This window comes from Actinophytocola sp., from assembly GCF_035942955.1.
In the GTDB taxonomy this organism is placed as follows: Bacteria; Actinomycetota; Actinomycetes; order Mycobacteriales; family Pseudonocardiaceae; genus DASYTH01.
In genome coordinates this window covers 1-40530 of the sequence record NZ_DASZCQ010000082.1, presented here as the reverse complement: position 1 = coordinate 40530, position 40530 = coordinate 1, and the positions used below count along the sequence as shown (strand labels likewise).

Annotated in this window: 43 protein-coding genes and 2 pseudogenes; 14 read left to right on the top strand and 31 right to left on the bottom strand. The window is 71.7% G+C overall.

What is annotated here, in order from left to right; genetic code table 11:
* Together VGX25_RS08940 and VGX25_RS08935 are read right to left on the bottom strand one after the other, a co-directional pair.
* Positions 1-1452: tetratricopeptide repeat protein (locus tag VGX25_RS08940; protein WP_326917161.1), on the bottom strand; the 1452-nt coding region annotated here is incomplete at its 3' end.
* Positions 1449-1898 carry a hypothetical protein gene (locus VGX25_RS08935; protein ID WP_326917157.1) on the bottom strand — a complete coding sequence of 150 codons (450 nt, stop codon included), beginning with the start codon at positions 1896-1898 and terminating at the stop codon, positions 1449-1451. The genes VGX25_RS08935 and VGX25_RS08940, both read right to left, overlap by 4 nt.
* 92 nt (positions 1899-1990) lie before the next feature.
* On the opposite strand from VGX25_RS08935, the gene VGX25_RS08930 reads away from it, so the two are divergent.
* From VGX25_RS08930 to paaE, 7 genes are all read left to right on the top strand, one after another.
* Positions 1991-3520, top strand: a complete 1530-nt coding sequence (locus VGX25_RS08930) for a M1 family metallopeptidase (protein WP_326917156.1) — start codon at positions 1991-1993, stop codon at positions 3518-3520.
* 77 nt (positions 3521-3597) lie between these two features.
* On the top strand, positions 3598-4023 hold the full coding sequence (locus tag VGX25_RS08925; protein ID WP_326917155.1) for a DUF3592 domain-containing protein: 426 nt from the start codon (positions 3598-3600) through the stop codon (positions 4021-4023).
* A gap of 42 nt (positions 4024-4065) precedes the next feature.
* Entirely contained in the window at positions 4066-5004 is a 939-nt protein-coding gene (gene paaA / locus VGX25_RS08920; protein WP_414635736.1) for a 1,2-phenylacetyl-CoA epoxidase subunit PaaA, read from the top strand.
* On the top strand, positions 5001-5288 hold the full coding sequence (paaB, locus tag VGX25_RS08915) for a 1,2-phenylacetyl-CoA epoxidase subunit PaaB (protein WP_326917154.1): 288 nt from the start codon (positions 5001-5003) through the stop codon (positions 5286-5288). Before paaA ends, paaB begins: the two co-directional genes overlap by 4 nt.
* Before the next feature lie 70 nt (positions 5289-5358).
* Complete coding sequence (gene paaC, locus VGX25_RS08910) at positions 5359-6258, top strand: 1,2-phenylacetyl-CoA epoxidase subunit PaaC (protein WP_326917153.1); 900 nt, start codon at positions 5359-5361, stop codon at positions 6256-6258.
* The gene (gene paaD / locus VGX25_RS08905; protein WP_326917159.1) at positions 6252-6761 is read left to right on the top strand and encodes a 1,2-phenylacetyl-CoA epoxidase subunit PaaD; all 510 of its coding nucleotides are present in this window, start codon (positions 6252-6254) and stop codon (positions 6759-6761) included. Before paaC ends, paaD begins: the two co-directional genes overlap by 7 nt.
* Before the next feature lie 2 nt (positions 6762-6763).
* Entirely contained in the window at positions 6764-7828 is a 1065-nt protein-coding gene (gene paaE / locus VGX25_RS08900; protein WP_326917152.1) for a 1,2-phenylacetyl-CoA epoxidase subunit PaaE, read from the top strand.
* On the opposite strand, the gene VGX25_RS08895 is transcribed toward paaE, so the two are convergent.
* Positions 7825-8937, bottom strand: coding sequence for a hypothetical protein (locus VGX25_RS08895; RefSeq protein WP_326917151.1), 1113 nt, complete (start codon positions 8935-8937; stop codon positions 7825-7827). The two genes, paaE and VGX25_RS08895, sit on opposite strands and share 4 nt — an antisense overlap.
* Positions 8938-8977: 40 nt before the next feature.
* A complete protein-coding gene (locus VGX25_RS08890) occupies positions 8978-9955 on the bottom strand; it encodes a LysR family transcriptional regulator (protein ID WP_326917150.1) in 978 nt (325 codons plus the stop codon).
* Between the two features lie 108 nt (positions 9956-10063).
* Here VGX25_RS08890 and VGX25_RS08885 point away from each other — a divergent pair, with 108 nt between their 5' ends.
* Complete coding sequence (locus VGX25_RS08885) at positions 10064-10876, top strand: isocitrate lyase/phosphoenolpyruvate mutase family protein (protein ID WP_326917149.1); 813 nt, start codon at positions 10064-10066, stop codon at positions 10874-10876.
* Here VGX25_RS08885 and VGX25_RS08880 read toward each other — a convergent pair whose 3' ends face one another.
* Entirely contained in the window at positions 10877-11710 is an 834-nt protein-coding gene (locus VGX25_RS08880; RefSeq protein ID WP_326917148.1) for an inositol monophosphatase, read from the bottom strand.
* 317 nt (positions 11711-12027) lie between these two features.
* On the opposite strand from VGX25_RS08880, the pseudogene VGX25_RS35620 reads away from it, so the two are divergent.
* The 3 genes and pseudogenes from VGX25_RS35620 to VGX25_RS08865 all read left to right on the top strand — a co-directional run.
* A pseudogene (locus tag VGX25_RS35620) lies at positions 12028-12300 on the top strand (alpha-(1-2)-phosphatidylinositol mannosyltransferase); the annotation flags it as partial.
* A gap of 163 nt (positions 12301-12463) precedes the next feature.
* Positions 12464-13150, top strand: coding sequence for a demethylmenaquinone methyltransferase (locus tag VGX25_RS08870; protein WP_326917147.1), 687 nt, complete (start codon positions 12464-12466; stop codon positions 13148-13150).
* Positions 13151-13198: 48 nt separating this feature from the next.
* Positions 13199-14230: an alpha/beta hydrolase gene (locus VGX25_RS08865; RefSeq protein ID WP_326917146.1), complete on the top strand. Its 1032-nt coding sequence runs from the start codon at positions 13199-13201 to the stop codon at positions 14228-14230.
* A gap of 3 nt (positions 14231-14233) precedes the next feature.
* Here the strand turns inward: VGX25_RS08865 and VGX25_RS08860 are convergent, their stop codons facing one another.
* The 17 genes from VGX25_RS08860 to VGX25_RS08780 form a co-directional block, all read right to left on the bottom strand.
* Positions 14234-14737, bottom strand: coding sequence for a DUF5666 domain-containing protein (locus tag VGX25_RS08860; RefSeq protein WP_326917145.1), 504 nt, complete (start codon positions 14735-14737; stop codon positions 14234-14236).
* Positions 14738-14747: 10 nt separating this feature from the next.
* Complete coding sequence (locus VGX25_RS08855; RefSeq protein WP_326917144.1) at positions 14748-15950, bottom strand: ABC transporter permease; 1203 nt, start codon at positions 15948-15950, stop codon at positions 14748-14750.
* A 24-nt stretch (positions 15951-15974) separates the two neighbouring features.
* Positions 15975-16673 carry an ABC transporter ATP-binding protein gene (locus VGX25_RS08850; RefSeq protein WP_326917143.1) on the bottom strand — a complete coding sequence of 233 codons (699 nt, stop codon included), beginning with the start codon at positions 16671-16673 and terminating at the stop codon, positions 15975-15977.
* On the bottom strand, positions 16670-17836 hold the full coding sequence (locus VGX25_RS08845; RefSeq protein WP_326917142.1) for an efflux RND transporter periplasmic adaptor subunit: 1167 nt from the start codon (positions 17834-17836) through the stop codon (positions 16670-16672). Before VGX25_RS08845 ends, VGX25_RS08850 begins: the two co-directional genes overlap by 4 nt.
* Before the next feature lie 167 nt (positions 17837-18003).
* Positions 18004-18381: a hypothetical protein gene (locus VGX25_RS08840; RefSeq protein WP_326917141.1), complete on the bottom strand. Its 378-nt coding sequence runs from the start codon at positions 18379-18381 to the stop codon at positions 18004-18006.
* Positions 18382-18454: 73 nt separating this feature from the next.
* On the bottom strand, positions 18455-18997 hold the full coding sequence (locus VGX25_RS08835; RefSeq protein ID WP_326917140.1) for a hypothetical protein: 543 nt from the start codon (positions 18995-18997) through the stop codon (positions 18455-18457).
* A gap of 34 nt (positions 18998-19031) precedes the next feature.
* Positions 19032-19517, bottom strand: a complete 486-nt coding sequence (locus VGX25_RS08830) for a hypothetical protein (protein ID WP_326917139.1) — start codon at positions 19515-19517, stop codon at positions 19032-19034.
* A gap of 9 nt (positions 19518-19526) precedes the next feature.
* Complete coding sequence (locus VGX25_RS08825; RefSeq protein ID WP_326917138.1) at positions 19527-19958, bottom strand: hypothetical protein; 432 nt, start codon at positions 19956-19958, stop codon at positions 19527-19529.
* Positions 19955-20485 carry a hypothetical protein gene (locus VGX25_RS08820; RefSeq protein ID WP_326917137.1) on the bottom strand — a complete coding sequence of 177 codons (531 nt, stop codon included), beginning with the start codon at positions 20483-20485 and terminating at the stop codon, positions 19955-19957. The genes VGX25_RS08825 and VGX25_RS08820 overlap by 4 nt, the downstream gene beginning before the upstream one ends.
* Positions 20486-20509: 24 nt before the next feature.
* Positions 20510-21487, bottom strand: coding sequence for a porphobilinogen synthase (hemB, locus tag VGX25_RS08815; protein ID WP_326917136.1), 978 nt, complete (start codon positions 21485-21487; stop codon positions 20510-20512).
* A gap of 69 nt (positions 21488-21556) precedes the next feature.
* Positions 21557-23089: a bifunctional uroporphyrinogen-III C-methyltransferase/uroporphyrinogen-III synthase gene (locus VGX25_RS08810; protein WP_326917135.1), complete on the bottom strand. Its 1533-nt coding sequence runs from the start codon at positions 23087-23089 to the stop codon at positions 21557-21559.
* 120 nt (positions 23090-23209) lie between these two features.
* On the bottom strand, positions 23210-24157 hold the full coding sequence (hemC, locus tag VGX25_RS08805) for a hydroxymethylbilane synthase (RefSeq protein ID WP_326917134.1): 948 nt from the start codon (positions 24155-24157) through the stop codon (positions 23210-23212).
* Positions 24154-25470, bottom strand: a complete 1317-nt coding sequence (locus tag VGX25_RS08800) for a glutamyl-tRNA reductase (RefSeq protein ID WP_326917133.1) — start codon at positions 25468-25470, stop codon at positions 24154-24156. The genes hemC and VGX25_RS08800 overlap by 4 nt, the downstream gene beginning before the upstream one ends.
* On the bottom strand, positions 25467-26231 hold the full coding sequence (locus VGX25_RS08795) for a redox-sensing transcriptional repressor Rex (RefSeq protein ID WP_326917158.1): 765 nt from the start codon (positions 26229-26231) through the stop codon (positions 25467-25469). Before VGX25_RS08795 ends, VGX25_RS08800 begins: the two co-directional genes overlap by 4 nt.
* Positions 26232-26739: 508 nt before the next feature.
* On the bottom strand, positions 26740-28287 hold the full coding sequence (locus VGX25_RS08790; protein WP_326917132.1) for a molybdopterin-dependent oxidoreductase: 1548 nt from the start codon (positions 28285-28287) through the stop codon (positions 26740-26742).
* A gap of 58 nt (positions 28288-28345) precedes the next feature.
* Complete coding sequence (locus VGX25_RS08785; RefSeq protein WP_326917131.1) at positions 28346-28576, bottom strand: glutaredoxin family protein; 231 nt, start codon at positions 28574-28576, stop codon at positions 28346-28348.
* A 226-nt stretch (positions 28577-28802) separates the two neighbouring features.
* Positions 28803-30326, bottom strand: a complete 1524-nt coding sequence (locus VGX25_RS08780; RefSeq protein WP_326917130.1) for an AMP-binding protein — start codon at positions 30324-30326, stop codon at positions 28803-28805.
* Positions 30327-30571: 245 nt separating this feature from the next.
* Here VGX25_RS08780 and VGX25_RS08775 point away from each other — a divergent pair, with 245 nt between their 5' ends.
* The 3 genes from VGX25_RS08775 (at position 30572) to VGX25_RS08765 (ending at position 33488) form a co-directional block, all read left to right on the top strand.
* A complete protein-coding gene (locus VGX25_RS08775) occupies positions 30572-31252 on the top strand; it encodes a sigma-70 family RNA polymerase sigma factor (RefSeq protein ID WP_326917129.1) in 681 nt (226 codons plus the stop codon).
* Positions 31253-31334: 82 nt separating this feature from the next.
* Positions 31335-32498 carry a DUF5667 domain-containing protein gene (locus VGX25_RS08770; protein WP_326917128.1) on the top strand — a complete coding sequence of 388 codons (1164 nt, stop codon included), beginning with the start codon at positions 31335-31337 and terminating at the stop codon, positions 32496-32498.
* Between the two features lie 96 nt (positions 32499-32594).
* Positions 32595-33488: an HAD-IB family hydrolase gene (locus VGX25_RS08765; RefSeq protein ID WP_326917127.1), complete on the top strand. Its 894-nt coding sequence runs from the start codon at positions 32595-32597 to the stop codon at positions 33486-33488.
* Positions 33489-33606: 118 nt separating this feature from the next.
* Here VGX25_RS08765 and VGX25_RS08760 read toward each other — a convergent pair whose 3' ends face one another.
* The 9 genes and pseudogenes from VGX25_RS08760 to VGX25_RS08720 all read right to left on the bottom strand — a co-directional run.
* Entirely contained in the window at positions 33607-34599 is a 993-nt protein-coding gene (locus VGX25_RS08760; protein ID WP_326917126.1) for a lysophospholipid acyltransferase family protein, read from the bottom strand.
* 2 nt (positions 34600-34601) lie between these two features.
* Positions 34602-35546, bottom strand: a complete 945-nt coding sequence (locus VGX25_RS08755; protein WP_326917125.1) for an NAD-dependent epimerase/dehydratase family protein — start codon at positions 35544-35546, stop codon at positions 34602-34604.
* Positions 35547-35701: 155 nt separating this feature from the next.
* Entirely contained in the window at positions 35702-35803 is a 102-nt protein-coding gene (locus VGX25_RS08750) for a 30S ribosomal protein bS22 (RefSeq protein ID WP_018684825.1), read from the bottom strand.
* 209 nt (positions 35804-36012) lie between these two features.
* The gene (locus VGX25_RS08745) at positions 36013-36231 is read right to left on the bottom strand and encodes a helix-turn-helix domain-containing protein (RefSeq protein WP_326917124.1); all 219 of its coding nucleotides are present in this window, start codon (positions 36229-36231) and stop codon (positions 36013-36015) included.
* Between the two features lie 147 nt (positions 36232-36378).
* On the bottom strand, positions 36379-37215 hold the full coding sequence (gene proC, locus VGX25_RS08740) for a pyrroline-5-carboxylate reductase (RefSeq protein WP_326917123.1): 837 nt from the start codon (positions 37213-37215) through the stop codon (positions 36379-36381).
* A gap of 45 nt (positions 37216-37260) precedes the next feature.
* On the bottom strand, positions 37261-38115 hold the full coding sequence (locus VGX25_RS08735; protein ID WP_326917122.1) for a thioesterase family protein: 855 nt from the start codon (positions 38113-38115) through the stop codon (positions 37261-37263).
* Between the two features lie 55 nt (positions 38116-38170).
* The gene (locus VGX25_RS08730) at positions 38171-39097 is read right to left on the bottom strand and encodes a proline dehydrogenase family protein (RefSeq protein WP_326917121.1); all 927 of its coding nucleotides are present in this window, start codon (positions 39095-39097) and stop codon (positions 38171-38173) included.
* 46 nt (positions 39098-39143) lie between these two features.
* Positions 39144-39890: a sugar phosphate isomerase/epimerase family protein gene (locus tag VGX25_RS08725; RefSeq protein WP_414635735.1), complete on the bottom strand. Its 747-nt coding sequence runs from the start codon at positions 39888-39890 to the stop codon at positions 39144-39146.
* A 32-nt stretch (positions 39891-39922) separates the two neighbouring features.
* A pseudogene (locus tag VGX25_RS08720) lies at positions 39923-40530 on the bottom strand (hypothetical protein); the annotation flags it as partial.

Below are 40530 nucleotides of genomic sequence, written 5' to 3'. Positions count from 1 at the left end.
CATAGTGTCGGGGTGCTCGGCGCCGAGCACCCGCTCCTGAATTGGCAGCAACTTGGCGAACAGGTCCCGCGCCCCCGCCTCATCCCCCGCCATTCCCGTCATTTGCGCCAGGTTGCCCAAGGTGATCAGCGTGACCGGGTGCTCGGCGCCCAGCACGCGCTCCCGAATTGGTAGCAACTCCGCAAACAGGTCCCGTGCCCGCGCCCTGTCTCCCGCGTGCCCGGTCCAGAATGCCACGCAGTGCCGAGTGGACAGAGTGTCGGGATGCTCGGCGCCCAGCACGCGCTCCCGAACCGGCAGCAACTCCGCAAACAGGTCCCGTGCCCGCGCCCTGTCCCCCGCCTGCCCGGTCCAGGCCGCCACGTGGTGCCACACGGTGAAGGTGTCGGCGTGCTCGGGCGGAAGATGATCGAGCAGCGCGTGGAGGTGCGTGCGCATCAGGTTCCAGATGGCGAGTCCGTCAGAAGTCGTCAGCTCCTTGGGCATGGTGGACATGACGAGCTCGCGGGCCCGGTCCGCCCAGTCGGGCAGGCTCGAATTGGCATGGAGGCGATTGCGGGTGACGGCCTGGATGAGATGATGGGCGGTGATCTTGCCGGTGCCCGCCGGCGTGACAAGGCCGTAGGAGTGCAGTTCGCCGATCACGCGGTGGCGGGCCAGCTCGTCCCATGAGTGCAGCAGCAGATGCACGGGAATGGCGTCGGGGGCGTAGAAGGCGATCAGGTTCAACAATTCCCGCGTCTTCTCGGTAAGGCGGTCCATGGCCAGTTGCCAGGTTGTGGCCACGGTGTGCGGGTAGTCGGCCGGGCGGCCCTCCAGGTGTAGTTCGGCGCCGCGATCGCGGTACAGCCTGAGGTAGGTGGCCAGGTCAAGAGCGTTGGCACGGACGAATCCTGCAGCCTGGGTCAAGGCCAGCGGCAGGCCGCCCAGTTCCTCGGCGAGGGTTTCGGCGGCCGTGCGATCGAAGTCACCGGACTGGGTGGTGAGCAGCTCGACGGCCGCGTGGGTGTCCAGGGGCTGAACGGTTGTCTGGTGGAACCACGCGGTGGCTCGAGTGGTGATCAGGATGTGGCCGTTGCCGGCGGGTGGGAGGAGGCCCTGGGCCGAGGCGGCGTCGGGGACGTTGTCGAGGATCAGCAGCCAGGGGCGGTGCTCGCGGGCGAGTAGGGCGAACGCGGTGGTGCGGGCGTTGGTGACCTGGGCGGCCTCGCCGGGTGGGAGCAGGATTTCCAGCAGGGAACGGAACTCCGCGTCGATGGCGGAGGGGTCTTCTGAGCGGATCCACCAGACGATGCCGTAGTCGGCGAGGTGGCGTTGGGCGTAGGCGCGGGCGAGGCTGGTCTTTCCTACGCCGCCCATGCCGGACAGCACTTGGACGTTGGTGGAGTGGAAGGCGGCGCGGAGGTCTCGGAGTTCGTGTTCGCGCCCGACGACGGTGGTGAGGCCGGCTATGTGCGGGGAGACCGCCCGCCCGGCTCGGGAGGGTCCGGCCGCCCCACCGACACCGTGCCGCCGGGGGCGACGATGGCGATGCCGCTGTCGGCGCGGACGTCGCGGCCGATGGCGACGCCGTGGTGGCCGGCGGAGACCTGCAGCGTGGTCAGCGCGGCTTCGAGGTCGGCGGCGAAGGTCGGGTCCTGCTCGGCGGCCTCTTCGAGGGCCAGGCGCACGCGGGCCTGGGTGCGGGTGCCGGCTTCGCCGGTGGAGGTGGCTTCGGCTTCCAGTTGCTGGAGCGCGGAGTCGCCGGCGAGCTTGGACATGACCACGTCGTGCAGCTTGTCGAGGCCGGCGTCCATGGCGTCGTCGGTCAGGCCGTCGATGCGTTTCCAGGCTTTGCCCGCTTTTCGGGCAAACCAGGCGATGAGGAAACCCACCGCCACCTCGAGTCCGGTCACCATGCGTACATTATCGGTCACTTGTCCGAAACGTTTCGCAATACCCGCTAAACGTTGGTAGTGGCGGGTAGAGGCAAGTGGCAGGGTTGCCGGGCATGCGAGTGCGAACAAGACTCATGCTCAGTGGCACGGCGGCGGTGGTGGCCGGCGTGCTGTTCACGACGACGGCCAGTGCGGCGGGGGCGCCGGGGGCGTCCGGGATCGGCGACGACTACTACCCGCATGACGGCAACGGCGGGTATGACGTGTCGCACTACGACATCAGGTTGAGCTACGACCCGAGCAACGATCTCGTGTCGGGGACGACGACGATCCTGGCCAAGGCGACGCAGGATCTGTCGGCGTTCAACCTGGACTTTCTGCTCAAGACCAGCTCGGTGCGGGTGAACAACGCGCCGGCGAGGTTCGAGTCCACGGGGGAGGGTGAGCTGACGGTCACGCCGACGCAGACGCTGCGGCGGGGGCAGAACCTGACGATCGTGGTGCGGTACAGCGACGTTCCGTCCAACCCCGACTACACGCTCTACGGGTACCAGGCCTGGAAGCGGACCGCGACCGGGGCGATCGCGGTGGACCAGCCGCACATCGCGACGTGGTGGTACCCGAGCAACAACCACCCGCTGGACACCGCCACCTTCGACGTGTCGGTCGCGGCGCCCGAGGGGCTCGAGGTGCTGTCCAACGGCGTGCTGATCAGCCGGCAGCAGCAGATCAACGGCTGGGTACGGTGGAACTGGCGCAGCGCCAAGCCGCAGAACACGTACAACACGTTCTTCGTCGTCGGCCAGTACGACGACTTGAGGTTCCAGACCGCGCCGAACGGCCAGCCGTTCATCACCGCGTACGCCAACGATCTCGGGGCGAACCTCGAGCCGGCGCGGGCGAGCGTGGAGCGCACCCCGGAGGTCGTCGAGTTCGAGGAGACGATCTTCGGGCCGTACCCGGTCGAGGCGCAGGGCGGCGTCGTCACCAACAACGGCGAGCTTGGCTTCGCGCTGGAGACCCAGACCAGGCCGGTGTACGACGGCCTGTTCTTCCGCCGTGGATCCAACACCTACGTCGTCGCGCACGAGATGGCGCACCAGTGGTACGGCGACGTGATCGGTGTGCAGGGCTGGACCGACATCTGGCTCAACGAGGGCTTCGCGACGTACGCGGAGTACCTGTGGTCGGAGTACCTCGGCGAGGGCACGCCCGCCGAGCTCGCCCAGTTCACCTACGACTCGATCCCGGCAGACGACGAGTTCTGGCAGGTCGTCCCGGCCGATCCCGGCCCGGAGAACCAGTTCCACGACTCGGTCTACGACCGCGGCGGCATGACCCTGCAGGCGCTGCGGACCGCCGTGGGCGACGACGCGTTCTTCGAGATCGTGCGGGCCTGGACGGCCGAGAACCTGTTCGGCAACGTCACGACCGCCGACCTGGTCGCGCTGTCGGAGAAGATCTCCGGGCAGCAGCTCGACGAGCTGTTCGAGACCTGGGTGTTCACCCCTGGCAAGCCCGCCACCGGTCCGAACGAGGTCGTGGGCGCCACCGCTCGGGTGGCCGCGGCGGCCACCGCCGAGCCGAAGTCCTACCGGAAGATCAAGGAGACGCACGAGGTGCTCGCGGCTACGCACCACTGAGCCGCGAATGCGATGAAGGCCGCCCTCGTCACGCCCAGCGCGACGAAGGCGGCCTTCGTCGCATTAGGCTCACCGGAGTGGCGGTGACCCAGGTGCGGGTGCGGCGGATCGCGGTCCGGGTCGTGCTCGCGCTCGGCGGGTTGCTCACCGGGCTGGGGCTGCTGCTGATCATCGCCGGGTGGACCGAGGACGCCAAGATCGACGGGCACACCGGCCGGGCCAACGCCGAGGTCGTGTCGGTGTCCTTCCAGCGAACCCTGGTCCGGTTCCAGACGCCGGACGGCGCCGAGCACATCCCGTCGGTCGGCGTGCTCTACCCGGAGGCGCTCGAGGAGGGGCAGACCGTGCAGGTCGAGTACGACCTGCGCAACCCCGAGCTGGTCCGGGTGGCCGGCCGCGGCACCCTGCTCATGCTGCTGCCCGTCGGCACCACGGTGCTCCTGGCCTGGGCCGTGCTGCTGCCCGTGGTGTGGTGGCTGCGCCGCAGGCCGGACGGTGTGTAACACTCGACCGCGATTCCAGCGCTCAGGTGTAACATCAGTGGTGTGGAAGAGGACCTGGAGCGCGAGTTCGAGCGGGTGGTGGCCGCCGAGCAGCGCATCGAGCCGCGGGACTGGATGCCGGAGGCGTACCGCAGGACGCTGATCCGGCAGATCGCCCAGCACGCCCACTCGGAGATCATCGGCATGCAGCCGGAGGGCAACTGGATCAGCCGCGCGCCCTCGCTGCGCCGCAAGGCCATCCTGCTCGCCAAGGTGCAGGACGAGGCCGGTCACGGGCTGTACCTGTACGCGGCCACCGAGACCCTCGGCGCGGACCGCGAGGACCTGACGACCAGGCTGATCGAGGGCCGGCAGAAGTACTCCTCGATCTTCAACTACCCCACGCTCACCTTCGCCGACGTCGGCGTGATCGGCTGGCTGGTGGACGGCGCGGCGATCTGCAACCAGGTGCCGCTGTGCCGCACCTCCTACGGCCCCTACGCCCGCGCGATGATCAGGATCTGCAAGGAGGAGTCGTTCCACCAGCGCCAGGGCTACGAGCTGCTGATGACCATGATGCGCGGCACCGAGGCGCAGCGCCGCATGGTGCAGGACGCGACCAACCGGTGGTGGTGGCCGTCGCTGATGATGTTCGGCCCACCCGACAAGGCATCGGCCAACACCGAGCAGTCCATGGCCTGGCGGATCAAGCGGCACACCAACGACGAGCTGCGCCAGCGCTTCGTGGACATGACCGTGCCGCAGGCCGAGAAGCTCGGCGTCACGCTGCCCGATCCGGAGATCGCCTGGAACCCCGAGCGCGGCCACTACGACTTCGGCGAGATCGACTGGGACGAGTTCTGGCAGGTGGTCGGCGGCCACGGCCCGTGCAACGCCCAGCGCATCGCGCACCGCAAGGCCGCGCACGACACCGGCGCGTGGGTTCGCGAGGCGGCCGCCGCCTACGCGGCTCGTCAGTCTACTTCGGAGGGTGTGGCATGACCCGCTCGTCCTGGCCGCTGTACGAGGTGTTCGTCCGCAGCAAGCGCGGCCTCAACCACGTGCACGTCGGCTCGCTGCACGCCCCCGACCCGGAGATGGCGCTGCGCAACGCCCGCGACCTCTACACCCGACGCAACGAGGGCGTGAGCATCTGGGTCGTCCCGGCCGCCGCCATCACCGCGTCCAGCCCGGACGAGAAGGACCCGTTCTTCGCTCCCAGCGGCGACAAGGTGTACCGCCACCCCACGTTCTACGCCATCCCCGAGGACGTGCCGCATCTATGAGCGAGCTGGCGAGCGAATCATCGACACAGGGCGCCCGCGAGCGGCGTCACCGAGCCTGCGAGGGGACGGCGTGAGCTTCGACAACGCCTACGAGGCCATCACCGAGTCGAACGACGAGCGACACTGGGCGTTCGGCACCGGCTTCGACGACCCGCTGTCCGGAGTGGATCGTACGATTCCGTCCGGTGTGGACCGTGCCGACCTGACCGCGTACTGCCTCATGCTCGGCGACGACGCGCTGATCCTGTCCCAGCGCCTCGCCGAGTGGTGCTCAAGGGCCCCCGAGCTCGAGGAGGACGTCGCCCTGGCCAACATCGCGCTGGACCTGTTGGGCCAGGCCAGGATGCTGCTCACCCGGGCCGGCGAGGTCGAGGGTGCCGGCCGCGACGAGGACGCCCTCGCCTACCTCCGCGACGAGCCCGAGTTCCGCAACGTGCGCCTGGTCGAGCTCGACTGCGGCCCCGGCCCCGGCGGCGACTTCGCCACCACGATCGCCCGCCTGCTGGTCTTCTCCTCCTGGCGCCTTGCCCTCCTCGACCGCCTCGGCACCTCCCGCGACCCGGTCCTCGCCGCGGTCGCCGCCAAGGGCGTCAAGGAGCTGGCGTACCACCGCGACCACGCCGCCCAGTGGACCCTGCGCCTGGCCGGCGGCACCGACTACTCCCGCGACCGCATGATCACCGGCCTGCGCACCGTCTGGCCCCTCGTCGAGGAGCTCTTCACCCCGCACGACATCGAGCTCCGCCTCGCCGCCGCCGGCGTCGCCGTCGACCCGGCCACCCTGAGGTCCGAAGTAGACGGTGTGCTCGACGAGGTCCTGTCCGCCGCCGACCTCGACCGTCCGGACGTCCCCGGCATGGCTCCGGTCGCCGGCCGCGCCGGCCGAGACGGCGTCCACACCGAGGCGATGGGCTTCCTGCTCGCCGAGCTGCAGCACCTGGCCCGCTCGCTCCCGGGGGCCACCTGGTGACCGCCGCCCCGCTCGCCGTGCGCCGGGTCGCCGAGGAGGTGCCCGACCCCGAGCTGCCCATGCTGACGCTGGCCGACCTCGGGGTGCTGCGCGACGTCCTGGTGGCCGGGGACGGGCGCGTGGTCGTGACGATCACGCCGACCTACTCGGGCTGCCCCGCGCTGGACGAGATGCGCGCGGACCTGCGGGCGCGGCTGATCGAGGCCGGCTACCCGGACGTCGAGGTGCGCACGGTGCTGCGCCCCGCCTGGACCACCGACTGGATCAGCGCCGAGGGTCGCCGCAAGCTCGCCGAGCACGGGATCGCCCCGCCGGACCGGGTCGGGCCGAGGCGGCCGGGGCCGGTGCCGCTCACCCTGACCCCGCCGGCCGCCCGGGTGCCGTGCCCGCGCTGCGGCTCGCCGCGCACGCGCGAGCTGTCCCGGTTCTCCTCCACCGCCTGCAAGGCGCTGCGCCGCTGCGAGGACTGCCGCGAGCCGTTCGAGCACATGAAGGAGCACTGATCGTGGCCAGGCCGGCGTTTCACCGCTTGCGGGTGGCCAAGGTGGAGCGGCTGTGCGACGATGCCGTCGCGATCACCCTGGACGTGCCGCCCGAGCTCGCCGACGTGTTCGTCTTCCGCGCCGGGCAGTACCTGACCCTGCGCCAGGATGTCGAGGGCGTCGAGGAACGCCGGTCGTACTCCATCTGCGCCGCGGCGGGACGCGCCCCGCGAATCGGCGTGCGCCGCGTCGAGGGCGGCCTGTTCTCCGCCCCCCTCGTCGACTCGCTCGCGCCGGGTGACACGCTGGAAGTGCTGCCACCGCTGGGAAAGTTCACCCCACCCCTGGACGGGCCCGCCCACCACTGCCTGATCGCCGCCGGGTCCGGGATCACTCCGGTGCTGTCCATCGTGAGCACCGTGCTCGAGTCCGATTCGGACAGCAAGGTCACCCTGCTGTACGGCAACCGCCGCACCGACACCGTGATGTTCGCCGAGGAGCTGGCCGATCTCAAGGACCGCTACCCGGACCGCCTGCAGCTGGTGCACGTCCTGTCCCGCGAGCCACGCGACGTCGAGCTGTTCTCCGGGCGGCTCGACGCCGACCGCCTCGGCACCCTGCTCGACACCATCGTCCCGGCGTCCGATGTGGACCACTGGTGGCTGTGCGGTCCGTACGGTCTGGTCCAGGACGCCGAGCGGGTGCTCACCGGCCGCGGCGTCTCCGCCGAGCGCATCCACCGCGAGCTTTTCTACGTCGACGAGCCGCCCCCGCCGCCCAAGCGGGTCGACGAGTCCGAAGTAGACGGACCGACCGCGGAGGTGACGGTCATCCTGGACGGCAAGCGGACCACCCTCACCCTGCCCGCCGACACCCCGATCCTCGACGCCGCCCAGCGCGTCCGCTCCGACTTGCCGTTCGCCTGCAAGGGCGGCGTATGCGGCACCTGCCGCGCCAAGGTGGTCGACGGCACCGTGGAGATGCGCCGCAACTACGCCCTCGAGCCGCGCGAGCTGGCCGAGGGCTTCGTCCTCACCTGCCAGGGGCTTCCGCTCACCGCCCAGGTCACCGTCGACTACGACGCCTAAGGGCGCGAGCAGTGCGCCGCGTCGGGGCGATCGGCGAACCGGCACACCAGGTTGCGGTGTTGCTCGACGTGGCTCAGGTAACGCCCGGCGCACGACTGGTCCGACGTGCGGCCGATCTCGCGGCACTTGTCGAGCGCCCGGTGGCCGTCCGCGAAGTGACCCGGGTGGTAGATGACCCAGTATCCGGGGGTTAAGGAGGCGAAGTCCGAGCTGTCCAGCACACGCACGTCGAGCCCGGTCTCCGCCGCGATTGTGGCCCGGTTCCGCTCCACGTCGGCGGCCGAGGTGGACCGCGGCAGCGAGGCCAGCAGCGCGATCCAGGTATCGGACGCCTCGTCGCCCGGCACCGAATTCGTCGTGCTGGTCGGTGACCCGCCGGTCGCCCGGAATCCCAACCGTGCCAGCCGGTCGTGGAACTCGCTAATGACCGGCGATTTCTGTCCCGGCGCCGCGAGGGCCTCCTCGAGCATGCGCATGTTCTCGCCGACACATTCCGGGTCGTAGAACCCGCCGTCCGGATCGTTGTTCACGTGGTAAGCCGCGTCCTCGACGATCCAATCGATCTCGCCGTCCATGAGCACGAACGGCTCGGTCCTGATCGATTCCCCGTTGTCCTGCACCAACTCCACGGCGCCCGCAAGGATCAACGGCCACTGCGCTTCGCCAATGGCTTCCGGGCCGGCGGTGATCGCAAGGAAGTCGAGAGATTTTCCGTCCACCTTGAACTGGATCTGTTTCTCGAGGACGACCGGCTTGCCAGCGGTGTCGAGATCACCCGGGAGCACGAAGTCATATGCGATCGTCGCGTACCCGGGACCGCCCCCCGAGCAGCCGTTGAATATCCACACCCGATCGATGCTCAGCCGGACCCGGTTGATCAGAGCAGGCTCCTCGCCCGAGTTTCGCAGCGCCATCGAGACGGCCGGAACCGTAGTGTTGTACTTGTCCGTCCCTTCGCCGGGAAGGCCGTGACCGGTCGCCTCGACATCCTTCTTCGTGGTAATGGTGAGCCCGGCCACCTGCAAGATCGGATTCTGGAGTACCCGATTGCTGACAAATGCTGGCCACAGTGCGATGGCGCCCGCGACGAGGGCCAGCACGGACAGCACGATTCCGATCTGCGTGGCATAACGCCGCAGAAACCCTCGTTCAACGACGTCCCTTGGTGCGCGATCCCGCCCGCGGCGGTTTTTCGCCCGACGCCGTGCCATTTGTCCGATGGTAGAGCGCCGGGATGTGGTCGGCCAGGATTTTCAGAAAGTCAGCCGCCGCTTGGGTTTGGTAGCCGGTGACGCGGCGGACGGCGACGACCGGGATGCGGGCATTCATGCTGGGCACCTCGATGATGCGCAGGCTGCCGAGGCGCAGCTCCTCGCGAATGCTGCTGACCGGCATGAGGGCGACGCCGAGTCCGGCCTCGACGAGTCGTTTCTGGGCGGTGAGGCTGTCGACGGTGGTGATCGAGGGATTCGCGATGCCGGATCCGGTCAGTTGGCGTTCGAGGAGGTTACGGAAGGAGCCCTCCCGGCCGGGCTCGGCCGGGAAGCCGAGCCACTTCTCGTCCTGCAGCGGGCGCAGGTCCGGCAGTCGGTGGGCGCTGATCCGGTGCGCGGCCGGCACCACGACGTAGAGCTTCTCCTCGCCGATCGGGATCGTCTCCAGCTTGGGATCGGGATCGGGGTGGTAGCGCAGGCCGAGATCGGCCTCGCCGCTGCGAACGAGCGCGCTCACCTCGCGGCTGGTCGCGGTGCGCAGATCCACCGAGACCTCGGTGAACCGGGACGTGAACGCGCGCAGCGCGTCGACGATATGGGAATCGGCCAGTGTTCCGACGATGGCCAGGCGGAGGGTCAGGCCGCGGGTCTGGCCGGCCCGGTCCCGGACGGCCCGCTCACCGTCGCGGATCGCGGCGAGCGCGGCCTCCCCGTGCGGAAGCAGGGCGCGTCCCGCATCGGTGAGCGCCACCCGGCGCCCGACCCGCTCGAACAGCACCGCGTCGAGGGAGTGCTCCAACTCGTGTATCCGCCGGCTGATCGCGGGCTGGGAACGGTGCAGCCGCCGCGACGCCTCGGTGAATCCGCCCACCTCGGCGATGCAGACGAAGGCCTCGATCTCGTCGAGCGTCATGTCATCAGTATTCCTGATGGTAGCTAGAAGTACTATGCATTTGCATGATGGATACCGGCCCGGCACAGTTGAGCCCATCAGGTGCGCCGTACCGGGAGGATCCGTCCGATGACCGACCAGGCAACGAAAGCCGCGCGTTTCCGCGCCCTGCACGAACGACCGGAGCCCTTCCTGCTTCCGAATCCCTGGGACGCCGGAACGGCCCGGCTGCTGGCCGGCCTCGGCTTCGACGCCTTGGCGACCACGAGCCTGGGCGTGGCCAACCTGGTCGGCCGCACCCGCGCCAGCCGTCAGGAGATCCTGGACAACTGCCGGGCCATCAACGACGCGACCCCGCTGCCGGTCAACGCCGATCTGGAGAACGGCTTCGCCGACGACCCTGCCGACGCGGCGAAGATGATCGAGCTGGCCTACACGGCTGGCGCCGTCGGCGCGTCCATTGAGGACTGTACGGCTGACCGCGGCGCGCCGATCTACGACTTCGGGCTGTCGGTCGACCGGGTGCGCGCGGCGGTGGAGACGGCCCGCGCGCTGCCCGTTCCCTTCGTGCTCACCGCACGGGCGGAGAACCTGCTGTACGGCGTCGGCGATCTGGGCGACACGATCCGGCGCCTGCAGGCGTTCGAGGAGGCCGGGGCCGACGTGCTGTACGCACCGGGACTTCGTACCCTGGACGAGATGCGCACGGTGGTCTCGGCGGTGGGCAAGCCGGTCAACGTCGTGATGGGCTTCGCCGATCCGTCGATCACGCTGGAGCAGCTGGCCGAGATCGGGGTGCGCCGGGTGAGCATCGGCGGCGCGCTCTCCCGGCTCGCCCTGAAGTCCTTTATGGATGGAGCGCGGCAGATGCGCGCGGGCCGGTTCGGGTTCGTGACCGACCTGATCCCGATCTCCGAGCTGTACCGGGCATTCCAGCAATGATCAGCGGTGCGCGGTGTCCTGCCACCAGGTGAGCACCTCGTCGGCGACGCCGGGGGCGGCGACCAGGAGGCCGTCGACGGGTAGCGCGGAGTCCTCGCCGTGCCGGTCGAGGACCACGGCGCCGGTTTCGATGGCGAGGGCGACGGAGCCGGCGACGTCCCACTCGTGGTAGCTGTGCAGAACGGCGGCTGCGGCGTGGCCCAACGCCACCTGGGCGATGGCCAGGGCGGCCGAACCCAGCACCCGCACCCCGGCGTGCGCCGCGGCGGCGCGCTCGATGAAGTGGCCGAGGCCGGGCCAGGGGCCGGTGCGGGTGAGCTCGGTGCACACGATGGCCCCGGCGCACGAGGTCCGGTCGGTCAGCGCGACGCGGACGCCGTTGGCGCGGGCGCCCCGGCCGCGGGCCGCGGCGTAGATCTGGCCGCGGTAGGGATCGGCGACCACGCCGACGACCGGGCCGGCGGCGTCGACGAGGGCGAGGCTGTAGGCGCACCAGGGGACTCCGGCGACGTAGTTGGCGGTGCCGTCGACCGGATCGACCACCCAGCGGTACTCGGCGTCCTCGGCGCCGTGGTCGGCGCCGAACTCCTCGCCCACGACGGGAATGCCGGGAAACTCGGCGGTGAGCACCCGGCGAGTGTGCCGCTCCAGCGTGCGGTCGGTGTCGGTGACCCAGTCGAACGGCGAGTCCTTGACCCCCGGCCGGGCCCCACGGCCGGCGGTCGCGGTGATCACCTCGGTGGCGTCGTTGGCGAGCCGGCCGGCGACCTCGAGCGCCCTGGACAGCAGGCCGGGCTCGACCGGTCCGCGCGGGCGGGAGGACAAGAGCGTCATGCCGACCTAGCGTGAGCCCGGCTGATGTCCGTTGCCCGACCGGCAGATGACCTGCAGCGTAGCGCTCAGCCAACGCTTGCGAACAGGGCTTTTGCGGCACCCGGCGCGATGCCATGGTCGGGGCGTGCGCGTCGCCATCGTCAGGGCCGTCGATCTACCGGTGATCACCTCACTGCCGACCGGCGTGCCCACCCCGAAGATGCACACCGCGTTGGCCGAGTTCGCGCCGGGCGTGGTGCACCTGGCCGCACCGTTCGTGCTGGGCGCCGGCGGCCTGTGGGCGGCCGGACGGCTCGGCTTTAGTCCATTGTGGACGTCTGCTCCCGGAGAAGCATGCCGAGCGCGGCGTCGACACCGCCACCGAGCCGCACGCGGCCGGCGACCGGGTGCGGCTCGTGGTGGCCGGGGACGGGCCGCGGATGGCGGCGCCGCGCCGCCGGCCTGCCCGTGACGTTCCTCGGCTTCGTCGGCACCAGGGCCGACGTGGCCGGCTGCCGGCCACCGCCGACGTGTCGCCGGTGCCCGGTCCACATGAGACGTTCGGGCTCGCGGCGCTTGAGGCGCCGGCGTCCGGCACGCCCGTGGCGGCGTCCGCGTCGTCGGCGCTGCGCGAGATCGTGCGGCGGGGCCGCGCGGCGGCTGCTGTCCGTGCCCGAGCCCGACCGCCGGGCCGCGGCCAGGGCCAGGGCGGAGGAGTTCGACTGGTCCGAGTCCGTGCGCGGGATGCTGGACGTGCACCGATAGGCTGCGCCCATGTCCCGCGCCGGCTTGGACAAGGACCCGCACGACATCGCCTCGATGTTCGATCGCGTGGCCAAGGGCTACGACCGGACGAACTCGGTGATGACGCTCGGGTTCGACCGCCGGTGGCGCGAGGTCACCCGCCAGGTGCTCGACGCGGGACCCGGCGAGAAGGTGCTCGACCTCGCCGCGGGCACCGCGGTGTCCACCGTCGAGTACGCCCGATCCGGCGCCTGGTGCGTCGCCGCCGACTTCTCGCTCGGCATGCTGCGCGGCGGCGCCCACCGCGACGTTCCCAAGGTCGCGGCCGACGCGTTCCACCTGCCGTTCCACGACGGCGCGTTCGACGCGGTGACGGTCTCCTTCGGCCTGCGCAACATGAACGACACGGTCGCCGCGCTGCGCGAGATGGCCCGCGTGGTGCGCAGCGGCGGGCGGCTCGTCGTGTGCGAGGTTTCCCAACCGCGCCTGCGCCCGATCCGGTGGCTCTACCACAACACCGTGCTGCGCGTGCTGCCGCTGATCACCCGCCCGTTCTCGTCCAACCCGGCCGCATACCGCTACCTCGCCGAGTCCATGCGCGACTGGCACGACCAGCGCACGCTCGCCAAGCTGATCGCCGAGGCGGGCTGGCGCGACGTGGAATGGCTGGCCCTCACCTTCGGCGCGGTCGCCCTGCACCGCGCCACCAACCCGTAGCCAAATACTTGCCATCCCGCGACGTGCCACCGGTAGCGTCCCGCAACCATGGTCAGACTGAACCGATTGAGACGATTAGCCGTCCTTTGTGTTGCGCCGGTTCTCGCCGCCCTGTGCGTCGTGCCGGCCAATGCCACCACCACCGCCAGGATTTGTTCGACGGTGAACATTCCCGTGTCGAGTGTCGGCACCGGACCGCCGGATCTCAATATCGTCGGGCAACTGTGCCGCCCGGACTGGCAAACCCCCCGCGTCGTACAACTTCTCGTCCACGGCGCGACCTACAAGCGCGGCATGTGGGACTGGCAGCAGAACCCGGACGTGTATTCCTATGTCAGTCCCGCGGTCGAAGCCGGATACGCCACCCTGGCCGTCGACCGGATCGGCCACGGCGCGAGCAGCCATCCGCCGGCCGACCAGGTCACCATCTCGGCCGGCACCACGGCGCTGCACGGTGTGGTAACGGCGCTGCGCGCCGGAACCGTTGGCGGCATTGCCTTCCAGAAGGTCGTGTGGGTCGGCCACAGCATGGGCGCGATACACGGGTGGGACTACGGCGGCCGGTACAACGATATCAACGCCTACATCTTCGCCGCCGATGTCCACTACCTCAAGCAGTCCTGGTTGGACCTGATCAAGAACAGCGTGCAGCCGGCGAGTCCCCCCGGGTACTTCACGACGATCCCGGGCAAAAAGGATGATCTTTTCTACCGGACGAGCATGGCCGATCCGGCCGTGATCGCTCAGGACGAGGCCACGACCGGCACGCTCACCGAAGCGGAGGTGAACGAGTCCGTCGGACTGACCCTCATGCCGCCCGCGCAATCGCCGACCCAGCGGATTCGCGTGCCCGTGCTGATCACCCTTGGCGAGTTCGACAACCTCGCCTGCGGTCCGCCGGACGGGCTGACCTGCACCAAAGCCAATGTGCTCGCCCTTGAGAGGCCGTATTTCACCGGCTCGCCGAAGGTGGACGCGGTGACGGTGTCCGGCGGCGGGCATTCCTATCTCCACACCAACGCCCCGGCGATGTACTGGGCAATGATCAACTGGGCCAGGACGGTCGCGCCGCCGGTGTAGCAATCATCCGGTGGTCCGCAGGGGCTGCTCGTTGATCTGGTCGGCGGTGACGGTGCCGTCACCGCCGGCCTGACCCTGAACGATGATCGTGTCGCCCTTCTCGAGGTCGGACAGCTTGCCCTCCTGGCTGATCCGCACCTGGGTGGAGTCCGAAGTGGACACCTTGACCTCGCGGCCGTCCGGGGTCTTGACGTAGATCGTGGAACCCTCGATGCGGTCGATGGTCCCGGCGGTGCCACGGGCAAGCTGGCCCTGACCGTTGCCGCCCTGGCCGCCGAACCGGCCGAGGCCGGGGCGGTTGGGGTTCGCGGTGGGCTGGGGCTCGTCGGCGACGGCGGCGTGGGTGGCGATGCCGCCGAAGAACGCGCCGCCGATCAGGACGGCGCCGGCCAGGCCCATGGTGAGCTTGTTGACCGGACGCTTCGCCTTCCGCAGCTCGGCCGCCAGGTCGGGTTGGCCGGGCTCGGCTGGCGGGACGGGCTGGACGGGTGGCGGCAGGTCGGACATGGGGTTCTCCTCACTCGTGGCGGAGGGCTTCGATGGGGCGCATGGCCGCGGCGCGGCTGGCCGGGTAGCTGCCGAAGAACAGGCCGATCAACGCGGACACGCCGAAGGCAAGGGGGATCGAGGCGGGTACCACGACCGGGGCGATGCCGACCACCCGGAACTGGCTGCCGATCACCCCGACGGCGACGCCGAGCAGGCCGCCGAAGAGGCTCAGAAGTGTTGCCTCGGCAAGGAACTGGCCGAGGATGGCCGAGCGGGTGGCGCCGATGGCCTTCCGGATGCCGATCTCGCGGATCCGTTCGGTGACGGTGACGAGCATGATGTTGGTGACGCCGATTCCGCCGACCAGCAAGGAGATCGCGGCCACGGCGGCGAGCAGGACGGTGAACGTCTGGGTGGTCTCGGTGCGGGCGGCCAGCAGCTGGGACGGGTTGAGGATCCGGTAATCGGGCAGCGCCCCGGCGGCGATCCGGTGCCGCGCGTCGAGGATCGCGGTGATCTCGGCCTGCGCCGCGGAGATCGCGTCGGCCGACCTGGCCTGGACCACGATCTGGTTGAGCTGCCCGTAGCCGGTGACCGAGTTCTGCACCGCGGTCAGCGGGGCGACGGCGCTGTCGTCGGCGTTCTGCAAACCGGTGGCGCCCTTGGGGGCGAGCACGCCGACGACGGTGAACTGGATGCTGTTGACCAGAACCGGCTGCCCGATCGGGTCGGCGGCGCCGAACAGCTGCTCGGCGGCGGTGGCACCGAGCACCACGACCCGGCGGGCCTTGGTGACGTCGTCCTCGGTGAACGGCGCGCCGGCCGACACCGGGCTGTTGGTGGTCTCGAAGAAGGTCGGGTAGGTGCCGGTGAACTGGGGGATGGTGTGCGTGGCGTCGGCGTTGACCGCGGTGACCGAGGTCGTGACGACCGGCGACGCGGCGAGGACGTCGGGGGCGCCCACCGGATCGACGAGGGCCTTGGCGTCCTCGACGGTCAGCGGCCGTGCGGTGTTGCCCGCGTTGCCGGGCCCGGCAAGGCGGGTGACCGTGAGCACGTTGGTGCCGAGGCCGGCGATGCTCCGCTCGACGGCGGCCGACGCCCCGCTGCCCACGGCGAGCAGCAGGATCACCGCGCCGACGCCGATCGTGATGCCGAGCGTGGTCAGCGCGGAGCGCAGCTTGTTGGCGGCAAGGCCGCGAAGAGCAAATCGAAGGATCTCAGTGGCCATTTGCTCGCTCCGCTCGCGTGAGCGTCATCGCACCGCCCACGCGCTGTACGTGTCGGACACGATCCGGCCGTCGCTGACCCGGACGACCCGCGCGGCATGCCGGGTCACCTCGTCCTCGTGGGTGATCACCACGATCGTGCGGCCGAGCGCGTTGAGCCGGTCGAACACCGCCAGCATGTCGGATGTGCTTGCGCTGTCGAGGTTTCCGGTCGGCTCGTCGGCCAGCACGATCGCCGGCGAGTTGACCAGGGCGCGGGCGACCGCGACCCGTTGCTGCTGACCGCCGGACAGCTCGGTCGGCCGGTGGCCGGCCCGGTCGGTCAGCCCGACCAGCTCCAGCGCGGCCAGCGCGCGCTCCCTGCGCTCCCGCCGGCCGACCCCCGCGTACACCAGCGGAAGCTCCACATTGGACAGCGCGGTGGTCCGCGGTACCAGGTTGTAGGACTGGAAGACGAACCCGATCTTCCGGTTGCGCAGCAGGGAGAGCTGCCGCTCGTTGAGCGAGCCGACGTCGATCCCGTCCAGCCGGTAGCGTCCCTCGGTGGGCACGTCGAGGCAGCCGATCAGGTTCAGCAGCGTGGACTTCCCCGAACCGGACGCGCCCATGATCGCCAGGTAGTCACCGGTCGACACGGTCAGATCGAGCCCGCGCAGGGCGTGCACCGCGGTCGGGCCGGAGCCGTAGGTCTTGCGCAGTCCGGCGACCTCGATGACCGGTCTCATCGGCCGCCACCCCCCGGGATCAGGACGCCACCGCCGCCGGGCGCCACGCCGCCACCGCCACCGCCCTGCCGCCCGGTCAACCCGCCCGAGCCGCCGGACGTCGTGCTCGGCACGCTCAGCACGACCTCCTCGCCCTCGGCCAGACCCGACGTGATCTGCGCAAGGGCCTCGCTGCGCACGCCGACCTGTACCGGCCGGGTCTCCTCCCGGCCGCCGCTGAGCACGGTCACGGTGCTCTGGCCGCCCGCGGTGCGCAGCGCGGCCGACGGCACCGCGAGCGCGTCCTCGGCCTTCGCCACGGTGATCGCCACACTGGCCGACTGCCCCGGCCGCAACCCGGCGGGCGGTTGCGCCATCGTCAGGGAGACACCGAACTGGACGATGTTGTTGGTGGTGGTCGGGGTCAGGTCGACCGCGCCGACCGTGGCCCGGATCGGGGAGTCCGGCAGGGCGTTGACGGTGACCGTGGCCTCCTGCCCGGCCTTGACCTTGCTGACGTCGATCTCCGCGAGCTTCGCCTTCACCAGCAGGTTGGTCAGGTCGGTGAGCACGATGAAGGCGTCGGCGCCGCTCGAGGTATCCGACCCGGACGCCCCGGTCGAGCCGCCGACCCGCTGCCCGACCCCGCCGTTGACCGCGGTGACCGTCCCGGCGCCCGGCGCGGTGAGCACGGTGGCCGCCAGGTCGTCCTTGGCCTGCTGCAGCGTCAGCTCCGCCTGGTCGACCTTGGCCCGCAACGAGGTCTCGGTCTGCGTCTGACCGCCGGAGCCGGCCGGCGTATCGGTGGAGTCGTCGAAGTCGGCCAGGTCCTCCTCCGCGGCGTCCAAACTGGACTGTGCGGCCTTGACCTTCGCCTTGGCCTCCGCGGAGTCCAGTGTGGCCAGTTGCTGCCCGGCCGCGACCGCGTCGCCCACCTTGACGTCGATCGAGGCGACCGTGCCGGCGGTGCCGAAGTTCACGTCGGCGCCGTACGCGCTGTCCACCGTTCCCGCCGCGGACACGGTCTCGACCACCGTGGTCCGGGAGACCGGGACGGCGCGGGCCTGTGACGCGGCGTTGCTCGTGCCGCTCGGCCAGAGGAACACGTACGCGCCCCAGCCCGCCGCGGCGAGCGCGAGCACGAGGACGCCGTTGATCGCGAGAATCCGCCCGTTGCGACGCATGCGGCACATGCTGTCGAGCGGGTGTGCGGATTGGCTTGGAGGAACCTGGGAGTTAGCTGGGCGTGTGCGGGCCTACCGGTTCCGAGGGCTGGCCGGAGGCCCGCCCGAGGAATCGGTGGCACGCAACCGCCTGCCGGCAATGCAGAGTAGTGCTTCCCGCCCGGCCCTCACATTGAATTGGGCACAGCCGGCTCGGCGTCGGGGGCCGGCGTGGCGCGGGGGCGCCGGGGGCGGGCCCGGACGGCCAGCACGACCTGGCGCCCGGCGTCGAGCACGAGCAGCGCGGCCACGGTGCCCAGCACGATCCCCAGGGCCAGCCAGCCGCCGTGGTTGCGCACGGCCTCGAGCCGGGTGCCGTCGTCGAGCACCAGGGTCACCGGGGTCACCCCCCGATGCCAGCACAGGAACGCCAGCAAGATCGCGACCGCCGCGCCGATCAGCTCGGCCAGCGCGACCAGCGCCCGCACCGGGCGGTGCAGCCCGCCGCGCAGGGGCGGGACGGCGAAATCGGCCTCGGGCTCCTCGGCGACGGACGGTGCGCTCACGCCGTACAGCCTCTCATGCGATGAAGGACGCCTTCATCGAACGTGGCGTGACGAAGGCGCCCTTCACGGCAACTCACTGGCGAACCCTGCCCGCGCTGAAGTAGTTGTTCGACTCCGGGCGGTACATCAGGTATATGGCCGCCGCGACCAGCACGACCAGCACCAGCGTGATGATCAGGTTCAGCGCACCGGCCGAGCGGATCCCGAACAGGTTGAGCACGATGCTGATCCCGCCGAGCACGGTGAGCGTGATCCGAGCCCAGTTCCGCCCGGCCCGCATCATGAAGGCGAACAGCACGAACAGCCCGATCATGGCCAGGCCGATCACCAGGCCGAAGATCTTGGCGGTGTTCACCTCGGCGTCCGTCGGAGGCCGGCCGAACGAGCGCTCGAGGCCCTCGCGGGTGGATCCGGTCGCGGTGCCCAGGATGACGAACACGAGGTACAGCCCGGCGCCGATCAGCCACAGCACGAACGAGTTGTCCACCGGCTTCGGCCGGGCGACGGCCGGGCCCGCGAGCTCCTGCTGCTCGTTGACCGCCGGCGCGGCCGGCATCGGTTCGTAGGGCTGCTGGCCAGGTTGGCCAGGCTCGCCCGGGTCACTTGGCGTTGTCATGGCCAAGACGCTACCGCGTGCACACGGCCCGCACTCAACGACTCTCTCGACGCCGCGCGAAGTACGTCGAGGATTCCGCCCGGAACAGGTAGACCACCGCGGCGACGCCGAACGCGACGGCGGCCAGGTGCCAGATGAGCACAAGCGCGGCGCCCTCCGCGGCCACCGCGCCGGCGAAGTCGAACACGCCGACCAGGACGAGCACGGCCAGCAGCAGCCGCGCCCAGTTGCGGCCGGCGCGCACCTTGACCGCAAGCAGCACCAGCATCCCGGCGCCGGCGGCGATCGTGATCGCGCCGGCGATCCGGAACGGGCCGATCATGGCCAGCACGTCCGCCTCGGTGTACGGCTCACCCGACCGGGACAGCGCATCCCGGACCATGGCGGCCATCCGCGCCCGGTCCACGAGTGTGGTAAGGACGGTCCCGATCGAACCGAGCACGGTTCCCGTGACGGTGAACAGGAACGCGGTGTCGATCGCCTTCGGCCGGACGGGTCGACGCCGATCGAGGGAAGCCACGCAATCCATTCAACCCGAGATGACATCCCGCAGTGCGGCACGCAGCCCGTCGCCGTCCCTGGCCCAGGCCACGACCGCGGACCCGTCGTCGAGCCGCAGGCCGACGCCGGTGAACCTGCGCGGCACCGTCCACCCACCGCCCAGCACCCGGGCCCCGGCCGGGGGATCGGCCTCGTCAACCCTTGCGATGCGTTGCACCGCAAGGCTTTCCTGACCCTGGACGAGCGCATCCGGGGTGACCCGGACGCACAGCAGCCGGCGCCGGGCGTTGACCCACAGCGCGGCGACGCCGGCGAGACCGAGCCCCACCAGGATCCACGCGACGGTGTGCACGCGTCCGCCGAGCGCCTCGACCCCGGCGCCGGCCGCCGCGAACGCCGGACCCCACAGCACCGGCCACCGGCTCGACCCCGGCTCGGCGAACAGCGCCCGCTCGGTCATATGGGCAGGTCACGCGGCGCAAAGAACCGGTTCGAGGACGGCAGGTACAGCAACACCGTGGCGGCCACGGCGAGCATCGCCGTCAGCAGGCCGAACGGCGTCCGCAGGATCGTGACGTAGAACGCCACCGTGACCACGCACAGCACGGTCAGCATGATCCGCGCCCGGCGCACGCCGTCCCGGGCCTTGTAGGCGAACAGCGCGAACAGCACGGCGAAGACCACCGCGCCCACCAGGAACATCCACAGCAGCGTGGTCGCGCCCCGCTCCACCTGCTCGTTGGTGACACCCGGATCCTTGGCCCGGGTCCACGCGTCGACCAGCTGCTGCTTTCTCAGCAGCAGATCGATCCCGTTGACCACGGCGACGACTCCGGCGATCACCCACATGACGATCGCGTACCGCATCGCCACCGGCCGCTCGTCCGCCGGGCGCGCCTCGGCCGCCGCCTCGTCGGCGGTCGGCATCACCGGACGCTCCTTCTTCCGCGGCGTCTCGTCGGGCGGCTCCTCCGGCGGCACGGTCACGGTTTGGCACCGTACCTCCACGAATCACCCTGCTCGCAACCAGCCCGCGGCCTCGGTTGCCCAGTAGGTCAGCACGATGTCCGCGCCGGCCCGCCGGATCGAGGTGAGGGTTTCCAGAATTGCCCGGCGGCGGTCCAGCCAGCCATGCGCCGCGGCCGCCTCGATCATCGAGTATTCGCCGGAGATCTGGTACGCCGCAACGGGAACGTCGGAGATCTCGCTGACCGCGCGGAGCACGTCGAGGTAGCTCATCGCCGGCTTGACCATGACGATGTCCGCGCCCTCGTCGAGGTCCAGCCGGACCTCCCGGAGCGCCTCCCGCACGTTGGCCGGATCCTGCTGGTACGTCTTGCGGTCGCCGGTCAGCGAGGAGTCGACGGCCTCGCGGAACGGGCCGTAGAACGCCGAGGCGTACTTGGCCGAGTAGGCCAGGATCCCGGTGTCGAGGTGGCCGGCCGCGTCCAGCGCCTCGCGGATCGCGCCGACCTGGCCGTCCATCATCCCGCTCGGGCCGAGCAGGTGCGCGCCTGCGTCGGCCTGGGCCACGGCCATCTCGCCGTACACCCGCAGCGTGGCGTCGTTGTCGACGTTGCCGTCGGCGTCCACAACCCCGCAGTGGCCGTGGTCGGTGAACTCGTCGAGGCACAGGTCCGACATCAGCACGGTGTCGTCGCCGAGGTCACCGCGCAGGTCGCGCAGGGCGACGTTGAGCACGCCCTCGGGGTCGACCCCGCCGGAGCCGACCGCGTCCTTGCTCACCGGCACCCCGAAGATCATCAGGCCGCCGACGCCGGCCGCCACCGCCTCGTGCGCGGCCTTGCGCAGGCTGTCCCTGGTGTGCTGGACGACCCCGGGCATGCTCGAGATCGGGACCGGCTCGGTGGCGCCTTCCTTGACGAACATGGGAAGCACGAGCTGGTGCGGCGCGACGGTGGTCTCGGTGACCAGCCGGCGCAGCGCCGGGGTCCGCCGCAGCCTCCGCGGCCGGTGGGTGGGGAACATGGCGAACCTCCCGGTGAGGTGTCGTGAGTCCTTTGTGGTGCCATAACCCCACAACAGACTCACGACGGCTTACCTGCGGGCGCGCTTGGTCTTGCGGGGCGGCGGGAGCGCACCCTCGGCGCGCAGCCGGGCCGCGTGCTCGGCCAGAGCGTCCACAAGGGACGGCACGTTGGCGTGCTCGGGCTGGACGTCCACCCGCAGCCCGAACTCCCGCGCGGTCTCGGCGGTCTTCGGGCCGATGCACGCGACCAGCGTCCGGGTGTGCGGCTTTCCCGCGATGCCAACGAGGTTGCGCACGGTCGAGGAGGACGTGAAGCACACCGCGTCGAACCCGCCGGTCTTGATCATCTCTCGGGTCTCGGCCGGCGGCGGCGCGGCCCGCACCGTGCGGTACGCGGTCACGTCGTCGATCTCCCAGCCCCGCTCGCGCAGGCCGGCGGCCAGCGTCTCGGTGGCGATGTCGGCGCGCGGCAACAGAACCCGCTCCACCGGGTCGAGGATGTCGTCGTACGGCGGGAACTCCTCCAGCAGGCCCTCGCTGGACTGCTCGCCGGACGGCACCAGCTCCGGCATGATCCCGAACGAGCGCACCCGGTCGGCGGTGGCCTCACCGACGCAGGCGATCTTCACGCCGGAGAACGCCCGCGCGTCAAGGCCGAACTCGGCGAACTTCTCCCACACCGCGCGCACCGCGTTGGTGGAGGTGAACACCAGCCACTGGTAGCGCCCGTCGACAAGCCCCTTGACCGCGCGCTCCATCTGCGCCGGGCTGCGCGGCGGCTCCACGGAGATCGTCGGCACCTCCGACGGGATCGCGCCGTGCAGCCGCAACCGCTCGCTCATCTCGCCGGCCTGGTCCTTGGTCCGCGGCACCAGCACCCGCCAGCCGTACAGCGCGCGCGACTCCCACCAGGACAGCTTCGACCGCGCCGCCGCCACCTGGCCCACGGTCACCACGAGCGGGCCGGTGATCTCGCCGGCGTCGGCGGCCAGCGAGGCCAGCGTGGTGTCGACGGTGCGCTGCGCGGCGCCGGTGCCGTCGGCGGTGACCGCGACCGGCGTCTGCGCCGCCATGCCGGCCTCGACCAGCGCGGAGGCCGCCTCGGCCAGGTGCGTCGCGGTGGCGTTCAGCACGATCGGGCCGGGCGCTCCGGCCAGGCCCTTCCAGTCCACGTCGCCGCGCACGTCGACCTCGGTGTGCGTGGCGCCGAGCGCGATGCCGGCGTACGCCGGCACCGCGGTGCCGGCCGGCACCCCGGGGACGATCTCGAACGTCGCGCTGGTCCGCGCCACGGCCTGCGCCTCGGCCACGATCCCGGAGTGGGTGAGCGGGTCCCCGGCCACGAGGCGGACCACGAGCCGGCCCGCCTTGGCCTCGTTCACCAGGTCCTTGGCCACGTCGGCCGGCTCGCCGACGGCCGGGCGCACCTCGGCGTCGGCCGCGGCGGTGGCCAGCACGCCGGCCGGCACGTCCGGGTCGGTCACCACGAGCTCGGCGCGCTCGAGCAGGCCGGCGGCCCGCACGGTGAGCAGCGCGGCGTCACCGGGGCCGGAGCCGACGAACGCGACGCGCCCAGGGCTCTTACGTACACGGGTGGTCATCAAGCCACTTCCTATCAACTACGAGCCTTATGCGATTCTGCGCGACGCAGTCCTTTCGGCACCGGCGCGCTCGGTGGTCACCATGGCTGCCGCCACTCCTTTGCATAAGCCTCTACCTCTTCATGACTCCGGGCCGGACAGCACGCCGGCCCCGAGCTCGAGCAACTCGGCGGCCAGCGATCGGCCGAGCCGCTCCGCCCCGGTCAGGTCACCGACGGCCGACGCACGGACCAACTCGACGGCCTGACCCGCTCCGTAGCCGGCGGCGGCGACCCCGCGCAGGGACAGCCGGTACACCACCGTTCCGTCTCCAGCCAGATCCTCCACCACTTCGGCCAAAGCTCCAACCGGCGCGCTGCAGCCGGCCTCCAGCGCGGCCAGCATGGTGCGCTCCGCGGTGACCGCCGCCCTGGTCGCCTCGTCGTCCAAAGTGGACCGGAGCAGGTGCTCGGTGTCCACGTCGTCGACCCGGCACTCCACGGCCAGCGCGCCCTGGGCGGGGGCCGGCAGCATCTGGATCGGGTCCAGCGCCTCGGTCTGCACGTCCAGCCGGCCGATCCGGTCCAGCCCGGCCCTCGCCAGCACGACGGCGTCCAGCTCGCCCTCGGTGACCTTGCGGATCCGGGTGTCCACGTTGCCCCGGATCGGCACGATCTCCAACCCCAGCCCGAGCGCCTCGAGCTGGGCGGCGCGGCGCGGCGAGCCGGTGCCCACCCGCGACCCGGCCGGCAGCTCGCCCAGCGTCAGCCCGTCCCTGGCCACCAGCGCGTCCCGCGGGTCGGCCCGCGGCGGCACGGCGGCCAGCGACACCCGGGGATCCGGCGCGGTCGGCAGGTCCTTGTAGGAATGCACGGCGACGTCCACCGTGCCGTCGGCCACGGCGTCGCGCACGGCCGAGGTGAACACCCCGATGCCGATCTCCGCGATCGGCGCGGACGAGCGGTCGCCGGCCGTGGACACGGTGACGATCTCGACACGCGTACCGGTCCGTTCCAGCGCCTCGGCAACGATCCCGGTCTGAGCGAGCGCGAGGGCGCTGCCCCTGGTGCCGATCCTGATGACCCTCACCCAGTCTCACCGTCCACTTGAGACGCTCGAGTGATCACGGAGGGCACGTCCGGGTCGAGCTGGAACAGCTCGCGCAGCGCGTCGGCGTAGCTGGCGCCGGCCGGGCCGGAGGCCAGCTCCTTGACCCGCACCGTCGGCGTGTGCAGCAGCTTGTCCACCACCCGGCGCACGGTCCTGGCCAGCTCCTCGCGCACCTCGCGGTCGAGGGCGGGCAGCTTGGAGTTCAGCCGCAGCATCTCGGCGTCGACCACCTCGGCCGCGCGCCTGCGCAGCGCGGTGACCGTCGGGGTGACCTCCGCCGACCGCTGGGTCGCCAGGTAGGCGCGCAGCTCGTCGGCGACGATCGCGCCGGCCCCGCGGGTGTCCGGACCGCCGGCCGAGTCGTCCAGCCGGCGCTGCAGGCTCGCCAGGTCGACCAGCGTCACGCCGGCCAGCCCGGCGATGGCCGGGTCGACGTCGCGCGGCAGCCCCAGGTCGCACACCACCAGCGGGCGGTCGGCCGGCCGGGCGGCGACCATGCCGTCGGTGATCACCAGGCCGGTCGAGCCGGTGCAGGACACCAGCACGTCCACCTTGTCGATCTCGGCTCGCAGCCCGGTGACGCCCACCGCGGTGGCGGGCACGCCCTGCTCGGCGAGGGACGCGGCCAGCCGGGCCCCGTTCGCCTCGGTCCGGTTGGCGATCGCGACGTGACCGATGCCGGCCCGGCGCAGCGCGGCCGCGGCCAGCCCGCCCATCGCCCCCGCGCCGACGATCAGCGCGCGCCGGCCGGCAAGCCCGCCGAGCGCGGCGTCGGCGTCGGCAAGCGCCTCGGACATCACCGACCGGCCGACCTGGTCCAGCCCGGTCTCGGCCTGCACCCGCTTGCCGACCCGCAGCGCCTGCTGGATCAGCTCGTGCAGGGCGCGGCCGACCGTGCCGGCCGCGCGGGCGGCGTTGTACGCGGCGCGCACCTGGCCGAGGATCTGCGACTCGCCGACGACCATCGAGTCCAGCCCGGCGGCCACGGTGAACAGGTGCTCGGCGGCGGCCGCGGCGTAGTGCACGTAGATGTGCTCGTAGAGCGCGCCGGCGTCCACCCCGGCGTGCCGGGCGAGGACGTTGACGATGTCGGCCAGCCCAGCGTGGAACGCCTCCACGACCGCGTACACCTCGACCCGGTTGCAGGTCGAGATCAGCACCGCCTCGGTGACCGCGTCGCGGCGCAGCAGCTCGTCGAGGACCTTGCCGGCCTCCTCGGCAGGAACGGTCACCCGCTCCAGCACCCGCAGGTCGGCCGTGCGGTGCGATATGCCTACTGCCAGGACACTCATCCGCGGATCACCACCCCGTCCACACCGCGGTCGAGTGCCGACGCCACCCCGTTGACCTCGGGGGCTGGGCCGGCCCCGTCCGCCCTGCGAGCCACGTGGAAGGACAGGATCTGCAGCTCAACGGCCAGGTCGACCTTGCGAACCTCGACGGTGTCCGGGACCTGCAGGACCACCGGCGCGAAGTTCAGAATGCACTCCACGCCGCCTTCCACCAACCGGTCGCACACAGCCTGGGCGGCGGCCGGCGGGGTGGCAATAACCCCAATGGAAACTTCGCGCTCCTGGCAGACGCGCACGATGTCGTCGATGTGGTTGACCGGCAGCCCGCCGACCGGCACGCCGATCAGGTCGGGGTCCACATCGAACAGCGCCGTCACCGGGAAGCCACGGCTGGGGAACCCGCCGTAGTTGGCGAGCGCGTGCCCGAGGTTTCCGATCCCCACGACAGCCACACTATGTGCACGCGTGAGGCCGAGGATCCGTTCGATTTGATCAATGAGCACGGCGATCTCGTAGCCGACGCCCCGGGTGCCGTACGAGCCGATGTAGGACAGGTCCTTGCGCAGCTTGGCCGCGTTGACCCCGGCGGCGGCGGACAGCTCCTCGCTGGACACCGCGCTCGCGCCCTGCTCCTGCATGGCCGACAGCACCCGCAGGTACACCGCGAGCCGGGCGACCGCGGCCTCGGGGATCGCCCGCGCGCGGTCGCGCGCGGCGGGCACCGCGGCGTCGAAGGCGGCGCCGTCGGTCACGGCGGGCATGGGCGTGGTGACTTCCGCGTCGGTCGGTGCCGGGGGTGTGCCGCCGACCCCATCACGTTGGCCACGCTGCGCCACGCCGAAACTCCTCGACAGAACTCGCCCCTGGAATGTGAACACGGTAGCCGCTTGTGAACACATGCACAAAGTCGCCGGCCAGGGCACATAACCAATGACACCTCGAGCCGGACGAGCGCCGCTGGAGTGGATGTCGCACCGCGTTCAATTGCCCTCGCTCGTTCCTCGCTCGGGCGGCTCGCGGCCTTGATCCGGCGTCCTCCCTCCTGCGCCGCTCAGCCGCTCACCGGCCCTCGCTCCCTGCGCTGCTCGTGGATCCAGACACCGGCGGCCGACTCGCGTTCAATTGCCCTCGCTCGTTCCACCCTCGGGCGGCTCGCGGCCTTGATCCGGCGTCTTCCCTCCTGCGCCGCTCGGCCGCTCACCGGCGCTCGCTCCCTGCGCTGCTCGTGGATCCAGACACCGGCGGCCGACTCGCGGCCCGTTCGGCCGATCAGGACGCCGAGAACGGCACCGAGTGCCAGCCGGTGGCGCCGTCCGGGGCGGGCGGCGCGAACTGCTCGGTCTGGGTGCGGCCGGTCCGGTCGGTGGCCCGCACCTCCACCCGGTGCTCGCCGCGGGACACCTCGACGGTGGCCCGCCACATCCGCCAGGAGTGCGGGCTGACCTCGGTGGCCAGCTCGGCCTGCTGCCACTGACCCTCGTCCAGCCGCACCTCGACCCGGCCGACGCCGACCGGCTGCGCCCACGCGACGCCGGCCACGACCAGCCGCCCGGCCGGCACGGCGGCGTCCCGGCGCGGGCTGTCGATCCTCGACTGGGTCTTGATCGGGGCCTTCTGCGCCCAGCCGCGCGGGATCCAGTAGCCCTCCTTCCGGTCGAACCGGGTCAGCTCCATGTCGGTGACCCACTTGGTGGCCGACACGTAGCCGTACAGCCCCGGCACCACCATCCGGGCCGGGAAGCCGTGCTCGACCGGCAGCGGCTCGCCGTTCATCCCGATCGCCAGCAGCGCCCCGCGATCGGGGTCGAGCAGCGCATCGACCGGGGTGCCCGCGGTGAACCCGTCGACGCTGGTGGACATCAGTTGGTCCGCGCCGGGCTTGACGCCCGCCGCCATGAGCAGCTCACGCAGCGGCACGCCGATCCAGTTGGCGTTGGAGATCAGGTCGCCGCCCACCTCGTTGGACACGCAGGTCAGCGTGACCGGACGCTCGACGAGCCGGCGGTTGCGGATGTCGGAGAAGTCGAAGCTGACCTCCCGGTCGACCAGGCCGTGGATGCGCAGCCGCCAGTCCTCGGCCCGCAGCCGGGGCACGGTCAGCGCGGTGTCGATCCGGTAGAAGTCCCGGTTGCTGGTGAGGAACCGGGGCGTGCCGTTCGGCGCGAAGTCGGCGCCCTGCGGGACCGGCGGGGCCGGGTCGGCCGCGGTGAGCGGACCGACCGCGGCCCGCGAGCCCTCCACGTCCACCCGCACGGCGAGCAGCTGCCCACCACCGCCGAGCACGCCGGCGCCGACCGCCACCCCGGCCGAGGTACGCAGGAACACCCGGCGCGAGTCGTCGGTCGGGGTATCCGCACCCGCCCTGGCCAGCGCGAGGCCGTGCAGCCAGCGGAGCACCAGCACACCGGTGATCAGGCTGGCCGCGGGCGCGAGGATGCCGAGCTGACCGAGGTCCGGACGGGCAAGCACGGCGAGGAAACCGAGCACCCCGACCGCGGCGGCCAGCGTCACGCCGGGCCAGGAGCGCCGGCGGGACAGCAGCCCGGCCAGGCCGGCCAGCAGGAGCAGCACGACCGCCATGCCGAGCATCAGCACGAGCTTGTCGTTGGTGCCGAAGGTGGCGATCGCCCAGTCCTTGACCGGCGTCGGGGCCAGGTCGATCGCGGTGTTGCCGACCCCGAGGAACGGCGACGCGCTCGGCCCGACCAGCCCGGCGACCACGTGCCCGGCGGCCAGCGCGGCCGCCACCGCCAGCACCCCGATCAGGACGGCAACCGGCGCGCTCAGCCTCGGCGAGACCTCAGGTTCGGGCTCCACATGTCAAGATTCGCCGCCGGGGAGCGGAAAGTTCAATCGAAGCGGGCTTACCGCTCCCTTACCGCAACGGTCGGCCGCCGAGCGCCGCCCGGAGGCGACCCTCCTCCACCCGCCAGTACCCGTGCTCGGCCCCGTCGATCAGGATCACCGGGACCCGATCGCCGTACTCGGCGCGCCACTCGGGGTCGGCGTCGACGTCCTCGACCGTCCACTCGACACCGAGCTCCCCGCAGATCCGCCGGATGTCCGCCTCGGCGTCGGCACAGGCGGGACAGTCCCGCCGGCTCATGAGCGTCACCTTCACGCTGTTCCCTCCGGCTCGGGAATGTCGGCCGTGGTCGTGGGTCACCTTGGGTGGTGGGTCACCGGACCGCTCCTCGGGCAGGCCTCGTTCCTCGGCCAAGCCTGCGTCTCCTCGTTCCTCGGAGCCGCAGGAGTATCGATGGCTCGCTCCGCAAGCTCCGCTCGCCCCTCGTCGCGGTGGGCCGACTCCCTCGCCAGGCATTCCACAAGCTTCACGCCGGGGTGCCCCGCAGGCTGGCCCGCCGCAGCTTTCCGGTGACCGAGTGCGGCAGCGCGTCGACGAACTCCACCACGTCCGGCACCTTGAACTTGGCCAGCCGCTGCTCGCAGTGCTCGCGCACGGCCTGCTCGGTCAGCTCGGCGCCCGGCCGCAGCACCACCACGGCCTTGACCCGCTCGCCGGTGCGCTCGTCCGGCACGCCGACCGCGGCCGACTCCGCCACCTCGGACAGCTCGTCGAGCACCCGCTCCACCTCGTGCGGGTACACGTTGAACCCGTTGACGATGATCAGGTCGTTGGCCCGGTCCACCAGGTGCAGGTCGCCGTCGGCGTCGAGGTAGCCCACGTCGCCGGTGCGGAACCAGCCCTCCTCGTCGGGGCCGTGCGCGCCGTCCGGCCAGTAGCCGCTGAAGAGGTTCGGGCCGCGCACCGACACCAGGCCGGTCTCGCTCTCCTCCCCCTCGTCCAGCTCGTCGAGCGGCTCGTCCGGATCGCTGATCGAGATCAGCGGCCGGCCGTCGCTGTCGACGAGACGCAGCTCCACGCCGGGGATCGGCCGGCCGACCGAGCCGGCCTTGGCGTACCCGCCGACCAGCGTGGAGGTCAGCACCGGCCCGGTCTCGGTGAGGCCGTAGCCCTCGAACACCGACAGCCCGGTGGCCTGCCGGATGGCCGCCAGCACCGGCCCCGGCAGCGGCGCGGCGCCCGAGGTGAGCAGCCGCATGCTGGCCAGGGCGCTGGCCAGCCGCTCGCCGTCGACCCCGCTGAACGCCTGGTACATCGGCGGCACCCCGACCATCGCGGTGACCCGGTGCCGCTCGCACGCCTCCAGCGCGCCCTCGGTGGAGAACCGGTCCATGAGCACGGCGGTGGCCCCGGCGGCGGCGACCTGCAGCAGGCCCGGCCCGAGCCCGTATAGGTGGTAGAGCGGCACGGCGAGCAGCACCCGGTCGGTGGCGTTGACCGGCGCCGGCCGCAGCGCCGCGCATTGCTCCACATTGGACAGCAGGGCGCGGTGCGAGAGCATCACGCCGCGCGGCACGCCGGCCGTTCCCGAGGTGTAGCAGAGCACGGCGAGGTCCTCCCCGCCGCGGGCGGACCCGTCCGGCGCGGGCGCGCCCCCGGCCGGGGCGTCCAGGTCGGGCGGCGCCAGCGACGCCGGGCCGTCGTCGGGACCAGAGCCGATCATCAGCCGCGCCCCGCTGTCGGACAGCACCCGGCGCAGCTCCGGCTCCGGCAGGTCGGTGGACAGCGGCACCAGCACACCGCCGGCCCGCAGCACGCCGAACAGCGCCACGCACAGCCGGGCGCCGCCGCCGAGCGCGACCGCCACCCGGTCCCCCGGCCGCAGCCCGGCCTCGAGCACCCGCGCGGCGTAGGCGTTGACCGCGTCATCGACCTGGCGCCAGGTCAGGGACGAGCCGGCCGGCTGGTCCACCAGCGCGGGATGCTCCGGCGCTCTCCCGGCGGCTTCGGTGACAAGATCGGCAACGTTGCCGGTCAGCGCGTCTGCCATCGGACCCTACTTTCGCGACTTTCGTGCGGACCTCCAGCCCTTTCGGGCCGCAGTGTGTCATGGCTCACCACGTCACGGTTAACTACGTGACGTGTCATATCACGGAGTTCCCCGCACCATTACCTACCAAGAAGTAACCACACGTATGCTGCCTACGGCTCCGGGCGGTGGTGCGGCCGCTCGGAGGACCGACGAGGAGTGATCATGGCCTCTCCGTCGTGCGGGCGCGGGAGCACGGCCGCCCCATGACGCGCCAGGTGCGGTCGAGCGCGGCCTTGCCGGAGCACCCAGCCCAGCCGGGGCTGGCGCCGGTCGGGTCGCCGAACGGTGCCGACCGCACCACGGACTCGGAGGTACCCGAGGTGCCGGAGGCCAGGGAGCCGGGCGACTCCTGGGACCTGGTGCACTCCGCGCAGGCCGGCGACACGTCGGCGTTCGCCCAGCTCTACGACCGGTACGTGGACGTGGTGTTCCGCTACGTGCTGTTCCGGGTCGGCGACCGCGAGCTGGCCGAGGACGTGACCAGCGAGACCTTCCTGCGGGCGCTGCGCAGGATCACCTCGGTCAGCTACCAGGGCCGCGACGTCGGCGCCTGGTTCGTCACGATCGCCCGCAACCTGGTCCTCGACCACGTCAAGTCCAGCCGGTTCCGGCTCGAGGTGGCCACCGCCGAGGTGGACGACTCGCACCGGGTGGACGCCGGACCGGAGCAGCAGGTGATGTCCAAGGTCACCACCGCGGCGCTGCTGGAGTGCGTCGAGCAGCTCGGCGACGACCAGCGCGAATGCATCGTGCTCCGGTTCCTGCATGGCCTTTCGGTCGCCGAGACCGCGGAGATCATGAACCGCAACGAGGGGGCGGTGAAGGCGCTGCAGCACCGCGCCGTCCGCCGGCTCGCCCAGCTGCTGCCCACCGAGCTGCGGTGAGCCGTAACCATGGACCTGAGCATTCGTTTCACACAGCGAGGTCGTGAGATCCTCATCGACCCTTCGCAACCGGAGCAGGATCGTGGATAGGGGAACAGCGCCTCCCGGGCCGGACGGACCGAGAGACGACGGCGAGCAGGCGGTAGTCCGCCTCGTGCGCACCCTCGCCCCGCTGACCGCACCCGACGCGCGGGCGAAGGACCGCATGCGCCGGCGCATCCTGGCCGAGCTCGCCCCGTCCGACTCCGGCGCCCGCCCGCCGACCACCCCGCGCGGCCCGCGCGCCCCCCGCAACCGGCCGAGCGGGGCCGACCGAGGCAGCGCGCGCCCCGGAGATCTCCCGAGACCCGGGGCCGGCGCGCGCGGCCGGTTCGCCATCGCCGCGCTGGCCCTGCTCGCCCTGGTGTTCTCCCTTGCCGGGATGAGCCTCCTGCTCGCCCGCGACGCCCTGCCCGGCGACGCGCTCTACGGCGTCAAGCGCACCGCGGAGGCCGCCTCCCTTGGCCTCACCTTCGGCGACGAACCGAAGGCGTTGAGGCATCTGGAGTTCGCCTCCGCCAGGGTCAACGAGATCGAGACCCTCGCCCAGCGCTACCCCGACCCCGGGGACGCCCCGGTCGGCGGCTACCTCACCGCGCTGAGCGACTTCGACAACGACGCCGCCGCCGGCTCCCGCCAGCTGATCGCCCTCGCCACCCGCAACGACGGCCGCCAGCTCGAATCCCTCCGGGCCTGGGCCGCCCAGCAGGCCGGCCGCCTCGACTCGGTCGCCGACCGCCTGCCAAGCGCCGCCCGCAACCGGCAGGCCGCCACGCTCGGGTTGCTGTCCAAGATCACCACCCGCTCCGCGGCGCTGCTCGCCCGCATGCAGTGCTACCAGATCACGACCGGTTCCTTCGACGACGTCGGCGCCCTCCCGGCGACCGGCGCCTGCGAACGGATACCGGGCGCCACGGTGCCGCCGGTCTCCGCACCGACCGGCGGCACCGCCCCGGACTCCCCGGGTCACACGCCGAGCGTCCCCACGCAGACCGAGCTGCCGGACGCCCTTCCCACCCCGCCACTGCCCGGCCAGCCGGTCCCCTCGGTGTCGGTCCCGGCCGTCCCGCCCCCCGCCGGCTCGCCCACCACACCTCCGGGCACCACGGATCCCTCGACCCCGCCCGAGGTCGTCGTCCCCCTCCCGCTACCCACGGTCACCGTGCCCCCGCTGCTCCCCGGCCTACCCGGAATCCGTATTGGCTGACCCCGGCACGGAAGTTCGGCGCGGCCTCGGGCGTCGTGGACCCTCGCTAGGCTGTGGTTAGCCACGCTGGGTGTGGAGTCACCGGGAGGCGATGCGGTGTCGCGGGACGAGAAGGTCACCGAGCTGGCCCGGCTGGCCGCGGTGGCGGGCGAGGCGTCGGCGGAGGCCGCGTACGTCATCGGGCACGCCGAGCCCACCGAGCCGGTGCCGGCCGACCTGACGGCGGCGGCGTTCTTCGACGTGGACAACACGATGATGATGGGGGCGTCGATCTTCCATTTCGCCCGTGGGCTGGCGGCGCGGAAGTTCTTCACCAACTCCGATCTGGCCCGATTTGCCTTGCAGCAGGTGAGGTTCCGGGTGGCGGGCAAGGAGAGCCAGGACGGCATCCGCACCAGCCGCGAGCAGGCACTGTCCTTTGTGGCCGGTCATACGGTGCGGGAGCTCAACGAGCTCGGCGAGGAGATCTACGACGAGCTGATGGCCGACAAGATCTGGCCGGGCACCCGCGCGCTCGCCCAGATGCACCTGGACGCCGGGCAGCGGGTCTGGCTGGTCACCGCGACGCCGGTGGAGCTGGCCACGATCATCGCGCGCCGGCTGGGGCTGACCGGCGCGCTCGGCACGGTCGCCGAGCACGTCAACGGCGTGTACACGGGACGGCTGGTCGGCGAGATGCTGCACGGCCCGGCCAAGGCGCACGCGGTCCGCGCGCTCGCCGCCCGGGAGGGGCTGGACCTGCGCCGGTGCACCGCGTACTCCGACTCGGCCAACGACGTGCCGATGCTGTCGGTGGTCGGCACCGCCGTGGCGGTCAACCCGGACAGCGGGCTGCGTGAGATCGCCCGCAGGCGGGGCTGGGAGATCCGCGACTTCCGCACCGGGCGCAAGGCCGCCAAGATCGGCGTCCCGTCGGTGCTCGGCGCGGGCGCGGTCGCCGGCGCGGTGGCCGTCGGCCTCGCCTACCGCAAGCGCGAGCATGCCTCCTAGGGCCGATTGTCAGTGCTGAGATGGTTCGTGCCTACCAACGGAACCTCAGGGGAACGTGACGGCACCCAGCCACAATCGATCGGATGTCCGCACCGTTCGCTGGAACGCAACGACCGCATCAAATTCCGGGGAGGCGGAACGGGAATGGGCTGCGGCGTTGGGCCAGTAGGCGGTAGAGGGTTTGCTGGATGGTCTCGCGCACCTGGTCGGCCACGTTGAACGCGGCCATCGGGTCGTCGTCCTCGCCGGGGTGGATCGGCTCGCCGAACTCGATGTGCCACTTGGACGGCAGCGGGATGGCGCCGAGCGGGCCGAGCAGCGGGAACAGCGGCGTCACCGGGAAGTAGGGCAGGCCGAGCAGGCGGGCGAGCGGGCGCAGGTCGCCGATCTTGGGATAGATCTCCTCGGCGCCGACGATCGAGCACGGGATGATCGGCACGCCGGAGCGGATCGCGGCCGTGGCGAAACCGCCGCGGCCGAACCGCTGCAGCTTGTACCGGTCCCGGAACGGCTTTCCGATGCCCTTGAACCCCTCGGGCCACACGCCGACCAGCTCGCCGGCGGTGAGCAGGCGCTCGGCGTCGGAGGTGCAGGCCAGCGTCTGGCCGGACCTGCGGGCGAGGGCGCCGAGCAGCGGGGTGGCGAACACCAGGTCGGCGCCGAGCATCCGCAGGTGCCGGCGCCGGGGATGGTTGTCGTGAACGGCGATCGCGGTCATCACCGCGTCCAGCGGCAGCGTGCCCGAGTGGTTGCACACCACGAGCGCGCCGCCGTGCGGCGGCAGGTGCTCGGCGCCGCCGACCTCGACCCGGAACCACTTCTCGTACAGCAACCGCAGCGGCGGCAGGAGCACGGCGTCGGTCAGCTCGGGGTCGAACCCGAACTCGTCGACCGGGTAGTCGCCGGTGATCCGCCGGCGCAGAAAGCCGACCGCGCCGGCGATCCGGCGCTGCAGCCCGTGGGCCGGCGGGGACGGCGCACGCAGCGGATGCAGCGGGGTGGGTTCGACGGGTACGCCGGACGGTTCGAGCGCCCGGCGGCGCGGTGCCGCCGGCGCGCCGATCGTCCGGCGATCCCCCCGCTGGAGCGGAATCACCTGTGCCTGCTGCATTCTCAGCTACCTTCCACCCGGAGTCCGCCGCCGCGCACGTAGTCGTCGAACGCGCGGGCGGTGGTCCACCTCGGGGCGAACCCGAAGATCGTTTTGAGCCGGCCGGTGTCCACCACCCTGCCGAAGTTGAGGTACCGCACCAGATCCGGCGAGAAGTCCGCCGCCCTGGTACCGGGGAACAGCTTGGCGAGCACCGGAACGGCCGGCCTGGGCACCGGCAGCGGCACCCGGCCGGCCCGGCGGATCGCCTGCGAGAGCATGAGCACGCCGTCCGCGCCGGCGTTGTAGACCCCGGGCAGATCGCGCAGCGTGGCCCGCTCGAGCACGGCGAGCGCGTCGTCGCCGTGCAGCAACTGCACCCTGGCGTCGAAGCCGAGCACGGTCGGCACCACCGGCAGCGCGAAGTAGCGGGTGATCACGCTGTCCACGTCCGCGCCGATGAGATCGGCGAACCGGATCGTGGTGGTCACCACGTCCGGGCGGCGGCGGGCGAACCCGCGGACGTAACCCTCCACCTCGGCGGCGTCCCTGGCGTAGCCGGACGCCGGCAGGTCGCGCGGGGCGTCGTCCTCGGTGAAGGCGGCCGGGGAGCGCGAGCTCGCCCCGTACACCGCCGCGGTCGAGCGCACCACCAGCTTGCGCACCGCGCGCGAGCGCTGGCAGGCCGCGAGCAGCTGCATGGTGCCGATGACGGTCAGCTCCTTGTGCTGCGCCCGGCGGGGCGCGGCGTGCACGACGGTGTCCACGCGCGCCGAGTTGATCACCTTGGCGATCAGCGGGTTGCGGATGTCGGCGCGAACGAACGCGGCACGGCCCGTGCCGCCGCGCGGCGGCACGGTGTCCACGCCGATGACGCGTTCGATGTCCGGGTTGGCGGCGAGACGTGCGGCCACGTTGCCACCGAGATAGCCACCCACGCCGGTAACCAGGACGACGTTGGGGGTCATGCGGGTCCTCGGAAAAGGGGTCCGGGGCTGAGCCTCGGTGGGGGTCTGGGGGCTTGCCCCCAGCAGCGCTGCTTCGTGCGACTGTACCCGCCGGAATGCCGGAAAGGCCCTTGGCAACGGGGTCTTAACGCAGCTCACACGGGCCGTTTGCGCGGCTACTTCTTCAGCTTGCGGCGCTGCACCCTGGTCTTGCGCAGGAGCTTGCGGTGCTTCTTCTTGGACATGCGCTTGCGGCGCTTCTTGATGACTGAGCCCATGCGGGGATCCTTCGCTGTCGTCGGTGGTCGCGGCTGCTCGTAGCGCTCCGGCGCAGCAACGACCACTCAACCGCGGGAGGCAGGTCACGGCGCGTGCAGGAGCACCAGGCACAACGATCGTTTAGGGTACCCGCGCGCTCTTGAGGCCCTGCACCCGCCTCAGCCTTCTGGTCGCTCCCGCGAGGGCGACCCACCCGCCGCGTCCGCACCTAGCCGGCGTCGAAGTAGGCGCCCTCCAGGTAGGCGTGCACGGCCTTCTCCGGCACGCGGAACGACTTGCCGACCCGCACGGCGGGAAGCTCTCCGTTGTGGACCAGGCGGTAGACGGTCATCTTGGAAACCCGCATCATCGTGGCCACCTCGGCCACGGTCAGGAACTGCACCTGGCCAACCCCTGGCGGGTCCTTGTCCCTCTTCTTCGCCGGCATGAGTCACCGCGTCCCTTTTAGACACGTGTCGCGCCGTCGGCTTCCCCACCGACGGAACGGACACGCACGTGCTTCAGTAGAGAGTAGCGTGACACGTGTGACTGATGCGACGCCAGTTCGGGTTAATCGCTCCCGGGCAGGTGATTCCTAGTCGATCCGGTGGGCCCGGCCCAGCTCCTGGGACCGGTCCCGGGCCGCCTCGATCGCGGCCAGCAGCGCCGCCCGCACCCCGTGCCGCTCCAGCTCCCGGATGGCCATGATCGTGGTGCCGGCCGGCGAGGTGATCGCCTCACGCAGCGTGACCGGGTGCTCGCCGGTCTCCACCAGCATCGTGGCCGCCCCCACCGCCGACTGAATGATCAGCTTCTCCGCCACGTTCCGCGGCAGCCCGAGCAGGATGCCCGCGTCGATCATGGCCTCGACCAGGTAGAAGAAGTACGCCGGCCCGGAACCGGAGAGCGCGGTGACCGCGTCCTGCTGCGACTCGGGCACCCGCACCACCTTGCCGACCGCGGACAGCACGCGCTCCACGACGTCCAGGTGCTCCGGCCCGGCGTGCCCGCCGGCCGAGATCGCGCTCATCGCCTGCCCGACGACCGCCGGGGTGTTCGGCATGACCCGCACCACCGGCACGCCGGCCGGCAGCCGCCGCTCGAACAGCTCCGTCGGCAGCCCCGCGCACAGCGACACGACCAGGGTCGGCGGGCTGACCACCGGCGCCAGCTCGTCCAGCAGCGGGTCGATGTCCTGCGGCTTCACGGCCACCACCAGCACGTCGGCCTCCTTGGCCGCCGTCGGCAGGTCCACCGCCCTGATCCCGTACCGCGTGGTCATCTCCGCGGCCCGCTCGGCATGCCGCTCGGTGAACATCAGGTCGTCCACCCGCCGCCCGCCGCTGAGCAGCCCGGACAGCAACGCCTCGCCGATCTTGCCGGCCCCCAGCACGGCGATCACCGGCTCGGCGGCGCCCTCATACCCATCCATGCGCATTAGCGTGCCAGAGCGGGCGAAGCGCCGTGTGACACCCCGTTATCGGGCGGAAAGGGCCAGCTGGCGGGCCTGGCAGACCAGGCGGCCGGTGGAGTCGAGGACGGTGGCGTCGGAGTCGAACCAGGCCCCGTAGACGGCGCGGGACTCGACCAGGACGCGCAGCCAGCCGGGGGCGGGACGGGAGCGGACAAGGGCGGTCATCTGGACGGTGGGGGTCCAGCCGAAGCGGCCGAGGTTGTAGGTGAGCGGCATGTGGACGTCCGCGGCCACCAGCGCGAAGAGGGGATCGACGGGCTCGGCGCGGGGACGGACCCATAACCGCAGGCGCAGCGGGTCGCCGACGTGGCCGTGCAGGAAGCCGGCGCCGTTGGGGTCGATGCGGACGTCGCAGGCGGCGGTGAGCTTGAAGGCCGAGGCCATGGGCAGGGTGGCGAAGTCGACGGCGTTGCCGGGCGGTTCTGCGGACAGGTTGGGCAGGTCGGACCAGGCGGCCCGGTCGCGGGGCAGCCGGCCGGTGGTCACCATGCCCTCGACGCAGCTCTTGCCGCGCTGCTCGACGCAGACGGACACGACGGTGGCCTGCCGGCCGGACTTGCGGACGTCGGTGCGCAGCAGGACGGGGCCGACGCTCGGCGGGTTGAGGAACTGGGCGCTGACCGCGAGCGGGTCGACAAGGGGGGCGCCGGAGCCGCCGCTGTGCGCCGCGGCCGCGGTTCTGGCCAGCAGGGAGAGCAGGTAGCCGCCGTGCGGGCGGCCGCGGACGGTCCAGGTGTTGGGAAGCTCCGCGGTGAACGTGCCGTCACCGAGCGAACGGACGCGGGAGGCGGCCGCGAACGGGCCGGCCGGTGGTCCGCCCGGGGTGCGCGCGTCCCCCTGCCCAGCAACACTGCTCATGATCGTTACCCTGCCATGTCTGAACGGTGGATCGAAAAGGCGGCTGAAGATCCGCTCAGCCCCGGGTGGCCAGGGCGCGCAGGAAGAACGCGGTGTTGGCCGGACGCTCGGCGAGCCGGCGCATGAGATAGCCGTACCATTCGCCACCGTATGGTACGTAGACACGCATGGTGTGCCCCAGTTGCGCGAGCCGGCGCTGCTCGTCGGACCGGATCCCGTACAGCATCTGGAACTCGAAGCTGCCGGGCTTGCGGCCGTAGAACGCGGCGCGCTCGCCGATGATTCGGATCAGGCGCGGGTCGTGCGTGGCGAACATCGGGAAGCCGTCCCCGGACAGCAGCGCGTTGGCGCACCGCACATAGCTCAGGTCGACCTCGTGCGCGCTGTCGAACGCGACCTCGGGCGGCTCGGCGTAGGCGCCCTTGCACAGCCGCACGCGCGAGCCGGACGTGGCCAGCCGGGTGCAGTCGTCGAGCGTGCGGCGCAGGTAGGACTGCAGCACCGCGCCCACCCACGGCCAGGTGGCGCGCAGCTCGGCCAGGACCCGCAGGGTGGAGTCCGTCGTGGTGTGGTCCTCCATGTCGAGGGTGACGGTGGTGCCGTGGGTGTCGGCGGCCGCGCAGATCCGGGACGCGTTGTCCAGTGCCATCGACTCGTCGAGCGCCTGCCCGACGGCGGACAGCTTGACGCTCACCTCCGCGCGCTCGGCCAGCCCCTCGTCGTGCAGGGCCGCCAGGAGCTCAAGGTAGGCCTGGACGGTCCGCTCGGCGAGCGTGGCGTCGGTGGTGTCCTCCCCGAGGTAGTCCAGCGTGACGGTCAGGCCGTCGGCCACCAGCCGTGTGGCGACGGCGACGGCCTTGGCGGTGGACTCGCCGGCGACGAAGCGGCGGACGACGTCCCGGCTCACCGGGGCGGTGGCCACGACGCGGCGGATCGTCTCGTTGCCGGCGGCGGCGAGGATCAGCGAGCGCAACGGATTCACGCCGCAGACTGTACGTCCCCGCGGGCAAACTGTTGCCGATCTCCGCTCATTGCCCCAGATGCAGGCGGGCGAACAGCAGCGCCTCGGCGAGATCCTTAGCCCGGGTGGCGGAGTTGCGGGCCCGGCGGGTGTTCACCTCGAGCACGACCTGCCCGGCGAACGCGCTCGCGGCCAGCTCCTCGCACAGCTCGGCGCACGGCTGGCTGCCCCGGCCGGGCACGAGGTGCTCGTCGCGCGGGAGCCCGGTGCCGTCGGCCAGGTGCAGATGGACCAGGCCGTCACCCATCCGCTTGGCGAGCTCGAGGGCGTCGGCGTGCGCCGCCGCGGTGTGCGACAGGTCGAGCGTGTAGTGCCGGTAGCCGACGTCGGTCGGGTCGATCGACGGGCGGAACGCCGAGACCTCCCCGCCGAAGCGGCGCACCGGGAACATGTTCTCCACCGCGATCGCGACCCCGCTGCCGCTCTCCAGCTCGGCGACCAGCTCGGGAAACGCGTCGGCGTAGCGGCGCTGCCAGCGGAACGGCGGGTGGATCACCACGGTCGGGGCGCCGAGCTCCTGCGCGGCCCGCACCGAGCGGCGCAGCCGCTGCTCCGGGTCCGGCGACCAGACCCGCTGCGTGATCAGCAGGCAGGGCGCGTGCACGGCGAGGACCGGCACCCGGTACTGCCGGGAGCGGCGGCGCAGCGCGGCCACGTCCTGGCTCATCGGGTCGGCCCAGACCATGACCTCGACGCCGTCGTAGCCGAGGTCGGCGGCCAGGCGGAACGCCGTCGCCGCGCTCTGCGGCCACACCGAAGCCGTTGAGAGGCCGACCGCCGGCGTCACTACCGGCTCAACAGAAGCAACGCGGCCGGCGACACGGTGACGAACAGCCCGACGAGCACGGCAAGACCGGTGGTCTGCAGGTCGTCGGCCCGGCGGATCTTGCGCACGATCCACACCAGCCCGACGATGACGGCGAGCGCGGCGCCGAGCGCGACCTGCGGGAACTTGCCCCAAAGCCAGTTGAACCCGAGCCAGACGGCGGCGCCGCCGACCACGCTGACCGCGACCTGGCCGGCCATGATCAGCCACTCGCGGGCCGGCGAGCGGTCCCCGGCCAGCTCGTCGTCGTCGGCGAACTCGTCGGCGTCGGCGTCCTCGTCCTCCGGGTAGTCCTGGTAGCCGGGCGGCCCGAGCTCGTCCTCGACGTCGAAGTCGGTGTAGTCGTCCGGGTAGCGCTCCTGGACCTGCGTGTCGCCGTTGGCCTCGGGACCGAGGGGCGGCGCCGGCGGCATGGCGCCGGCGTGGCCGAACGGGATCCGCGCGGGCGGGAACGCCCCGGACTGCTGCGGGCCGGCCGGCGGGACCCTGGGCATCTGCTCGGTGGCGGCCTCCCGCGGGCCGCCGTTGTCCACCGGGGGCACGGGCGGCGCCGGGTAGTAGCCCGAGC

Bases quoted from the DNA above. Each gene is read 5' to 3' on its own strand.
- VGX25_RS08935 (WP_326917157.1), bottom strand. From the start codon at position 1,898: ATGGTGACCGGACTCGAGGTGGCGGTGGGTTTCCTCATCGCCTGGTTT.
- VGX25_RS08930 (WP_326917156.1), top strand. From the start codon at position 1,991: ATGCGAGTGCGAACAAGACTCATGCTCAGTGGCACGGCGGCGGTGGTG.
- paaB (WP_326917154.1), top strand. From the start codon at position 5,001: ATGACCCGCTCGTCCTGGCCGCTGTACGAGGTGTTCGTCCGCAGCAAG.
- VGX25_RS08890 (WP_326917150.1), bottom strand. From the start codon at position 9,955: ATGACGCTCGACGAGATCGAGGCCTTCGTCTGCATCGCCGAGGTGGGC.
- VGX25_RS08885 (WP_326917149.1), top strand. From the start codon at position 10,064: ATGACCGACCAGGCAACGAAAGCCGCGCGTTTCCGCGCCCTGCACGAA.
- VGX25_RS08880 (WP_326917148.1), bottom strand. From the start codon at position 11,710: ATGACGCTCTTGTCCTCCCGCCCGCGCGGACCGGTCGAGCCCGGCCTG.
- VGX25_RS08870 (WP_326917147.1), top strand. From the start codon at position 12,464: ATGTCCCGCGCCGGCTTGGACAAGGACCCGCACGACATCGCCTCGATG.
- VGX25_RS08865 (WP_326917146.1), top strand. From the start codon at position 13,199: ATGGTCAGACTGAACCGATTGAGACGATTAGCCGTCCTTTGTGTTGCG.
- VGX25_RS08860 (WP_326917145.1), bottom strand. From the start codon at position 14,737: ATGTCCGACCTGCCGCCACCCGTCCAGCCCGTCCCGCCAGCCGAGCCC.
- VGX25_RS08855 (WP_326917144.1), bottom strand. From the start codon at position 15,950: ATGGCCACTGAGATCCTTCGATTTGCTCTTCGCGGCCTTGCCGCCAAC.
- VGX25_RS08850 (WP_326917143.1), bottom strand. From the start codon at position 16,673: ATGAGACCGGTCATCGAGGTCGCCGGACTGCGCAAGACCTACGGCTCC.
- VGX25_RS08845 (WP_326917142.1), bottom strand. From the start codon at position 17,836: ATGCGTCGCAACGGGCGGATTCTCGCGATCAACGGCGTCCTCGTGCTC.
- VGX25_RS08835 (WP_326917140.1), bottom strand. From the start codon at position 18,997: ATGACAACGCCAAGTGACCCGGGCGAGCCTGGCCAACCTGGCCAGCAG.
- VGX25_RS08825 (WP_326917138.1), bottom strand. From the start codon at position 19,958: ATGACCGAGCGGGCGCTGTTCGCCGAGCCGGGGTCGAGCCGGTGGCCG.
- hemB (WP_326917136.1), bottom strand. From the start codon at position 21,487: ATGTTCCCCACCCACCGGCCGCGGAGGCTGCGGCGGACCCCGGCGCTG.
- VGX25_RS08810 (WP_326917135.1), bottom strand. From the start codon at position 23,089: ATGACCACCCGTGTACGTAAGAGCCCTGGGCGCGTCGCGTTCGTCGGC.
- VGX25_RS08800 (WP_326917133.1), bottom strand. From the start codon at position 25,470: ATGAGTGTCCTGGCAGTAGGCATATCGCACCGCACGGCCGACCTGCGG.
- VGX25_RS08795 (WP_326917158.1), bottom strand. From the start codon at position 26,231: ATGCCCGCCGTGACCGACGGCGCCGCCTTCGACGCCGCGGTGCCCGCC.
- VGX25_RS08785 (WP_326917131.1), bottom strand. From the start codon at position 28,576: ATGAGCCGGCGGGACTGTCCCGCCTGTGCCGACGCCGAGGCGGACATC.
- VGX25_RS08780 (WP_326917130.1), bottom strand. From the start codon at position 30,326: ATGGCAGACGCGCTGACCGGCAACGTTGCCGATCTTGTCACCGAAGCC.
- VGX25_RS08775 (WP_326917129.1), top strand. From the start codon at position 30,572: ATGACGCGCCAGGTGCGGTCGAGCGCGGCCTTGCCGGAGCACCCAGCC.
- VGX25_RS08760 (WP_326917126.1), bottom strand. From the start codon at position 34,599: ATGCAGCAGGCACAGGTGATTCCGCTCCAGCGGGGGGATCGCCGGACG.
- VGX25_RS08755 (WP_326917125.1), bottom strand. From the start codon at position 35,546: ATGACCCCCAACGTCGTCCTGGTTACCGGCGTGGGTGGCTATCTCGGT.
- VGX25_RS08750 (WP_018684825.1), bottom strand. From the start codon at position 35,803: ATGGGCTCAGTCATCAAGAAGCGCCGCAAGCGCATGTCCAAGAAGAAG.
- VGX25_RS08745 (WP_326917124.1), bottom strand. From the start codon at position 36,231: ATGCCGGCGAAGAAGAGGGACAAGGACCCGCCAGGGGTTGGCCAGGTG.
- proC (WP_326917123.1), bottom strand. From the start codon at position 37,215: ATGGATGGGTATGAGGGCGCCGCCGAGCCGGTGATCGCCGTGCTGGGG.
- VGX25_RS08735 (WP_326917122.1), bottom strand. From the start codon at position 38,115: ATGAGCAGTGTTGCTGGGCAGGGGGACGCGCGCACCCCGGGCGGACCA.